The organism is Streptomyces sp. NPDC002817, from assembly GCF_053592055.1.
In genome coordinates, this window is the sequence record NZ_JBSFUY010000019.1 from 111160 (window position 1) to 167905 (window position 56746).

At 71.4% G+C, this 56746-nt stretch carries 48 protein-coding genes, 3 tRNA genes and 1 pseudogene (2 of these 52 running past the window's edge); 22 read left to right on the forward strand and 30 right to left on the reverse strand.

All coding sequences use genetic code 11. The annotated features are described in order from the left end of the window. Both ACWD3I_RS30400 and ACWD3I_RS30405 read left to right on the forward strand, forming a co-directional pair. On the forward strand, positions 1 to 1053 hold the 3' end of the coding sequence (locus ACWD3I_RS30400; RefSeq protein ID WP_365405984.1) for a Tex family protein. 1350 nt of this gene lie to the left of the window's left edge; 1053 of the gene's 2403 nt are visible here — the last part of the coding sequence; its start codon lies beyond the left edge, outside the window; it ends in the stop codon at positions 1051 to 1053. 218 nt (positions 1054 to 1271) lie between these two features. Next, positions 1272 to 2444, forward strand: coding sequence for a serine hydrolase domain-containing protein (locus tag ACWD3I_RS30405; protein WP_365405981.1), 1173 nt, complete (start codon positions 1272 to 1274; stop codon positions 2442 to 2444). Here the strand turns inward: ACWD3I_RS30405 and ACWD3I_RS30410 are convergent. Continuing rightward, a complete protein-coding gene (locus ACWD3I_RS30410) occupies positions 2441 to 4081 on the reverse strand; it encodes an ABC-F family ATP-binding cassette domain-containing protein (RefSeq protein ID WP_365405978.1) in 1641 nt (546 codons plus the stop codon). The two genes, ACWD3I_RS30405 and ACWD3I_RS30410, sit on opposite strands and share 4 nt — an antisense overlap. A gap of 208 nt (positions 4082 to 4289) precedes the next feature. On the opposite strand from ACWD3I_RS30410, the gene ACWD3I_RS30415 reads away from it, so the two are divergent. Next, a complete protein-coding gene (locus tag ACWD3I_RS30415; protein ID WP_365405975.1) occupies positions 4290 to 5207 on the forward strand; it encodes a peptidoglycan-binding protein in 918 nt (305 codons plus the stop codon). Positions 5208 to 5238: 31 nt separating this feature from the next. Here the strand turns inward: ACWD3I_RS30415 and ACWD3I_RS30420 are convergent, their stop codons facing one another. Next, positions 5239 to 6261: an oxidoreductase gene (locus ACWD3I_RS30420; protein WP_365405972.1), complete on the reverse strand. Its 1023-nt coding sequence runs from the start codon at positions 6259 to 6261 to the stop codon at positions 5239 to 5241. A 66-nt stretch (positions 6262 to 6327) separates the two neighbouring features. On the opposite strand from ACWD3I_RS30420, the gene ACWD3I_RS30425 reads away from it, so the two are divergent. Beyond that, entirely contained in the window at positions 6328 to 7278 is a 951-nt protein-coding gene (locus ACWD3I_RS30425) for an FAD-dependent oxidoreductase (protein WP_365405969.1), read from the forward strand. A 102-nt stretch (positions 7279 to 7380) separates the two neighbouring features. Here ACWD3I_RS30425 and ACWD3I_RS30430 read toward each other — a convergent pair whose 3' ends face one another. The 3 genes from ACWD3I_RS30430 to ACWD3I_RS30440 all read right to left on the reverse strand — a co-directional run bounded on the left by ACWD3I_RS30430 (position 7381) and on the right by ACWD3I_RS30440 (position 12346). After that, positions 7381 to 9084, reverse strand: a complete 1704-nt coding sequence (locus ACWD3I_RS30430) for a BCCT family transporter (RefSeq protein ID WP_365405966.1) — start codon at positions 9082 to 9084, stop codon at positions 7381 to 7383. Between the two features lie 65 nt (positions 9085 to 9149). Next, complete coding sequence (locus ACWD3I_RS30435) at positions 9150 to 10394, reverse strand: M14 family metallopeptidase (protein WP_365405963.1); 1245 nt, start codon at positions 10392 to 10394, stop codon at positions 9150 to 9152. Further along, complete coding sequence (locus tag ACWD3I_RS30440) at positions 10391 to 12346, reverse strand: Xaa-Pro dipeptidyl-peptidase (protein ID WP_365405959.1); 1956 nt, start codon at positions 12344 to 12346, stop codon at positions 10391 to 10393. The genes ACWD3I_RS30435 and ACWD3I_RS30440 overlap by 4 nt, the downstream gene beginning before the upstream one ends. A gap of 204 nt (positions 12347 to 12550) precedes the next feature. Here ACWD3I_RS30440 and ACWD3I_RS30445 point away from each other — a divergent pair, with 204 nt between their 5' ends. Next, positions 12551 to 14053, forward strand: coding sequence for a M1 family metallopeptidase (locus ACWD3I_RS30445; RefSeq protein ID WP_365405956.1), 1503 nt, complete (start codon positions 12551 to 12553; stop codon positions 14051 to 14053). Between the two features lie 156 nt (positions 14054 to 14209). Here the strand turns inward: ACWD3I_RS30445 and ACWD3I_RS30450 are convergent, their stop codons facing one another. The 3 genes and pseudogenes from ACWD3I_RS30450 to ACWD3I_RS30460 form a co-directional block, all read right to left on the reverse strand. After that, entirely contained in the window at positions 14210 to 15145 is a 936-nt protein-coding gene (locus ACWD3I_RS30450) for a PfkB family carbohydrate kinase (RefSeq protein ID WP_365405953.1), read from the reverse strand. Continuing rightward, positions 15142 to 15630 carry a macro domain-containing protein gene (locus ACWD3I_RS30455; RefSeq protein WP_365405950.1) on the reverse strand — a complete coding sequence of 163 codons (489 nt, stop codon included), beginning with the start codon at positions 15628 to 15630 and terminating at the stop codon, positions 15142 to 15144. The genes ACWD3I_RS30450 and ACWD3I_RS30455 overlap by 4 nt, the downstream gene beginning before the upstream one ends. Positions 15631 to 15709: 79 nt before the next feature. Continuing rightward, positions 15710 to 16069: pseudogene (locus tag ACWD3I_RS30460) on the reverse strand (amino acid permease); the annotation flags it as partial. A gap of 220 nt (positions 16070 to 16289) precedes the next feature. Between ACWD3I_RS30460 and ACWD3I_RS30465 the strand changes: the two are divergent. Next, positions 16290 to 17015: a MerR family transcriptional regulator gene (locus tag ACWD3I_RS30465; RefSeq protein ID WP_365405947.1), complete on the forward strand. Its 726-nt coding sequence runs from the start codon at positions 16290 to 16292 to the stop codon at positions 17013 to 17015. Here ACWD3I_RS30465 and ACWD3I_RS30470 read toward each other — a convergent pair. After that, complete coding sequence (locus ACWD3I_RS30470) at positions 17001 to 17726, reverse strand: SDR family NAD(P)-dependent oxidoreductase (RefSeq protein WP_365405944.1); 726 nt, start codon at positions 17724 to 17726, stop codon at positions 17001 to 17003. The two genes, ACWD3I_RS30465 and ACWD3I_RS30470, sit on opposite strands and share 15 nt — an antisense overlap. 151 nt (positions 17727 to 17877) lie before the next feature. Between ACWD3I_RS30470 and ACWD3I_RS30475 the strand changes: the two genes are divergently transcribed. Genes ACWD3I_RS30475 through ACWD3I_RS30485 form a run of 3 tightly spaced genes read left to right on the forward strand, consistent with a single transcriptional unit; the run spans position 17878 to position 21480 of the window. Next, positions 17878 to 18906 (forward strand): ABC transporter permease, encoded by a 1029-nt coding sequence (locus tag ACWD3I_RS30475; protein WP_365405942.1) that lies wholly within the window; start codon positions 17878 to 17880, stop codon positions 18904 to 18906. Positions 18907 to 18941: 35 nt separating this feature from the next. Further along, positions 18942 to 20009: a sugar ABC transporter substrate-binding protein gene (locus tag ACWD3I_RS30480; RefSeq protein ID WP_365405939.1), complete on the forward strand. Its 1068-nt coding sequence runs from the start codon at positions 18942 to 18944 to the stop codon at positions 20007 to 20009. A 1-nt stretch (position 20010) separates the two neighbouring features. Beyond that, on the forward strand, positions 20011 to 21480 hold the full coding sequence (locus ACWD3I_RS30485) for a sugar ABC transporter ATP-binding protein (protein WP_365405936.1): 1470 nt from the start codon (positions 20011 to 20013) through the stop codon (positions 21478 to 21480). Between the two features lie 77 nt (positions 21481 to 21557). Here ACWD3I_RS30485 and ACWD3I_RS30490 read toward each other — a convergent pair whose 3' ends face one another. The 7 genes from ACWD3I_RS30490 to ACWD3I_RS30520 form a co-directional block, all read right to left on the reverse strand. After that, positions 21558 to 22301: an IclR family transcriptional regulator gene (locus ACWD3I_RS30490; protein WP_365405933.1), complete on the reverse strand. Its 744-nt coding sequence runs from the start codon at positions 22299 to 22301 to the stop codon at positions 21558 to 21560. A 103-nt stretch (positions 22302 to 22404) separates the two neighbouring features. Further along, positions 22405 to 24033 (reverse strand): thiamine pyrophosphate-binding protein, encoded by a 1629-nt coding sequence (locus tag ACWD3I_RS30495; protein WP_365405930.1) that lies wholly within the window; start codon positions 24031 to 24033, stop codon positions 22405 to 22407. Positions 24034 to 24383: 350 nt separating this feature from the next. Beyond that, positions 24384 to 26561: a 3-hydroxyacyl-CoA dehydrogenase NAD-binding domain-containing protein gene (locus ACWD3I_RS30500; RefSeq protein WP_365412040.1), complete on the reverse strand. Its 2178-nt coding sequence runs from the start codon at positions 26559 to 26561 to the stop codon at positions 24384 to 24386. Positions 26562 to 26596: 35 nt separating this feature from the next. Further along, a complete protein-coding gene (locus ACWD3I_RS30505; RefSeq protein WP_365412037.1) occupies positions 26597 to 27811 on the reverse strand; it encodes an acetyl-CoA C-acetyltransferase in 1215 nt (404 codons plus the stop codon). A gap of 45 nt (positions 27812 to 27856) precedes the next feature. Then, positions 27857 to 28999, reverse strand: coding sequence for an acyl-CoA dehydrogenase family protein (locus tag ACWD3I_RS30510; protein ID WP_365412033.1), 1143 nt, complete (start codon positions 28997 to 28999; stop codon positions 27857 to 27859). Continuing rightward, positions 28996 to 30162: a CaiB/BaiF CoA transferase family protein gene (locus ACWD3I_RS30515; protein WP_365412030.1), complete on the reverse strand. Its 1167-nt coding sequence runs from the start codon at positions 30160 to 30162 to the stop codon at positions 28996 to 28998. Before ACWD3I_RS30515 ends, ACWD3I_RS30510 begins: the two co-directional genes overlap by 4 nt. A gap of 105 nt (positions 30163 to 30267) precedes the next feature. Next, complete coding sequence (locus ACWD3I_RS30520; RefSeq protein ID WP_365412027.1) at positions 30268 to 30642, reverse strand: MmcQ/YjbR family DNA-binding protein; 375 nt, start codon at positions 30640 to 30642, stop codon at positions 30268 to 30270. A 91-nt stretch (positions 30643 to 30733) separates the two neighbouring features. Between ACWD3I_RS30520 and ACWD3I_RS30525 the strand changes: the two genes are divergently transcribed. Further along, entirely contained in the window at positions 30734 to 31912 is a 1179-nt protein-coding gene (locus tag ACWD3I_RS30525) for a saccharopine dehydrogenase family protein (protein ID WP_365412024.1), read from the forward strand. 19 nt (positions 31913 to 31931) lie between these two features. Here ACWD3I_RS30525 and mmpA read toward each other — a convergent pair whose 3' ends face one another. From mmpA to ACWD3I_RS30540, 3 genes are all read right to left on the reverse strand, one after another. Next, entirely contained in the window at positions 31932 to 32078 is a 147-nt protein-coding gene (gene mmpA / locus ACWD3I_RS30530) for a morphogenic membrane protein MmpA (RefSeq protein WP_368082973.1), read from the reverse strand. A 77-nt stretch (positions 32079 to 32155) separates the two neighbouring features. Further along, positions 32156 to 32338: a hypothetical protein gene (locus tag ACWD3I_RS30535; protein ID WP_365412021.1), complete on the reverse strand. Its 183-nt coding sequence runs from the start codon at positions 32336 to 32338 to the stop codon at positions 32156 to 32158. Positions 32339 to 32404: 66 nt separating this feature from the next. Next, on the reverse strand, positions 32405 to 33199 hold the full coding sequence (locus ACWD3I_RS30540) for an endonuclease V (RefSeq protein ID WP_365412018.1): 795 nt from the start codon (positions 33197 to 33199) through the stop codon (positions 32405 to 32407). Between the two features lie 36 nt (positions 33200 to 33235). On the opposite strand from ACWD3I_RS30540, the gene ACWD3I_RS30545 reads away from it, so the two are divergent. After that, positions 33236 to 33532 (forward strand): YciI family protein, encoded by a 297-nt coding sequence (locus ACWD3I_RS30545; protein ID WP_365412016.1) that lies wholly within the window; start codon positions 33236 to 33238, stop codon positions 33530 to 33532. A 4-nt stretch (positions 33533 to 33536) separates the two neighbouring features. Here the strand turns inward: ACWD3I_RS30545 and ACWD3I_RS30550 are convergent, their stop codons facing one another. Both ACWD3I_RS30550 and ACWD3I_RS30555 read right to left on the reverse strand, forming a co-directional pair. Beyond that, entirely contained in the window at positions 33537 to 33860 is a 324-nt protein-coding gene (locus ACWD3I_RS30550; protein WP_365412013.1) for a plasmid stabilization protein, read from the reverse strand. A gap of 48 nt (positions 33861 to 33908) precedes the next feature. Further along, positions 33909 to 35009, reverse strand: a complete 1101-nt coding sequence (locus ACWD3I_RS30555; protein WP_365412010.1) for a WD40/YVTN/BNR-like repeat-containing protein — start codon at positions 35007 to 35009, stop codon at positions 33909 to 33911. 246 nt (positions 35010 to 35255) lie between these two features. Between ACWD3I_RS30555 and ACWD3I_RS30560 the strand changes: the two genes are divergently transcribed. Next, the gene (locus ACWD3I_RS30560) at positions 35256 to 35669 is read left to right on the forward strand and encodes a spore wall synthesis regulator SsgD (protein WP_365412007.1); all 414 of its coding nucleotides are present in this window, start codon (positions 35256 to 35258) and stop codon (positions 35667 to 35669) included. 17 nt (positions 35670 to 35686) lie between these two features. Here the strand turns inward: ACWD3I_RS30560 and ACWD3I_RS30565 are convergent, their stop codons facing one another. Next, a complete protein-coding gene (locus ACWD3I_RS30565) occupies positions 35687 to 36523 on the reverse strand; it encodes an isocitrate lyase/PEP mutase family protein (protein WP_365412004.1) in 837 nt (278 codons plus the stop codon). 219 nt (positions 36524 to 36742) lie between these two features. After that, on the reverse strand, positions 36743 to 37393 hold the full coding sequence (locus tag ACWD3I_RS30570) for a GOLPH3/VPS74 family protein (protein ID WP_365412001.1): 651 nt from the start codon (positions 37391 to 37393) through the stop codon (positions 36743 to 36745). A gap of 295 nt (positions 37394 to 37688) precedes the next feature. Between ACWD3I_RS30570 and ACWD3I_RS30575 the strand changes: the two genes are divergently transcribed. The 5 genes from ACWD3I_RS30575 to ACWD3I_RS30595 all read left to right on the forward strand — a co-directional run bounded on the left by ACWD3I_RS30575 (position 37689) and on the right by ACWD3I_RS30595 (position 44549). Next, positions 37689 to 39311, forward strand: coding sequence for an ABC-F family ATP-binding cassette domain-containing protein (locus ACWD3I_RS30575; protein WP_365411999.1), 1623 nt, complete (start codon positions 37689 to 37691; stop codon positions 39309 to 39311). Positions 39312 to 39321: 10 nt separating this feature from the next. Then, positions 39322 to 41565, forward strand: a complete 2244-nt coding sequence (locus ACWD3I_RS30580; protein ID WP_365411996.1) for an excinuclease ABC subunit UvrA — start codon at positions 39322 to 39324, stop codon at positions 41563 to 41565. Between the two features lie 96 nt (positions 41566 to 41661). Next, a complete protein-coding gene (ddaH, locus tag ACWD3I_RS30585) occupies positions 41662 to 42438 on the forward strand; it encodes a dimethylargininase (RefSeq protein ID WP_365411993.1) in 777 nt (258 codons plus the stop codon). Positions 42439 to 42653: 215 nt separating this feature from the next. Then, positions 42654 to 43628, forward strand: a complete 975-nt coding sequence (locus ACWD3I_RS30590; RefSeq protein ID WP_266885630.1) for an acyl-ACP desaturase — start codon at positions 42654 to 42656, stop codon at positions 43626 to 43628. Between the two features lie 81 nt (positions 43629 to 43709). Further along, a complete protein-coding gene (locus ACWD3I_RS30595) occupies positions 43710 to 44549 on the forward strand; it encodes a hypothetical protein (protein ID WP_365411698.1) in 840 nt (279 codons plus the stop codon). A gap of 121 nt (positions 44550 to 44670) precedes the next feature. On the opposite strand, the gene ACWD3I_RS30600 is transcribed toward ACWD3I_RS30595, so the two are convergent. After that, positions 44671 to 44746 (reverse strand) — tRNA-Trp (locus ACWD3I_RS30600). 90 nt (positions 44747 to 44836) lie between these two features. Between ACWD3I_RS30600 and ACWD3I_RS30605 the strand changes: the two genes are divergently transcribed. Beyond that, a complete protein-coding gene (locus ACWD3I_RS30605) occupies positions 44837 to 46243 on the forward strand; it encodes a vWA domain-containing protein (RefSeq protein WP_365411695.1) in 1407 nt (468 codons plus the stop codon). Next, a complete protein-coding gene (locus tag ACWD3I_RS30610) occupies positions 46244 to 48043 on the forward strand; it encodes an AAA family ATPase (RefSeq protein WP_365411692.1) in 1800 nt (599 codons plus the stop codon). A 3-nt stretch (positions 48044 to 48046) separates the two neighbouring features. Here ACWD3I_RS30610 and ACWD3I_RS30615 read toward each other — a convergent pair whose 3' ends face one another. The 4 genes from ACWD3I_RS30615 to ACWD3I_RS30630 form a co-directional block, all read right to left on the reverse strand. After that, entirely contained in the window at positions 48047 to 49240 is a 1194-nt protein-coding gene (locus ACWD3I_RS30615; RefSeq protein WP_365411689.1) for a leucine-rich repeat domain-containing protein, read from the reverse strand. After that, positions 49237 to 50589: an SDR family oxidoreductase gene (locus ACWD3I_RS30620; RefSeq protein WP_365411686.1), complete on the reverse strand. Its 1353-nt coding sequence runs from the start codon at positions 50587 to 50589 to the stop codon at positions 49237 to 49239. Before ACWD3I_RS30620 ends, ACWD3I_RS30615 begins: the two co-directional genes overlap by 4 nt. Before the next feature lie 45 nt (positions 50590 to 50634). Beyond that, positions 50635 to 50706: transfer RNA gene (locus tag ACWD3I_RS30625), tRNA-Asp, on the reverse strand. An 11-nt stretch (positions 50707 to 50717) separates the two neighbouring features. Continuing rightward, a tRNA-Glu gene (locus ACWD3I_RS30630) sits at positions 50718 to 50789 on the reverse strand. 98 nt (positions 50790 to 50887) lie between these two features. On the opposite strand from ACWD3I_RS30630, the gene ACWD3I_RS30635 reads away from it, so the two are divergent. Then, positions 50888 to 53359: a prenyltransferase/squalene oxidase repeat-containing protein gene (locus ACWD3I_RS30635; RefSeq protein WP_365411683.1), complete on the forward strand. Its 2472-nt coding sequence runs from the start codon at positions 50888 to 50890 to the stop codon at positions 53357 to 53359. Here ACWD3I_RS30635 and ACWD3I_RS30640 read toward each other — a convergent pair whose 3' ends face one another. Next, positions 53360 to 53605, reverse strand: a complete 246-nt coding sequence (locus ACWD3I_RS30640) for a WhiB family transcriptional regulator (protein ID WP_365411680.1) — start codon at positions 53603 to 53605, stop codon at positions 53360 to 53362. 240 nt (positions 53606 to 53845) lie between these two features. Between ACWD3I_RS30640 and ACWD3I_RS30645 the strand changes: the two genes are divergently transcribed. Continuing rightward, positions 53846 to 54631, forward strand: coding sequence for a VOC family protein (locus ACWD3I_RS30645; protein WP_365411677.1), 786 nt, complete (start codon positions 53846 to 53848; stop codon positions 54629 to 54631). Positions 54632 to 54678: 47 nt separating this feature from the next. Next, complete coding sequence (locus ACWD3I_RS30650) at positions 54679 to 56166, forward strand: HEAT repeat domain-containing protein (RefSeq protein WP_365411674.1); 1488 nt, start codon at positions 54679 to 54681, stop codon at positions 56164 to 56166. On the opposite strand, the gene ACWD3I_RS30655 is transcribed toward ACWD3I_RS30650, so the two are convergent. After that, a protein-coding gene (locus ACWD3I_RS30655) for a LacI family DNA-binding transcriptional regulator (protein ID WP_365411671.1) crosses the window boundary here: on the reverse strand, positions 56163 to 56746 show its 3' portion. The gene runs 424 nt beyond the window's last position; only the last 584 of its 1008 coding nucleotides appear in the window; its start codon lies off the right edge, out of view — the gene reads right to left on this strand; its stop codon occupies positions 56163 to 56165. The genes ACWD3I_RS30650 and ACWD3I_RS30655 overlap by 4 nt on opposite strands.

Genomic DNA, 56746 nt, shown 5'->3' on the forward strand with positions numbered 1-56746 from the left:
ATCGCCCGCCGTCTCCAGGACCCGCTCGCCGAGCTGGTGAAGATCGACCCGAAGTCCATCGGTGTCGGCCAGTACCAGCACGACCTGTCCGAGGTGAAGCTGTCGCGTTCGCTGGACGCGGTGGTGGAGGACTGTGTGAACGGCGTGGGGGTGGACGTCAACACGGCGTCGGCCCCGCTGCTCGCCCGGGTCTCCGGCATCACCTCCGGCCTCGCCGAGAACATCGTGGCGCACCGCGACTCCAACGGTCCCTTCACCTCGCGCACCGCGCTGAAGAAGGTGGCCCGGCTGGGTCCGAAGGCCTACGAGCAGTGCGCGGGCTTCCTGCGGATCCGCGGCGGCGACGACCCGCTGGACTCGTCCAGCGTGCACCCCGAGGCGTATCCGGTGGTCCGGCGCATGGTGAAGACGGCGGGCCAGGAGGTCGCCGCGCTCATCGGCAACACGGGTGTGCTGCGGTCGCTGCGGCCGCAGGACTTCGTGGACGAGACGTTCGGTCTCCCGACGGTCAGCGACATCCTCAAGGAGCTGGAGAAGCCGGGGCGCGACCCGCGGCCCGCGTTCAAGACGGCCACCTTCAAGGAGGGCGTCGAGAAGATCTCCGACCTGACGTCCGGGATGGTGCTGGAGGGCGTCGTCACCAACGTGGCGGCCTTCGGGGCGTTCATCGACGTCGGTGTCCACCAGGACGGTCTCGCGCATGTCTCGGCGCTGTCGAAGACGTTCGTGAAGGACCCGCGGGACGTGGTGAAGCCGGGTGACATCGTCAAGGTGAAGGTTCTCGACATCGACATCCCGCGCAAGCGGATCTCGCTGACGCTGCGGCTGGACGACGAAGCGGCTCCGCAGGGTCAGCAGGGTGGCGGGGGCGAGCGCCGGCAGCGGGGCGGACGTCCGCCCCAGCAGCGACAGCAGGGCCAGCAGCGCCAAGGCGGTGGCCGTGGTGCTCAGGGGGGCGGTTCGCGTCAGGCGGCGCCGCCGCCGGCCAACAGCGCGATGGCGGATGCGTTGCGCAAGGCCGGGCTGGTCGATCCGAAGAAGGGCAAGCGCTGACGGCTTCGCCGATCGGGTCGCGGGGAAACCGCGGGGCCGTCGTGGCTGGTCGCGCTCGCGCGGCGGAGCCGCATATCGATGCGGCCCCGCGCCCCTGGGGAGGGCGCTTCGCGCCCTTCCCGTTGCGCCAGGTGCAGTAGCTTGACCGGCTGCCCGGATCCGGGCGGGGCGAAGCTGGGCGGGTCAGTCCGCCCCGTCCCGCCTGCCCCGGAGAGTCCATGTCCGTCCCCTCCAGATTCCGTCGCCGCACGGCCGTCGCCCTGATCGCGGCCTCTCTGGCCGCACTGTCACCGACCGCCGCCGTCGCCGGCACGCCTCCCGGACCGCGCCCCGACAACGGGCTCCAGCGGCAGCTCGAGGACCTGGTCGACGCGCCCGGCGGTCCGCCCGGCGTCATCGCCGTACTCCGGGACGGCAGGAACAGCCGGGTCCTCAAGGCCGGGGTCGCCGATGTCGACACCGGTCGTCGGCCCGCGCCCCACGACCACATGCGTATCGCCAGTACGGCCAAGGCCTTCAGCGGCGCGGTCGCGCTCTCCCTCGTCGACTGGAACACCCTGGACCTCGACGACACCCTCGGTGAGCGGCTGCCCCACCTGCCCAAGGCCTGGCACGCCGTGACACTGCGCCAGCTGCTGCACCACACCAGCGGCCTGCCCGACTACTCTCGGAGCGCCGGGTTCCTGAAGATCGTCCTCGCCGACCCCCGGCACCGCTTCGACTCCCGCAAGCTGCTGGACTTCGCCGCCGGTGAACCCCTGCGGTTCGAGCCGGGCTCCCGGTACCAGTACTCCAACTCGGACAACATCGCCGTGGCCCTGATGGCGGAGGCGGCCACCCGCATCCCGTACGAACAACTGCTGCACAAGCTGGTGTACCGGCCGCTGGGCCTGCGCGACACCAGCCTGCCGCAGGGGTACCGGATGCCGAAGCCGTATCTGCACGGCTACGACGTGATCCCGCCCGACCCGCCCGTGGACGTGAGTGAGGTCCTGGGCATGTCCGGCGTGTGGGCCTCGGGCGGAATCGTCTCCACGCCCTCCGACATGACGCGCTTCATCCGCGGTTACGCCGAAGGGCGGTTGTACGGCCCGCAGGTCGTGGAGCAGCAGCGCGCCTGGATCCCCGGCAACTCCGAGCCCAAGGGGCCCGGGCGCAACGACGCGGGGCTCGGGATCTTCCGCTACACCACCCGCTGCGGCGTGATGCTGGGGCACACCGGCAACACCCTCGGCTACACCCAGCTGATCGCGGCCACGCCGGACGGGCAGCGGTCACTGACGTTCTCGGTCACCACCCAGATCAACCAGGCCCAGAAGCCCGACCTGCTGCGCCGGATGCGCGCCGTCCAGGAGAACCTCGTCTGCGCGCTGCTGCGCCACCGGTCCTAGCGTTCGGTCACCTTGCCGTCCGCGACCTCCAGACGGCGGGTGACATGGACCGCGTCCAGCATGCGGCGGTCGTGAGTCACCAGGAGCAGTGTGCCCTCGTAGGCGTCGAGCGCCGACTCCAGCTGCTCGATGGCCGGGAGGTCGAGGTGGTTGGTCGGTTCGTCGAGGACCAGGAGGTTGACGCCCCGGCCCTGGAGCAGGGCCAGGGCGGACCTCGTGCGTTCGCCCGGGGAGAGCGTGGCCGCCGGGCGCAGGACGTGGTTCGCCTTGAGGCCGAACTTGGCCAGCAGGGTGCGGACCTCGGCCGGTTCCGTGTCGGGGACCGCGGCGCAGAAGGCGTCCAGCAGTGACTCGGTGCCGTGGAACAGCTTGCGGGCCTGGTCGACCTCGCCGACCAGGACGCCGGAGCCCAGCGAGGCGGTGCCCGCGTCGACCGGGACGCGGCCCAGCAGTGCCCCGAGGAGGGTCGACTTGCCGGCGCCGTTCGCACCGGTGACGGCCACCCGGTCCGCCCAGTCGATCTGCAGGGTCACCGGCCCGAGCACGAAGTCGCCGCGGCGGACCTCCGCCTCCCGCAGGGTCGCCACCACCGACCCCGAGCGCGGCGCCGAGGCGATCTCCATGCGCAGTTCCCACTCCTTGCGCGGCTCCTCGACGACCTCCAGGCGTTCGATCATGCGCTGGGTCTGCCGGGCCTTCGCGGCCTGCTTCTCGCTGGCCTCGCTGCGGAACTTGCGGCCGATCTTGTCGTTGTCGTTGCCCGCCTTGCGGCGCGCGTTCTTGACGCCCTTGTCCATCCACGAGCGCTGGGTCTGCGCCCGGTCCTGGAGGGCCGCCTTCTTGTCGGCGTACTCCTCGAAGTCGTCGCGGGCGTGCCGGCGGGACACGTCGCGCTCCTCCAGATAGGCCTCGTAGCCGCCGCCGTAGATGTTGATCTGTCCCTGCGCGAGGTCGAGTTCGAGGACCTTGGTGACCGTGCGGGTGAGGAACTCGCGGTCGTGGCTGACGACGACCGTGCCGGCGCGCAGGCCGCTCACGAAGCGTTCCAGGCGCTCCAGGCCGTCCAGGTCGAGGTCGTTGGTCGGCTCGTCGAGGAGGAAGACGTCGTAGCGGGAGAGCAGCAGCGACGCGAGCCCCGCACGTGCCGCCTGGCCGCCGGACAGGGACGTCATCGGCTGGTCCAGGTCCACCGCCAGGCCCAGTGAGTCGGCGACCTCGGCGGCGCGCTCGTCGAGGTCCGCGCCGCCGAGGTCGAGCCAGCGCTCCAGGCTCGTGGCGTACGCGTCGTCCGCGCCCGGCGCCCCGTCGACCAGGGCCTGGGTCGCCTCGTCCATGACCCGCTGGGCCTCGGCGACGCCGGTGCGGCGGGCCAGGAACTCCCGGACCGTCTCACCGGGGCGGCGCTCCGGTTCCTGGGGAAGGTGGCCGACGGTCGCCGTCGGCGGGGAGAGCCGGAGCTCGCCCTCCTCCGGCGCGGTCAGCCCGGCGAGCAGCCTGAGCAGGGTGGACTTGCCCGCGCCGTTGGCTCCGACCAGCCCGATGACGTCACCGGGCGCGACGACGAGGTCGAGCCCGGCGAACAGGGAGCGGTCGCCGTGGCCGGCGGCGAGATTCTTGGCGACGAGTGTGGCAGTCATGAGGGGATCGATCCTAGCGAGGTGCCCGAGGAGGCTTCCCGCGGATTCCGTGCCAGGGGCCGGGCCTCCGGCACGGCGGGACGACGACGCGACGGCAGCGAAGCGACGGCGACACGCACCGACCTCCCCCGGTTGGCCGTACTTTTACGGTCAACTTCCTTGCACCGCATGGTCATCCGACCCACGTCACCCCTTCAGGAGTTCTGCGATGAGTACGAAGACGGGTCCCCAGCGCTATCCGGGCGCAAGCCGGGCGAACTGGTACCAGGACGACTTCGGCGGTGATCCGATGGAGGTCGACGTCGTCGTCCTGCACACCACCGAGGGCCGCACCCTGCCCGGCTACGGCGGCGGGGGCTCCGCACCGAACCTGACGGCGGTGCCGGACTTCGACGCCAAGAAGCTGAAGTGGTTCCAGCACTTCGACATCGAGACCTCGTCCAGGGCGCTGGTCAATCTGCGGGGCGGCGCGGAGACCAACACCGCGAACGTGTGCCAGGTCGAGCTGGTCGGCACCTGCGATCCCAAGACCCACAAGAAGTGGAAGGCCGCGGGCCAGGCGCACATCTACTGGCCCGAGGCCCCGGACTGGGCTTTGCAGGCCGTCGCCGGCTTCCTGGCCTGGATGCACGAGCAGCACGGTGTGCCGCTGTCGGGGCCGAAGGAGTGGCCCGCGTACCCGAGCTCGTTCGGCAAGGGCAACGGGGCCCGGATGACGGTCGCGGGGTGGAACAAGTTCAAGGGGATCTGCGGGCACCTCCACGTGGTCGAGAACGACCACGGCGACCCGGGCGCGATCGACTTCGCCGCACTCCTCAAGTACGCCAAGGCCGAGCTGGACGTGGACGACGACACCCCCGCGCCCACCACGCCCGCCAAGCCGAAGATCCCCGCGTTCCCGGGACGCAAGCACTTCGTGACCGGCGCCTCGAACAAGTACGTCCTCCAGCTCGGCAAGCAGCTGGTGAAGCGCGGTTTCGGCGACCACTACAGGGTCGGCCCCAGCAAGACGTGGGGCGAGGCGGACCAGCTCAACGTGCGGGCCTTCCAGAAGTCGCGCAAGGAGCTGCGCGGCGACGCCGACGGCACCCCCGGTCCGCTGACCTGGCGCCTGCTGTTCTCCTGAGTGCCCGGGGCCCCCGCCGAGGCGGGGGCCCTCAATGCGCCATCGCCTCGACCAGCACGCCCCCCGACGTCCGCGCCACCACGAACGACTCCCCCTTCACCGCCCTCGCGTCCAGCGCGATGCGATGCCGGCCCGCCTCCAGAACCCCGTCGAAGACCTCCTGGGCGTGGGTGCGGAAGAGCCGGTCGAGGCGGTACGCCGTGAGCCGCACCCGGCACGGCGAGGTGACCTCGACGCCCGCCTCGCCGTCGGCGGCGACCAGCCGGGTCAGGCGGCGCTGTTCCTGCGGGCTGCGGTCGAGGGCGTGCTCGATCTGGGCGACGAGGAGGGGGACTATCGGGGCGAGACCGTCGACATAGGCCACCTCGACGCCGGCGCGTTCGAAGGACCGGCGTACGGCGGCACGTTCCTGCTGAGCCACCGCACGGCCGAAGGCGACGGCACCGTAGGCGCGCAGTTCGTCGGCGGGCACGCCCTCGGCGTCCTGGGTGATGTCGGCGCCGATGCCGATGGTGCGCAGGGCGGCGGCGAGCTTGGCGAGGAGGGCGACGCGGGCGCCGATCAGCAGGACGCGGCGGCGCGGGCTCGCGGAGGCGGGGCCGAGCAGGGAGTCCAGGGCCTGTCGGTACTCGGGGCCGCGGAAGCGGAAGGGGCCGATGCCGTGGTAGCCGTTGCGCTCCAGGTCGGCGTTGTCGTCGGTCTGCCAGGCGAAGTCCCGCCAGATGAAGTCGCCGTGCTCCTTCTCGATCACGGCGGTGACGGCACCGCACCCGAGGTCCTCGCACTCGGGACAGCCGTATATGACGTAGCGCCCGCCCGGAAGCGGGGCGTCCGTCTCCAGCAGCAGGCTGCGGACCTGGGCGGTGAAGATCGAGGGTGGTACGTCGGAGGCCAGTGGGGAGACGGCGTCGAGGTCGGAGAGTTGGAAGAGCAGCGGTCGTCCGTCGACGATGAAGTCCATGAAGTCCCGGTGAACTTGGTACTCACCGTTGACAAGGACTCCACCGGCACGCATCGCCGGTGCCAGGCCGAAGGTCGCGTACTCGGCAGACATGCTGTGAGTATTCCCGCAGCAAGCGCGCTCTGCGCACGGCATACGACATTCCGCTAACGTCCCGGTGTGGACAGTGAGCCGAGCGGCGATGTCGTGGTGGTCGGCGGTGGGGTGATCGGGCTGACGACGGCCGTGGTCCTGGCCGAGCGCGGCAGGCGGGTGCGGGTGTGGACCCGGGATCCTGTCGAGCGCACCACCTCGTGGGTTGCGGGGGCGCTGTGGTGGCCGTACCGGATCGAGCCGGTCACGCCGGCCCGTGCGTGGGCGCTGCGCTCGCTGGAGGTGTACGAGGCGCTCGCGGCGGACCCGGACCGCACCGGCGTACGCATGGTCGAAGGAGTACTCGGCGAGGCGGACCTGGACGAGGCCACGGCCTGGGCGGGCGAGCGGCTGCCGGGTCTGCGGGCCGCCACGGCCGAGGAGTACGCCGGGTCGGGGCTGTGGGCACGGCTGCCGCTCGTCGACATGACGGTCCATCTGCCCTGGTTGCGGCAGCGGTTGCTCGACGCGGGCGGGACGATCGAGACGCGTACGGTGTCCGACCTCGTGTCGGTCGAGGCGCCCGTGGTGGTCAACTGCACGGGGCCGGGCGCGCGGGAGCTGGTGCCGGACGCCTCCGTGCGGCCGGTGCGAGGGCAGTTGGTCGTCGTGGCGAATCCCGGCATCCGGACGTGGGTCGTGTCGACCGACGCGGACGGGGAGATGGCGTACTGCTTCCCGCATCGCGACCGGCTCCTGCTGGGCGGTACGGCGGACGACGGGGTCTGGTCGACGGAGCCGGATCCGGCGGTGGCCGAGGCGATCGTACGGCGGTGTGCGGCGCTGCGGCCGGAGATCGCCGGGGCGCGGGTGCTGGGGCACCGGGTGGGGCTGCGGCCGGTGCGGGACGCGGTGCGCCTCGAGCGGGTACCGCTGCCGGACGGAAGGGCTCTGGTGCACAACTACGGGCACGGTGGAGCCGGCGTGACGGTGGCGTGGGGCTGCGCGGAGGCGGCGGCGGGGCCGGCCGCCTCCTGATCCGCCCCAGCGGTCTTGGTGAGTTCCGGTGCGGTACCGCACCCCGAAAGGGGCGCGGTACCGCACCCCGAAAGGGGCGCGGTACCGCTCTCCCGGCGGGCCCTAACCGTGGTCGTGGCCCAGGGGGTCGCCCTCCGTCTCCGTGCCGGCGCCCGGGCCGACCCTGATCTCGAAGTCGCCGTCGTACCTCTTGTGACCCTCGATCACGGCGAGTTCCACGGCCTCGGAGCCCATCTCGCCGCGCACGATGACCGGGTCGCGGCGCAGGTCGCGCATGAGGGCGACGCACATGCCGATCATCACGAGGACGAAGGGCGCGGCGGCCAGGATCGTGAGGTTCTGGAGGCCGGTGAGCGCGTCACCCTGACCGCTGCCGACGAGCAGCATGATGGCGGCGACGGCCCCGGTCACGATGCCCCAGAACACGACGACGAAGCGGCCGGGTTCGAGGGCGCCGCGCTGGGAGAGCGTGCCCATCACGATGGAGGCGGCGTCGGCGCCCGAGACGAAGAAGATGCCGACCAGGATCATCACGAGCAGGCTGGTGGCGGTCGCGATGGGGAACTCCTGGAGGACTCCGAAGAGTTGCCCCTCGGGGGTGTCGGCACCGCGGAGCGCGCCGCCCTCCTTCAGCTTCATCGCCGTACCGCCGAAGACCGCGAACCAGACCAGGCTGACGGCGCTGGGCACGAGGATGACGCCGCCGACGAACTGCCGGATGGTGCGGCCGCGGCTGATGCGGGCGATGAACATGCCGACGAACGGCGTCCAGGAGATCCACCAGGCCCAGTAGAAGACGGTCCAGCTGCCGAGCCAGGCCGCGACGCCCTCGCCGCCGCTGGCCTCGGTGCGGCCGGCGAGCTGGGGCAGGTCGCCGAGGTAGGCGAAGATCGAGGTGGGCAGCAGATCGAGGACGATGATCGTGGGGCCCGCGATGAACACGAACACGGCGAGGATCAGTGCGAGCACCATGTTGGTGTTCGACAGCCACTGGATGCCCTTCTCCACGCCGGAGACCGCCGAGGCCACGAAGGCCAAGGTCAGCACGGCGATGATGGCGACGAGCAGCCCCTCGCTCACGTCGTCCATCCAGTCCAGCTCCTGGAATCCGGAGCCGATCTGGAGCGCGCCCAGACCCAGGGAGGCCGCCGAGCCGAAGATGGTGGCGATGATCGCGAGGATGTCGATCACCCGGCCCGCGGTGCCGTTGGCGTGCTGCTCGCCGATGAGCGGGGTGAAGACCGCGCTGATGGTCTGGCGGCGGCGTTTGCGGAAGGTGCTGTAGGCGATGCCGAGGCCGACCACCGCGTAGATCGCCCAGGGGTGCAGCGTCCAGTGGAAGAGGGTGGTGGCCATCGCCGTCTCCATGCGTTCCGCGGAGTCGGCGGGGGTGGTGCCCGGCGGTGGGGTCGTGTAGTGCGAGAGCGGTTCGCTCACGCCGTAGAACATCAGGCCGATGCCCATGCCGGCGCTGAACATCATCGCGACCCAGGACACCGTCTTGAACTCGGGTTCCTCGCCCTCCGCGCCGAGGTGGATACGGCCGTAGCGGCTGACCGCGAGCCACAGGGCGAAGACGACGAAGCAGGAGGCCGCCAGCATGAAGGCCCAACCACCGTTGTGGATCAGGCCGTTGAGCATCTTCGTGGAGACGCTCTCCAGCGAGTCCGTCGCCGTCGAGCCCCAGATCACGAAGGCCACGGTGATGACGGCGGTGACGCCGAACACCACGCGGTCGGTGGTGTGGGGGCCGGGAACGTCCGAGGGACCTTCCCGGCCACCCCTTTCCTTCACATCTTCCGTCATTTGCGGCACCTTCTCCCGAAAACCATGGTTACGGAGTACCACAGGTGCCGCTGATCGGTGCCGCTTCAGCAGTCGGTGTCGGGCTCCCCGACCGTGAGGTGGTACGGGGCGCGTTCGTCGAGGAGCAGCGGGACGAGGGCCCGCAGGGGTTGGCGGAGGGGGACGTAGGTGCCCTTGGTCCGCACTCCGTGCAGGGCGAGTTCGTCCCTGACCTCCGAGTACTGGGCGTCGGTGAGCCGGTAGCCGCAGGGCGGGTCCTGGATCACCTCGACGGGTTCGGGCGGGTCGTTGTCGGCGCCGCCGACGTAGACGGGTCCGGTGTCGGCCCAGCCCTCGTGGCGGGCCGTGCCGGTCGCTGCCTCGATCCGGCCGCGACGCTCGTCGGCGAAGCCGAACAGGCCTTTCAGCGCGGCCAGTTGGGAGCTGACCCGGCGCCGGTTGTTCGTCGCCTCGTCGACGTCCGCGAGCGCGTCGACGCGGCTCTCGATGAGCAGGCCGACCGCGTGCTTGATGCCGGACATGTTCCGCAGGATGCGTTCCTGGCCGTCACCGGCGGTCTGTCTGATCGGATCGCCGGTGACGGGGTCGGTCCAGATGCCGTACGTGCCGGTCGTGTACCCGGCGTGCTGTGCGGCGGGGCGGACGTACGCCCGGGACAGGGTCTCGGCCTCGTCGTGGACCGCCTCGTCCGTGTTGAGGTTGCGGGGCCAGAGGTCGAAGAGGTCCTTGTCGTAGTACGGAGGTGTGGCGCCGTACTCGTGCAGGTCGTAGACGACATCGGGCTGCCGGTCGCGGATCACGGCGGCCAGGGCCCGCCCCTCGGCCGTCCGGAGCGCGAGGTGGTCGCGGTTGACGTCGATGCCGTCGCTGTTGCCGCGGGTGTCGGCGGCCCGGCCGTCGGGGTTGGCGGTGGGCACGACGAGCAGGGTGGTGCGGTCCAGGAAGCGTCGGGTGCCGGCGTCCTTCGTGTACGCCAGGTCGCGGACCTTGGAGAGACAGGCCTCGCGGCCTGACGGCTCGTCGCCGTGCTGGCTGCAGATGAGGAGCACCTTGTTCGGGGCGCCCTGCCTGCCCAGGCGGACCAGTTGGAGGGGGCGGCCCTGCTTCGTCGTACCGATGCGGGCGAGGGTGACCCGGTCGCTCCCCGCGTCGACGGCCGCGAGGAAGTCCTGCTCCTCGGTCTCGCCGGTCCAGCGGGCACCGTCGGACTGCTCGAAACCGGTGCGCGGCGGGGATTCGGTCGCGTGGGCCGGCACGGCGACCAGGGAGGCGGCCAGGGCCGCCGTGCTCAGTGTGAGGGCTCGGATCATCGGTCTGCCCCCGGGACGCGCTGGAGGGTGCGCGGCGCCGTCACGCCGTCGAGCGGCGCGGTCTCCGGTACGGCGGTCGCGGCGCCCTTCGTGGCGTGCGCGAACGCCGCGGCGCCACCGACGAACGGGACGCGCGCCGAGGTGCGGGACAGGTCGATCGTGAGCGTCGGGGTGGTCGACGGCGGGTCGATCAGGTCCTTGTCGGTGCCCGCGACGATCAGGGCCAGGCGGTGACCGGCGGGGACGACGTGGTCGGTGGCCGCCAGGTCGACGGTGATGGTGTACGCCTTGCCCGGGGTGAGCGGGACGCCCTTGCCGGGGTCGGCGTAGGTGCCGAGGTCGGCCCAGCCGCGGCTGACGACCGTGTGGTCGACGTCGGCGGTCTTGGCCCGCGTCTCCTTGAAGCAGGCGCTGTCACCGGCGGTGCTCGCGCCCCAGCAGGTGCGGTCGGTGAGCGTGGTGATGCCCTCGCCGGCGCTCGCGTAGTCGCGGATGGTGGCGGGGCCGAGATCCACGAGGACGGCGGTGAGATGGGCCGTCGAGGTGGTCGGGGTTGCGGTGACGGTGACCTTCGAGGAGCCGGACAGGCGCAGGTCCTTCGTGAGGACGCCAGTGGTGAAGCCCGCCTTCTCGGGGGTGGACGTGTCGATCCGCGCGGACCAGTCGGTCTCGCTCAGCGCCGGGTCGTCGGTGAAGGTCTCGGTGCCGCGGTCGCGGGTCAGGCCGAGGGTGCCGACGCCGGGCTGGGTTCCCTGAGCGGGGCGCAGGGTCGCGGTGCTCGTGCCGCGCGGGGGCCAGGTCTTGGAGGTGACCCACTGGTCGGGGTGGCGTTCGATGTCGGCCATCGGCTCGCGGTCGATGCCGTTGTCGTAGCCGAGGAGTTCATGGTCGAACCAGCGGTGCAGGGTGTCGACCCACTCGGCGCGACGGAAGTCGAAGGGGTCGACGTGGCCGGTCTGGGAGAGCCAGATCTTGCGCTCGACGCCGTTCCTGCCGAGGGCGTCCCACCACTGGCCGAGGTGCCGCATACGGACGTTGAGGTCCTGCTGGCCGTGGATGGCGAAGACGCTCGCCTTCACCTTGGAGGCGTCCTTCAGGTAGTCCCGCTCGGCCCACAGGCCGGTCCGGTCGCCGGTGCGCGGGGCGCCGTCGACGAGCTTCTGCTGGACGGCGTCGCACTTGGCCTGGGCGTCGGGGCTGTTGACGTAGGTGGCCAGCCAGTCGGGGCCGGAGTCGTAGAGCGGGGCGCCCTGCTGGAAGTAGTAGTCGTACCAGGAGGAGATGGCGCTGATCGGGACGATCGTCTTGAGGCCCTTGACGCCGGTGGCGGCGACGCCGTTGGCGACGGTGCCGTCCCAGCTCTTGCCGATCATGCCGGTCCTGCCGTTGGTCCAGGTGGCCTTGGTCTTGGCGCTCCCGGTGCGGCTCGTGTAGGCAGTGGCTCGGCCATTCAGCCAGTCGACCACTGCCTTGGCCGAGAGGACGTCCGAGCGGCCGCCGACGTCGTCGCAGCCGTCGGAGCGGCTGGTGCCGGCGAGGTCGACTCCGACGAAGGCGTAGCCGCGCGGCACGAAGTAGTTGTCGTAGAACAGCGGCATCTGGACGACGTCGCCGTTCGCGTCGTACGTCTTGCGCTGGCCCTCGTTGCCGCGCCCGCAGCAGGAGTAGTACGGGCTGGCGTCCATGACGACCGGTACCTTGCGGCCCTGCTGGGCGAGTTCGCGCGGGCGGACGATGTCGACGGCCACGCGGTCGCTCCTGCCGTCGCCGTCCCCGTCGAGTCCGGTGTCCACCCAGACGGCCTCACGGACCGCGTTCTCGTACGAGTAGACGGGGCGGCTCTCACGCGGGGCGGCCTGTGCGACGACGGGCGTGAGGAACGTGGCCAGCAGGGCGGCGGTGGCCGCCGTCGCGAGCGGTCTCCAGATCGTGAAGCGCGTGCGTATCGGCATGGCGCGGACGGTACAGCGGTCAACTCCCGCGCAAAAGAGGGCCGATCGGGGCGGGCGGGATGTGGCTGGAAAGGTGCGTGGGACGTGATCGCTCATGACGGCCGAATGGCGATCGTGTGACAGGGGCGGCTGTGGACACGCCTGCGTCCACAGGTGATGAATAGGCTCCGAACAGACTTCGTGCCCCTACGACTTGGAGCTTTCGTGCACCGCAGACTCATCGCGCCCGGCGCACTGGCCGCCGCGTCCGTCCTGCTGGCGATCCCGGCGTCGGCCGCGAGCCACTCCCCCGGCGCGCCGGGCATCGGCGACCCCTACTACCCGGCCTACGGCAACGGCGGATACGACGTCTCCCACTACGACCTGCGGTTGAAGTACCAGCCGGCGACGGACGAACTGGAGGGCACGGCGACCCTCCTGGCCCGTACCACCCAGGATCTGTCACGCTTCGACCTGGACTTCCTGCTGGACGTCGACGAGGTGCGGGTCAACGGCGCGAAGGCGTCGTTCACCACGTCCGGTGAGCACGAGCTGGAGATCACGCCGAAGACACCGCTGGCGAAGGGCACGGCCGTCACCGTCGTCGTGCGCTACAGCGGGGTACCGTCGTCGAAGCAGGCCTACGGCTTCACCAGCTGGCACCGCACCCCGGACGGCGGGGTCGGCGCCAACGAGCCCGAGGCCGCCTGGTGGTGGTTCCCCAGCAACGACCACCCGCTCGACAAGGCCACCTACGACGTGTCCGTGCTGGTGCCGGACGGCACCCAGGCCATCTCCAACGGCACGCTCCAGTCGACGAGTTCACGCCTCGGCTGGACCCGCTTCAACTGGCGGTCCAACAAGCCGCAGGCCACCTATCTGGCGACGCTGGCCGTCGGGAAGTTCGACATCACGACGGGCCGGACCGAGAGCGGGATCCCGGTCGTCAACGCCTACAGCAAGGACCTCGGCGACAACGCCGGTGCGGCGCGGGCGAGCATCGAGCGGACCGGGGAGGTCGCCGACTGGCTGAGCGAGTACTTCGGGCCGTACCCCTTCAACGCGCTCGGCGGGTACGTGCCGAACACGAACACCGGGTACGCGCTGGAGACACAGACCCGGCCCTTCTACAGCCCGCGCCAGTTCGCGAACGGCTCCAACACCTCCGTGGTCGTGCACGAGCTGGCCCACCAGTGGTACGGCGACCTCGTCTCCGTCGCCGGATGGAAGGACATCTGGATCAACGAGGGCTTCGCCCGGTACGCGCAGTGGCTGTGGTCCGAGCACGAGGACGAGGGCACGGCACAGGAGATCGCGGACTACGTGTACGCCTCGCACCCGGCCGACGACCCGTTCTGGACGGTGAAGCCCGGTGACCCCGGCCCGGAGAACCAGTTCGACATCGCCGTCTACGACCGCGGCGCGCTGGCCCTGCAGGCGCTGCGCAACGAGATCGGGGACGACGCCTTCTTCGCGGTCCTGAAGGGCTGGCCGCAGAAGTACGCGTACGGCAACGCGACGGTCGCCGACTTCCGGAAGTACGCCGAGGAGGTGTCGGGGCAGTCTCTGTCGGCGCTCTTCGACACATGGCTGTTCCAGCCGTCGAAGCCCACCGCCCCTGCGGCGGCCGGCGCGTCCATCGCCAGGACGGCCGAGGCCGGGGCGCCGCCGGTGCAGCCGAAGTCGTGGAAGAAGATCGCCGCGACGAACGACGTGCACGAGCACTAGGTTCCCGACTGCGGCGGGGCGGCCCGTCTCATCCTTCGACCCCGGTCGAGGTGTGGGCCGCCCCGACCAGGTCGGGCTCCGACGAGCCGCGCTGCCCGTGATGGACCGGGCCGGCCACGACAGGGCGGACAAGGGGCCGATCCGGCGCACCTTGCCTCACACGGCTCGGGTACCCGACTCCTCCGCGGGCGACAGTCCGGCCGCACGGGCGTGGAGGGCGTCCCGGTCGATCGCGTCCGTCTCCGTCGACGGCACCGTGCAGGCGTGGGCGCCGGCCACCGCGCCGTACAGGGCGCACCGGTGCGGGGGCTCGCCGGTCAGCCTGCCGTACAGGAACGCGGCCGCGAAGGCGTCGCCCGCTCCGTTGGAGTCCACCACCGGCGCGGGCGGTGTGACCGCGGGGATCCGGGTCAGCTCGTCGTCGGCCAGCAGATACGCGCCCTCGGCCCCGGCGGTGGCGACGACGACCTCGGCGCGGCCGCGTTCGACGATGCGGCGCATGGTGCGCTCGGGGTCGGTCAGGGCGGTGGCGGAGAGGAAGACCACGTCGGCCGTGTACGCGAACGGCTCGTGGTAGGGGTTCTCGCCGTCCCAGTCGTGCAGGTCGGTCGAGATGCTCACGCCGGAGTCGCGCAGGGCGGGCAGGGCGTGGGCGCAGGGCTGGGTGATCGACACGTGGGCGTGCCGGCTGGCCGTGGCGAGTTCCCGGACGGTCGGCTCCGGCAGGCGGTCGTCGGCGTGGCCGCGGCTGGTGTCGTACAGGGACAGCCGACGGCCGTCGGGGCTGACGAGGTTGACCGCGCGCTTGGTGCCGGCCGGCTGCGGGACGGCCGTGAGCGCGATGCCCTTGTCCCGGTGCAGGGCGCGGACGAGGTCGCCCTCGGGGTCGTCGCCGAGCATGTCGATGTGGTGGGTGCGCAGGCCGAGCGAGCTGAGAGCGACGGCGACGAAGTCCCCGGTCTGGCCCGCGCGGGTGCGGATCCCGGAGTCGATCATGTAGCTGTCGGCGTACGGCAACGGCAGCTCCGGCACGTACACGATGGTGTCGACGCCCGCGCCGCCCAGTACCAGAACGTCGGTGTCCCTGCTCAACTCCGGCCCTCCCCATGGTCGTAGACCGTGACCGCGATCCCCTTCCCGACCAGCCGCTCCCTGACGAGCGGCTCGACACGGGACCACTTGCCTCCGGCCAGTCCGCAGCCTATCCGCGGCATGTGTACGGAGGCGTCGAGTTCCGTGGCCTTCGCCGCGAGCTTCTCCAGTGCCGCGTCGATCGCCTCGTAGCGCACCGGCACGCCCTTGCTGCCGGTGCGTATACCCCGCTGCCCGACCATGTTCGCCACCCACACGTAGGGCTCGACCCGCACGAACTGAACCGAGCCCAGCCCGAAGTCGTTCCCGGCGCGCCCTCGGTGCCAGGCGCGGAACTCCTTCTCCGGCTCCGGCCAGCGGCGCGACAGCGCGAGCACGAAGCCCTTTCCCCATCCCCCGATGTCGTTGCAGACATGGGCGATCACCTTGACGCCCGTCACCGACGGCGTGGTGGCGTCACCCCGGATGTAAGTGATCTCCGACATGACGCCACCGTAGGCGCTGCCACTGACAGTGGGCTTCGGGTTGTTCGCCGAGGTCGGCCGGCTCCCGGTCCTCGGTCAAGTTCAGGAAGTACATCCAGCCGGCGGCGTACCCGCCCTTCTCGCCGAGGAACTCGCGCGCGTACGACACGAAGGAACCGGACGACGGGCGGTGGAGGACGAGCTCGCCGAGGGCGCGGACCACGAAGAAGGCGAAGATCCCGCAGACGAGGTAGCCGATCGCGAGCGCCGGGCCCGCGTGGTGGAGACGCCCTCCGGCGCCGAGGAAGAGGCCGGTGCCGATCGCGCCGCCGATGGCGATCATGTTGACGTGGCGGGCCTTGAGGTCCTTGCCGTAGCCGGCGTCGCCCGCGTCCGCGGGCGTCCCGTCCGCCAGGGTGGGGCGGGCGGCCTGTGCCGTGTCCACGGCGTCCCTGCTCACGGGTGGTACCGCTCTCTGGTGCGCCCGAGCGGATCGCGCACGGGTGTCCGGACGTACGTATGGCCTGTGCGCTCGGTGGAGGCACAGACCAAGGGGCCACCGCACCGGTCACGCGGTGGCGGACCTCACACAGCGGGACGTCTCACATGATCGACATGCGTGATCGTCAGGGGTGCCCGCGAGGTTTCACAGCACTGGTGGGACAGCGATACTGCTGCACATGACGACCGAACCCACCGAGATCGACGCGACCGACCTCACGATCGACGAGCTGGCCGCGCGGGCGGGCGTCACGGTCCGCACGGTCCGCTTCTACGGCACCAAGGGGCTGCTGCCGCCCCCGGTGATCGGTCCGCGGCGGGTGGGGCACTACGGGCAGGAGCACCTCTCCCGGCTCGCGCTGATCGAGGAGCTCCAGCACCAGGGGATGACGCTGGCGGCGATCGAGCGGTATCTGCGGCAGCTGCCGCCGGGCCTGAGCCCGCACGACCTCGCGATCCACCGTGCGGTCGTGGCCTCCTGGGCGCCGGACACCGCACAGAGCGCGACACGCCTGGAGCTGGAGCAGCGGGCGGGACGGTCGCTCACCGACACGGACGTGGAGCGGCTGGCCGCGATGAACGTCGTACGGCCGGACGGCGACGGCTACCACTTCGACTCGGGGCTGCTGCGGCTCGGAGTCCAACTGCTCGACGTACCGCTGTCCTTGGAGTCGATCCTCGCGGCGCGCGGCGTGCTCGTCGAGCATGCGCGGGCCGCGGCGCACGAGTTGGCGGAGCTGTTCCGGGGAGAGGTGTCGGAGCGGGACACGCGGGACGTGAGGTCGCTGTCCGCCCATATGCATCCGATCGTGGTGCAGGCGCTGCTGACCACCTTCCAGCGGTCGTTGAAGGAGGAACTCAGCGAATGGGTTCCGCCCTCGTCCGGCCCCTCACAAGTAGGCTGATCCTCCTGACACGTTGAGGGTCTGCCCGGTCAGGAAGCCGCTGCCCTCGTCGACCACGTACAGCAGCGTCGAGACCAGGTCGGCGGGCTCCTGGGTGCGGGCGACGGCCTGGCGGCCGCGCACGAACGCGAAGCCGCCGTCCGCGCCGACCGTCCGTTCGGCGGTGGCGGTGCGGACCATGGTGGGCGCGATGGCGTTGACGGTGATCCCGTACGGGGCGAGCGCGGCGGCGAGTGCGCGGGTGAAGCCGATCAGGCCCATCTTCGAGGCGACGTAAGGGACCATCGTGGGCGGCGCGGTGAACACGGCCGCGGAGGCGATGTTGACGACACGACCCCACCCGGCCGCCTTCAGATAGGGCAGTGCGGCCTGCGTCACCAGGAACGGGGCCTCCAGGTTGACGCGCAGGACGTGCCGCCACTCCTCGGCGGTCGTCTCCTCGAAGGGCTTCGACGGGTAGACGCCGGCGTTGTTGACGACGACGTGCAGGGTGCCGAACCGGTCGATGACACGCTCCAGTTCGGCCCGTACGACCTCCTCGTCGGTGACGTCTCCCACCAGTTCCACGTAGTCGAGGACCCGGCCCGCGGTCTGTGGCTGCGGGACGAGGTCGAACCCCGCGACCCGGTAACCGCGCCCTGCCAGCGCTACGGCGAACTCCTGCCCGAGGCCCTGTGCCGCTCCGGTCACCAGGGCGGTACGCGTCTCCATGGGGTGAGTGTGATGACCCGTCAGGCGCCCGGCAAGAGCCCATTCCACTCGCTGGAACGCCCGTGTTGCCGCCCGCGCCCGTGGGGCCGACGCTGCGGCCAGTCGCCCGTAGGGGCGGCCTTCAGCTGCCGCCGTACGGGAGCCGTGCCCGATGACCGAGACCGAGCGTGCCGTGGACGACGCCGAGCGCGCCCGCGAACAGGACCCCGCGCCCCGGCGGCGGTGGCCGCTGCCGCGCCGCCTGGTGCGGGACGAGCTGGGCGTCCTGCTGGTGCTGGGGCTGCTCGTGCTGGCGATCGGCATCCCGTACCCGGGCTTCTTCGACACGGACAACCTGCTGTCCACCGCCCACAACTCGGTCTACATCTCGCTGATGGCGTGCGGCATGGTCTTCGCGCTCGCCATGCGTGAGGTCGACCTGTCGGTGGGCGGCACCTACGCGATGGTGCTGGTCGTCGGGGCGCTCCTGGTGCGGGACGGCTGGGCGCCCTGGCTGGCGGTGCCGGTGATGCTGCTCACCGGGATCGCGCTCGGGATGTTCAACGCGCTGGTGACGACCCTGCTCGCGCTGCCGTCGTTCATCGTCACGCTGGGCACGCTGATGCTCTTCCGGGGTGTCGGGCTCGCGCTGGCCGACGGCAAGCAGATCACCGATCTGCCGCTGGACGACTCGTTCTTCACCTTCGCGGGCGGGGATCCGGGCGGGGTGCCGTTCGCCCTGTGGGTCCTGCTCGCGGTGGTCACCGTGCTGGCCGTGGTGCTCACCCGCACCCGGTTCGGGGCCCGGGTGCGGGCGATCGGCTCCAATCCGGACGCCGCCGAGTTCAGCGGCATCCCGGTCGTGCGCACCCGCGTCCAGGCCCTGGCGCTCACCGGCCTCACCACGGCGTGCGCCGCCGTGCTGGCCCTCGCGTTCTACGGCGCCGGTGACCCGACCCTCGGGCAGGGGTACGAGCTCCAGGCCATCGCCGCGTGCATCATCGGCGGGACGCCGCTGGCCGGGGGGCGCGGGTCGGTGGTCGGCGCGGTGGCGGGGGCGATGATCCTGGCGGTCGTGGCCGCGGGGCTCGTGTTCTTCGAAGTACCCATCAACTGGACGTCGTTCGCGACCGGCGGGGTGATCCTCGTCGCGGTGGCGGCGGACAGCGCGCTGCGCCGCACGGGACGGCGGCGCCGGTGAACATCCGGTCGGCACATGGCTCTTGGAGGCCCCTGATGCATCCACGATTCCGTACGGTGGCCGCCGCCCTCGGCGTCCTGGCACTGCTGGGCGCCTCCGGGTGCGGTGAGAGCGAGGGGTCCGGCGGCAAGGGCGGCAGGCTGGACATGGGCATCGCGGTGGCCAACATCTCCCTCAACTTCGCCCACGAGATGGTGCTCGGCGCCGAGAGCGCCGCGGAGCACGCCAAGGACGTCGACTTCCAGGCGGTCGGCCCGCCCAACACGGACGGTCCGGCCGAGGTCCAGCTGTTCCAGAACCTCCAGACGACCGCGAAGGACGGCATCGTCCTGGAGAACCTGGATCCGCCGATCTTCACCCGCCCCGCCGCCCGGGCCGTGGACAAGGGCATCCCGATCGTCGCCCTGGACACCTCCCCCACCGAGGGCAGCAAGGTGAACTTCTATGTGGGCAACGACAATTACGCGCTCGGCGAGCTGATGGCGAAGGAGGCGCTGAAGCGGCTGGGGGACGACCCGAAGGGCGAGATCGTCATCGGGGTGCCGAACCCGGGGACGCCGGTGCTGGACAACCGGGCGGCGGGCATCAAGGACACGTTCGGCAAGGAGGCACCGAACGTGAAGGTGCTCGGCCCCTTCCAGACGTACAGCGATCCCGGCCAGAACTACAGCTCCTGGTCGGCGCAGGTCAACGCGCATCCGGACGCGCTGGCGTTCCTCGGTGTCGGAGACGCCGACAGCTACAACCTCGCCAAGATCAAGAAGTCGGAGAAGGGGAAGTGGCTGACGGCAGGCTTCGACGTCGACCCCAAGACCCTCGACGCGGTCAAGGACGGCTCGAACTTCGTCGCCATCGACCCGCAGCACTTCCTCAAGGGCTATCTGTCCACGGCGATCCTGATCGACTCGGTGCGCGAGAACGACGGCAAGCTGCCCGACGGCTGGTTCCTCTCCCCCGGCGGGGTCGTCGACTCCTCCAACATCGACGAGATCATCACCCGGCAGAAGTCCTCGGAGGCGGCCTACGACTGGTACAGGCCGACCATCGACAAGCTCCTCGGCGACCAGGAGGGACAGCTGCGGCCCCTGAAGGACGCGCGCTGAGATGGCGCACGGCGACATCCTCGCGGCCCAGGGCCTGGTCAAGTCGTACGGCGGGGTAAGGGCGTTGGACGGGGCCGGGGTCCGGCTGCGGGGCGGCGAGGTTCATGCGCTGGTCGGCGAGAACGGTGCGGGCAAGTCGACGCTGGTGCGGATCGTGTCGGGGACGCTGACGGCGGAGGAGGGGGCGGTGCGGCTGGCGAAGGACACCCGGATCGCCACCGTCTCCCAGGAGTTGAGCCTGTTCCCCGACCTCACCGTCCGGGAGAACCTCTTCCCCCACGGTCCACCGCGCCGCCTCGGCCTGCTCGACCGGGGCGCCATGGACCGGGCGGCCCGGCCGGTCCTCGCCGAGCTGGGCCTGGACGTGGACCTCGGCACCGAGCTCGGTGAACTGCCCCTCGCCGACCAGCAGTTGACGGAGATCGCCCGGGCCCTGCTGCGCCGCCCCCGGCTGCTGATCCTCGACGAGCCGACGTCGGCCCTGCCGGCCGCCGCCGTCGACCGCCTGGAGGGGGTCCTGCGCACGCTGACCGGGCGGGGTATCGCCGTCCTGTACGTCACCCATTTCCTGGAGGAGGTGATGCGGTTCGCGCAGCGCGTGACGGTGCTGCGGGACGGACGGGTCGCACTCGCCGGGGTGCGCCGCGAGGAGGTCGACGTGCCCGAACTGGTGACGGCGATGCTGGGCGGCCGGCCCGAGCAGCAGGCACGCCGAACGCGGACCGTGGTCGATCTGCCGCCGCCCGTGGTGCTGTCCGGGGTGAGCGTGCCGGGCAGGCTCGCGGACGTGACGTTCACGGTCCGGGCGGGTGAGGTGGTCGGGGTCGCAGGGCTTCAAGGGGCGGGCCATCTCAGCGCGTTGGAGGTGGTGTGCGGCCGTACGGCGATCTCCGCGGGCCGGGTGGACGTCGGCGGCCGCGGTCTGCCGCACTCGCTGCGGGACGCGGTGCGGTCGGGGGTCGCCTTCGTGCCGAGCGACCGGAAGCGGTACGGGCTGATGGCCGACCGGGAGGTGTGGGAGAACACGACGTCGGTGAGCTGGCTGGGGCTCGGGCGGGGCGGCATCGCGCCGTCGCGGGCGGAACTGGTCCGCCGTACCGTCGAACTGACCGAACGGCTGCGGCTGCGCGGCGGTCCGCACGACGTGGTGGCGCGACTGTCCGGCGGCAACCAGCAGAAGGTCGTCTTCGCCAAGTGGCTGGCGACCGACCCGAAGATCGTGGTCCTCGATGATCCGACACGGGGCGTGGACGTCGGCGTAAGAGCCGAAATGCACCGGATCGTGGGCGAGTTGGCCGCGGGCGGCGCGGCGGTACTGATCGCGTCGACGGACCTGGCGGAACTGACGGAGGTGTGCGACAGGGTGCTGGTCTTCGTGCGAGGCCGGGTGACGGGGGAGGTGCACGGGGCGCACCTGACGGAGCACGCGTTGGCGGTGGCGATGCAGCAGGGGGCGTCGACGTCCCGGTAATCGGCAGATGTGACCCACGCCGGCCCTCTGTCACCTGCGCTCTTGTGGCGCGGAGGTGGGACGGATCCGCCGTTCGCTCATGCCGACAGGGCGCGGGTCAGGGCCCTTGCCGCAGCGCAGACCCTTGCGCCCACTCGGTCCACGTCCAGGCGGCGGGTGCCGCCTGTCACCGAGATCGCGGCGATCGGGCGGGGGTCGCGGTCGTGGGCGTAGACCGGGGCCGCCACCGCCGAGACGCCGATCTCGGCCTCCTCCAGGTTCACGCCGAAGCCCCGGGCGCGGGTCAGCGCCAGGTCCCGGGCCAGCTGGCCCGGGAGGACCAGGGTGCGGGGGGTCAGGCGGTGCAGGGCGCGGTGGGGCGGTCGGGGGTCCAGGGCGAGGAAGACCTTGCCGGTGGCGGTGCAGTGGGCGGGGAGGCGGCCGCCGGTGCGGGAGACGATCGGGGTGGCGCGGCGGCTCGTGATCTTCTCCAGGAACAGGGTGTCGGTACCGTCCGGGACGGCGAGGTGGACGTTCTCGTGGGTGGCCTCGTGCAGGTCGCCCAGGTACGGCAGCGCCGCGTCCCGCAGCTCGCACACCGACGGCGCGGACTGGCCGAGGACGAAGAGCCCCAGGCCGATGCGGTAGCGGCCGTCGGGGGTGCGCTCGACCAGGCCGAGCCGGACCAGTTCGCCGATCAGCCGGTGCGCGGTGGGTTTCGGCAGCCCGGTGCGCAGGGCGAGTTCGGCGAGGGTGAGGGCGGTCCCGGAGTCCCCGCAGGCACGCAGCAGGGTCACTCCGCGTGCGAGCACCGACTTGGGCAGAGGACCGTCGTCCGTCATGGACCGAATGGTGATGCCTGGGTGTGCGGGTGGCAAGGTGTGCGTCGCTGTGAGTGGCGGATCACCGCCTCGGTAGCAGGCGCGGTTCCCCCCGCGGTGCGGCTCATTGCTTCAGTGGTACGTCGACCAGCAGTGGACCCTTCAAGTTCCCTGCCCCGGCGACCAGTTCGCGCAGATGCTTCGCGCTCTCGGCGCGGACCGCGTCGACCCCGAAGAAGGCGGCCGCACGAGTGAAGTCCAAGGGGCCGAGTTCGGTGCCGGGACACGGGCCCTGGCCGCCCATCGCCTCGTAGGTGTCCTGGAGGGTGCGGTAGGCGCCGTTGTTCATGACCGCGAACAGGACGGGGGACGACTGGCGGGCGGCGCTCCACAGTCCCTGGAGTCCGAACAGGGCGCAGCCGTCGCCGAGTACGGCGATCGTGGGGCGTCCCGGCTCGGCGAGCGCGCGGCCGACGGCGGCGCCGATGCCCCAGCCCAGGCCGCCGCCGACGGTGTGGGTGTAGCTGCCGGGGCGGTCCAGGCGTACGAGACGGCGGAGCAACAGCCCTACGGTGATGGCCTCTTCGACGATCGCGGCGCCGGGCGGCAGACCCCGGGCGACGGCGTGGGCGGCGGCCCAGGGGGCGAGCGGGGCCGGGGAGTACGCGGCCCGGGCGGCGGACTCGGCGCGGTCTCGGTCCGCGGCGTGCTGTTCGCCGGTGCGCAGGACGCGGCCCTTGGCGGTGTGGGCGGGCACGCGTTCGCGCAGCAGGTCGGCGAGGCGGTGCAGGGAGGGGCCGAGGGCGCCGACCAGCCCGGTTTCGGCGGGGAAGTTGCGGCCGATCTCGTCGGGGTCGGAGTCGAGTTGGACGACGGTGACGCCGGGCGGCAGTGCGGGGCCCGGGGTGTAGTGGTGTGGCGTGAACGCGTGGGCGCCGGCGATCAGCAGGACGTCGTGCGGGGCGAGTGCGGCGCGGATGGCGTCGTGGCGGGGCGGCAGCATCCCGGCGTAGAGGGGATGGGTGGTCGGGAAGTTCAGGCAGTCGGCCATGGGCTGGTGGTGCACGGTCGCGCCGCAGGCCTCCGCCGCGCGGACCAGGGCGGCGACGGCGTCCTCACGGCCGACGCCGTCGCCGGCGACGATCGCGGGGCGGGCCGCGCCGCCGAGCAGGACGGCGGCGCGTTCGATGCCGGGGGCCGGTCCTGGCGGGGGCGGCGGGGTGCGGGCCGGGACCTCGACCTCGATGTCCTCGGCGAACACGTCCATGGGGATGGACAGGAACACCGGTCCCGCGGGCGGGCGTACGGCGAGCGCGAAAGCGCGGCGTAACGCCAGCGGCAGGTCGCGGGCGTGCTGGACGTCGTACGCCGCCTTCACCGCGGGCGTCGCGAGGCCGACGAGGTCGCCGGTGAGCATGGGGTCCTGCTGGAGATGGCGGCGGTCCTGCTGGCCGGCCGTCACGACGAGGGGGGTGCGGGAGCGGCGGGCGTTGAGGAGGCCGATGAGGCCGTTGGCGAGGCCCGCGGCCACGTGCAGGCTCACGAAGGCGGGGCGTCCGGTGGCGCGTGCGTAACCGTCGGCCATCGAGACGACGGCGCCCTCGTGCACGCCGAGGACGTACTCGGGGGCGTCCTCGGTCTCCTTGAGCGCGGCCAGGAAGGGGAGTTCAGTGGTGCCGGGGTTGCCGAAGACCCGGTCCACGCCCTCGCCGCGGAGGATGTCCAGGAAGGCGAGGGCGGGACGGGTTCCCATGGGGGCTCCTCGGTGGGGACGGGGACCGGTTCGCAGGTCAGCGTCGGCGTTCCGTCCCCCGGGGAGCAAGCGGGTCGTGTCGCTCAGCGGTACGGGGTGCCCGGGGCGGGTTCTCGCCCCCGCCGCCCTACCCGTCCCAGAGGGCTGCGCCCCCAGACCCCCGCTTCGGCCCCGAGGGCCTCGTCCTCGAACGCCGGACGGGCTGGGTGTCTCAGCCCGTCCGGCGTTCGAGGAGCGGGAATCCAGGGGGCGGAGCCCCTTGGGAGCGGGGTCGAAGGGGCGGCAGCCCCTGGGGATGGGAACGGGCGGGTAAGGGCGGCGGGGGCGAAGAAACCCCCGCCGACGCCCCGTCACTGGTCCCCGAAGCGCTCCCCCCGCTCCGCCTTCTCCACCAGCAGCGCCGGCGGCGTGAAGCGGTCCCCGTAGCGTTCGGCCAGCTCACGTGCGCGTGCCACGAAGCCCGGGAGGCCGCCCTCGTAGCCGTTGATGTACTGGAGGACGCCACCGGTCCAGCCCGGGAAGCCGATGCCGAAGACGGAGCCGATGTTGGCGTCGGCGACGGACGTCAGGACGCCCTCCTCCACGAGCTTCACCGTGTCGAGCGCCTCGGAGAAGAGCATGCGTTCCTGCATGTCCACGAACGGGATCTCGGCGCCCTCGCGAGTGAAGTGCTCGCGCAGACCCGGCCACAGACGCGCACGCTTGCCGTCCTCGCCGTACTCGTAGAAGCCCGCTCCCCCGCTGCGCCCCGTGCGGCCGAACTCGTCGACCATGCGGTCGATGACGGCCTCCGCGGGGTGCGTGGGCCAGACACCGCCCGCCTCCTCGACGGCCCGCTTGGACTCGTTGCGGATCTTGCGCGGAAGGGTCAGCGTGAGCTCGTCCATCAGGGACAGCACCTTCGCCGGGTAGCCGGCCTGCGCCGCCGCCTGCTCGATGGACGCCGGCTCGATGCCCTCGCCGACCATCGCGACGCCCTCGTTGATGAAGTGGCCGATGACCCGGGAGGTGAAGAAGCCGCGCGAGTCGTTCACGACGATCGGCGTCTTCTTGATCTGCCGCACCAGGTCGAAGGCCCGGGCCAGGGCCTCCTCCCCCGTCCGCTCGCCCTTGATGATCTCGACGAGCGGCATCTTGTCGACCGGCGAGAAGAAGTGCAGCCCGATGAAGTCGCTCTGGCGCTCCACGCCCTCGGCGAGCACCGTGATGGGGAGGGTGGAGGTGTTGGAGCACAGCAGCGCGTCGGGCTCGACGACGTGCTGGATCTCCTGGAACACCTTGTGCTTGAGCTCGGGGTTCTCGAAGACGGCCTCGATCACCGCGTCACAGCCGGCGACGCCGGCAGGGTCGGACGTCGGTGTGATGCGGGCCAGCAGCGCGTCCGCCTTCTCCTGTGTCGTACGGCCCCGGGAGACCGCCTTCGCGCAGAGCTTCTCGGAGTAGGCCTTGCCCTTGGCGGCCGCTTCCGCCGACACGTCCTTCAGAACGACGTCGATGCCCGCGCGGGCGCACGAGTAGGCGATGCCCGCACCCATCATCCCGGCGCCCAGGACGGCGACCTTGCGGACCGGCCGCGGCTCGATGCCCTTGGGGCGGTTGGCACCGGAGTTGACGGCCTGGAGGTCGAAGAAGAACGCCTGGATCATGTTCTTCGAGATCTGACCGGCCGCCAGCTCCACGAAGTACCGCGCCTCGATGACCTGGGCGGTCTCGAAGTCGACCTGGGAGCCCTCGACGGCCGCGGCGAGGATGTTGCGCGGGGCCGGGTAGGGGGCGCCGCCCGTCTGCTTGCGCAGGTTGGCCGGGAAGGCGGGGAGGTTGGCCGCGAACTTGGGGTGGGCGGGGGTGCCGCCGGGGATGCGGTAGCCGGGCTTGTCCCAGGGCTGCTGCGACTCGGGGTTGGCCTCGATGAAGGCGCGGGCCTTGGCGAGCAGTTCCTCCTGCGTGGCGGCCACTTCGTGGATCAGGCCGTTCTGGAGGGCGCGCTGCGGGGTGTACTGGGTGCCCTGGAGCAGCACCTTCAGCAGGGCGTCGGCGATGCCGAGGAGGCGGACCGTGCGGGCGACGCCGCCTCCGCCCGGGAGCAGGCCGAGGGTGACCTCGGGGCAGCCGATCTTCGAGCCCGGCGCGTCCAGCGCGATGCGGTGGTGGCAGGCGAGGGCGATCTCGTAACCGCCGCCGAGGGCCGCGCCGTTCATCGCGGCGACGACCGGTTTACCGAGGGTCTCGATGCGGCGCAGGTCGCGCTTGATCGCGAGGCCGCCGTCGAAGAGCTCCTGCGCGGTCTCCGGGGTGACCCGGATGAGGTCGCGCAGGTCGCCGCCGGCGAAGAAGGTCTTCTTGGCGGAGGTGAAGATGATGCCGCGGATGGAGTCCTTCTCGGCCTCCAGGCGGTCGGTGACGACTGCGAGGGAGTCGCGGAACGCCTGGTTCATGGTGTTCGCGGACTGCGAGGGGTCGTCGAGGACGAGGGTGACGACGCCGGACCGGTCCTGTTCCCAGCGGATGGTGGTGGACTCAGTGCTCATGTGGAGGTGCTCCGTGTGATCCGTCGGGAGGGGGGTCAGATGCGCTCGACGATGGTGGCGATACCCATGCCGCCGCCCACACAGAGCGTGGCGAGGCCGTACCGCTTGTCCTGGCGCTCCAGTTCGTCGACGAGCGAGCCGAGGATCATCGCGCCGGTCGCGCCGAGGGGGTGGCCCAGCGCGATGGCGCCGCCGTTGACGTTGACCCTGTCCAGGGACAGGCCCATGTCCTTCACGAAGCGCAGGACGACCGCCGCGAAGGCCTCGTTGATCTCGACGAGGTCGATGTCGTCGATGGTCAGCCCGGCCTTGGCGAGCGCCTTGCGGGCGGCCGGGGCGGGGCCGGTGAGCATGATGGTCGGCTCGGAGCCCGAGACGGACGCGGAGACGATCCGCGCGCGCGGGGTGAGGCCGTAGCGCTCGCCGACCTCCTTGGATCCGATCGCGACGAGCGAGGCGCCGTCGACGATGCCCGAGGAGTTGCCCGCGTGGTGGACGTGGTCGATCTTCTCGACCCAGTGGTACTTCTGGAGGGCGACGGCGTCGAAGCCGCCCAGGTCGCCGATGTCCGCGAAGGACGGCTTGAGCTTGGCGAGGGAGTCGGCGGTGGTGCCGGGGCGCATGTACTCGTCGTGGTCCAGCACCACCAGGCCGCTGCGGTCCTTCACCGGCACGACGGAACGGTCGAAGCGACCCTCCTTCCAGGCCGTCGCCGCCCGCTCCTGCGACAGCGCCGCGTACTCGTCGACGTCCCGGCGGGAGAAGCCCTCGATGGTGGCGATGAGGTCGGCGCCGATGCCCTGCGGCACGAAGTTCACGGACAGGTTGGTCATCGGGTCGTTGAACCAGGCGCCGCCGTCCGAGGCCATCGGCACCCGGGACATGGACTCCACGCCACCCGCGAGAACCAGGTCCTCCCAGCCGGAACGGACCTTGGCGGCGGCCATGTTGACCGCCTCGAGCCCCGACGCACAGAAGCGGTTCTCCTGTACGCCCGCGACGGTGTCCGGCAGTCCGGCGGCCATGGCGGCGATCCTGGCGATGTCGGAGCCCTGGTCGCCGACGGGGCCGACCACGCCGAGCACGATGTCGTCGATGGCGGCCGGGTCCAGGCCCGGGAATCGGTCGCGGATCTCGTGGATGAGTCCGACGACCAGGTCGATGGGCTTGGTGCCGTGCAGGGCGCCGTTCGCCTTGCCGCGACCGCGCGGGGTGCGGATCGCGTCGTACACGTACGCTTCGGTGCTCACTGGGAGGCCTTTCGGGGGTGAGGGTCAGCCGTGCGGAAGAGCTTTTCAGCCGAGCAGGGAACGCCCGATGATCTCCTTCATGATCTCGGTCGTCCCGCCGTAGATGGTCTGGATGCGGCCGTCGGTGAAGGCCCGGGCGACGGGATGTTCGCTCATGTAGCCGTAGCCGCCGTGCAGTTGCAGACAGCGGTCGGCGACCCGCTTCTGCAGCTCGGTCGACCACCACTTGGCCATGGAGGCGTGGACGGCGTCGAGTTGCCCGTTCGAGTGATCCTCGATGCAGCGGTCGAGGAACGTGCGGGTGACGGCGCACTCGGTGGCCATCTCCGCTATCTCGAAACGGATGTGCTGCTTGGTCGCCAGCGGCCGGCCGAAGGCCTCGCGCTCCTTGACGTACTCCGTGGTGATCTCCAGCAGGTGCTCGGCGGCGGCGATCGCGGAGACGGCGATGCTCAGGCGCTCCTGGGCGAGGTTCGTCATCAGGTGGACGAACGCGCCGTCGAGCTCGCCCAGGAGGTTCTCCTTGGGCACGCGCACGTCGTGGAAGAACAACTCGGCCGTGTCCTGCGCCTTCTGGCCGATCTTGTCGAGATTGCGGCCGCGCTCGAAGCCCTCCATGCCGCGCTCGACGACGAGCAGCGACAGGCCGTGCGCGCCGCCTTCGGGGGTCGTCTTCGCGACCACGATCACCAGGTCGGCGAGGATGCCGTTGGAGATGAAGGTCTTGGAGCCGTTGAGGACCCAGTGGTCGCCACGGTCCTCGGCGTGGGTGCGGATGCCCTGGAGGTCGGAGCCGGCGCCGGGTTCGGTCATGGCGATGGCGGTGATCAGGGTGCCGTCGCAGAAGCCGGGCAGCCAGCGCCGCCGCTGCTCCTCGGTGGCCAGGCCGGTCAGATACGGGCCGATGATGTCGTTGTGCAGGCCGAGAGCGAGCCCGGGTGCGCCCGCGCGCGTGAACTCCTCGGCGAGGACGGCGCTGTAGCGGAAGTCGGCGCTGCCGCCGCCCCCGAACTCCTCGTCCACGGCGAGCCCGAGCAGCCCCTGCTTGCCGGCCGCGCGCCAGGCCTCGCGCGAGACGATGCCGTCCTTCTCCCACTGCGCGTAGTACGGCTGCACCTCCCTGGCCAGGAAGGCCCGCACGGTCTCGCGGAACGCGTCGTGCTCGGGGGCGAAGATCTGCCGCTTCATTCAGGGCCCTTCGTCGCGGGGCCGTCCGGATCGAGGCCCTTCAGGAGATCGGGTACGTCCCAGTCGCGCGCCACGTCCCCGGTGTCGGCGCCGGGTCGGGCGGGGCCGGTGCGTACGGCGGTCGGGGTCGCGGAGAAGCGCGGGGCGGGCGCGGGCTGGGTGAGGCCGCCGTGGTCGGTGAAGGTGGCGCGCGCGGCGAGGTGCGGATGGTGCGGGGCCTCGCGCAGCGTCAGGACGGGGGCGACGCACGCGTCCGTGCCGTCGAAGACGGCCGTCCATTCGTCCCGCGTACGGGATGTGAAGCGGGCGGCGACGGCCTCGCGCAGCTCGCCCCAGCGGGTCCAGTCCTTGCGGGCCCCGGAGTGCTCCTCCAGGTCGAGCAGGCGTACGAACTCCGCGTAGAACTGCGGCTCCAGCGGTCCGACCGCCATGTACTTGCCGTCGGCCGTCTCATAGGTGCCGTAGTACGGGCAGCCGCCGTCCAGGAGGTTGGCGCCGCGCCGGTCCTGCCAGCCGCCGGCGGCGAGCATGCCGTGGATCATCGCCGAGAGGTGGGCGGTGCCGTCGACGATGGCGGCGTCGACGACCTGTCCGGCGCCGGTGGCGCGCGCGTGGTGGAGGGCGGCGAGGACGCCTACGACGAGGTAGAGGGAGCCGCCCGCGTAGTCGCCGAGGAGGTTGGCCGGGGCCGGCGGGGGCGCGTCGGGGCTGCCGATCATGCCGAGGGTTCCGGTGAGGGCGATGTACGCGATGTCGTGGCCGGCGCGCTGGGCGAGCGGGCCCTCCTGCCCCCAGCCGGTCATCCGGCCGTAGACGAGCCCCGGGTTGCGGGCGTGGCAGGCCTCGGGGCCGATGCCGAGGCGCTCGGCGACACCGGGGCGGTAGCCCTCGATCAGGATGTCGGCGCGTTCGGCGAGGTCGAGGACGCGGGCGGCGCCGTCCGGGGCCTTGAGGTCGATGATCACCGAGCGCTTGTTGCGGTTGGTGACGTCGGACTCGGGGTCGATGGCGAGCCCGGGTCCGCCCGGCCGGTCCACGCGGACCACGTCGGCGCCCAGGTCGGCGAGGAGCATGGCGGCGAACGGGCCCGGCCCGATACCCGCCAGCTCGAGTACGCGCACGCCGGTCAGCGGGCCCTGCCCTGGCGTCGTTGCCGTTGTCATCCAGCCCCCATTGGCGTGACACAACCGATGTAACACCAGTGATGCTAAGAACCTGTTCCACCGGGCACAAGACCTGAACGAGCAAGCGCTTAGACAATCAGCCTCTCACTGCGCGTCCAGCTCCGCTATCAGCCGCTTCGGCGCGATCACGCGATAGCTCTCCTCCACCCAGTCGCACAGCAGCTCCGCGGCCGGGGCGCCCTTCTCCTCCAGCGGGACGCGCACCCACCCCGCCTTGCCCAGGCCGTACCCGGCGGGTTCGGCGCCCGGGCAGGTCAGGGCATGCGCATGCGCCGCGTCGTCCTTGAGCTTCACCGTGACACCGAGCGGATAGCCGCCGTCGCCGAGGAAGACGAACACCTTCTTGTTGACCTTGGCGACCGACTCACCCCAGGGGAACTCCTCGACGGCGCCCGGCATCCCGAGCGCGAAGTCGCGCACCTTTTCCCATTTCTTCAGGGCATTTTTGGGCACGGCCACCGCATACCTCCGGCCTCGTCGTCGGGCTCCGCACCCCTCACGCTAGCCTCGGCCACCGACAACGGCGCGTGGTGCGGAACCGAGGGGTGTCATGAGCAGGCTGAACAGGTCGGAGCGTCCTTACGACATCGTGCTCTTCGGAGCCACCGGGTTCGTGGGGACGCTCACCGCGCAGTACCTCGCCGCGCACGCGCCCGAGGGACTGCGCTGGGCGATCGCCGGTCGCAGCGAGGAGAAGCTCCAGGCGCTGCGGAAGCGGCTGCCGGGCGGCGCGGAGGTCGGGGTGCTGCGGGCGGACGTGGCCGATCCGGCCTCGCTGCGGGCGCTCGCCGACCACGCGCGCGTGGTGGCCACGACGGTGGGCCCCTATGTGACCTACGGCGAGGAGCTCGTCGCGGCCTGCGCGGAGACCGGGGCGGACTATCTCGACCTCACCGGTGAGCCGGAGTTCGTGGACCGGATGTACGTCCGGCACGACGCGCGCGCGCGTGAGACCGGTGCGCGGCTGGTGCACGCCTGCGGCTTCGACTCGGTGCCGCACGACCTGGGCGTGTACTTCACGGTGCGGCAGCTGCCGGAAGGGGTGCCGCTCAGGGTGGACGGGTTCGTGACGGCGGACGCGACCTTCTCGGGCGGTACGTTCGCCTCGGCGCTGGGCCAGTTCGCGCGCGGGCGGCAGATGATCGCCGCCGCGCGGGACCGTGGTCGGCACGAGCCGCGGCTGGTGGGGCGGCGGGCGTCGACCCCGAGCGGTGCCCCGCGGTACGTCGGGGAGGTCGGCTCGTGGGCGCTGCCGCTGCCGACGATCGACCCGCAGATCGTGGGGCGGTCGGCCCGCGCGCTGGAACGTTACGGCCCCGACTTCCGCTACCGCCACTACGCGGCCGTACGCCGACTGCCGATCGCGGTGGGTGGCGTCGCGGCCGTGGGCGCGCTCTTCGCGGCGGCCCAACTGCCGCCCGCGCGACGCTGGTTGTCCGACCGGCTCAAGCCCGGGGACGGGCCGAGCGCCGAGAAGCGCGCCAAGAGCTGGTTCAGGATCCGCTTCGTCGGCGAGGGCGGCGGCCGTCAGGTGTTCACCGAGGTGGCGGGCGGCGACCCGGGCTACGACGAGACGGCGAAGATCTTCGCCGAGGCGGCCCTGGCCCTGGCCTTCGACGACCTCCCGCCCACCTCCGGTCAGGTCACCACGGCGGTGGCGATGGGCGACGCGCTGACCGAACGGCTGCAGCGCGCGGGGATCGTCTTCCGAGTGGCCAAAAGCCGCTGACAGCGCTGGTGACAGCGCCCTACAGCGGCCAGGTCGCCACGGTGTAGATCATCCCGCAGATCCACGCGAGCCCCGCGAGCACGGCCAGGATGAGCGCGGCCATCACGGCCCGCTCGACGGGGCGGTTCGGGTCGGCGAGCGGCTTCGGGGAGCGGTGCCGGGGCATGCGGTGCGTCGTCATGGGGCACAGCCTGCCGATCACCGCAGGGCGCTCACATCCGTACGGATACTCAGATCGGGTACTCAGTCGGCCGGTCCGAGCAACACCTCGATCCGATGGGGATCTTGCGCGGTGGGCGCGATGCGGCGGGCGACGGGGCCGATCTGCCATCCCGCTTCGCGGTCGAAGTACGGCGGTGGCCCAGCCGCGTGGTGAACGACCTTGGCGACCACCTCGGCGAGGCGGTACAGCAGTTCCCGCTCCACCCCGAGCCCGTCTGCGGCTCGCGTCCACGGATCAGGTCGAACACTTCGCGCCCCCGGTGCCACCGCTCACGGTCCCCCGCCGGTTCCAGCGCGGCGTCGATCTCCGCCATCCGGCCCGGCACCTGCGCCGCCGCCTCCAGGAGGCCGCCCTCCCAGGTCACCGGCTCGGAGTGCCTGCGTCGCCTCCTTCAGCGCCCTCCGGCACAGTGAGTCCGCTCGGCGGGTCGTCTCCGGAAGGCGGTATGCCGGTGTCAACGCCAGCGTGTGGGCGCAGGCGTTGTCCAGGCTCACTCGGTGGCCGACCGAGACGAAGACCGGCTTCACGCTCTCGCGGGTGCGCAGGGCGCGGCCGACCTCCTCGGGGCCCGCGAGGAGCGGGGAGGCGCTGCCGCGTGGGGTGTCCGGGTCGTCGTAGGCGAAGGTGAAGGGGTTCTTGGCGACGCCGATCGTGGGGAGGCCGGTGAGGACGCCGAGGTGGCCGGCGAGGCCGAAGCGGCGGGGGTGGGCGAGGCCGTAGCCGTCGCAGACGACGAGGCCGGGCGGGCACGGGAGGGCGTCCAACGCGGCCATGACCGTGGGGATCTCGCGGAAGGCGAGCAGACCGGGGACGTACGGGAAGGAGATCCGGCCGACCGCCGTGGCCTCGGCGACCACGTCGAGGGTCGCCGCGTCCAGCACGACCGCCGCGGCCGCCACGACGTCCCGCTCGTCGTCGTAGGCCACGTCCACTCCGGTCACGTGCCCCGTGCCGGGCGGCGGGCCCGGCTCGTCGAGCACCACCTTCGTCCGCAACTCGTCCTGGACGGCGCGGGCCTGCTCCTCGGTCGCGGGCCAGCCCGCGGGAATGCTTACGGTCCTCATGGTGGGACGAGCGTACGTCGGCGTAGGCTCGCGATCATGTTCGTTCTGGAGCTGACCTACACCGCCCCGCTCGATCAGGTCGACGCCTTGCTGGAGGCACATGTGGCGTGGCTCGACGCACAGTACGAGCGGGGTGTCTTCCTCGCCTCCGGGCGCAAGAACCCCCGCGACGGAGGGGTGATCCTCGCCGTCGCGGAGGACCGCGCGCGGATCGAGGAGATCGCGGCGACCGACCCGTTCGTCACGGCCGGCGTCTGCGCCTACCGCATCACCGAGTTCACGGCCACGAAGACCGCGCCGGAGCTGGCGCGGTACCGCGAGTCGCCCTCCTGAAGGGTCACTTGCCGAGCGCCCGCTGCAACTGGCTCTTGTTCATGCCCGAACGACCGCTGATGTCGCGACGCCTGGCCTCCTCGTAGAGCTGGTCGTAGGTCGGGCCCTGGGAGCCCTTGCCGGACCGCTGACCGCCCCTCTTCCCGGACGACATGTCCTGGGTCGAGGTGCGGCTCGCGGTCTTGGACTCCCCGGAGCGGGCGCGTTCCTTGTTGACCGTCCGCGCGGCGATCTCCTCCGCGCGCTTCTTGCTCTCGCCGCGGTCCCGGGCGCTCTCCTTGATCTGCTCGTACTGGCGTTCCCTCTTCGGGCTCGAACCACGTGGCATGTGGGCTCACTCCTTCCGCGCTCGGCGGTCGGGTACCCACATTCCGGATCAGCTCTCCAGCCGGGCCACACGCCCCTTCTCTCCGGCCGCCCAGCAGCCGAGGTCGGGGGTGCAGTCCACGGTGTCGTACGAACCCGTGTCGACCGTGCGCCAGGTGCGGCCGCCGTCCGTCGTCAGGTCGGTGCCGGTGGGGCCGACCGCGAGGGCGGCGGTGCGGCTGTACGGGAGCCAGGCGACGCCCGAGCGGTAGGCGGGCGGCGGTGTCGTCGAGGGCTGCCAGGTGCGGCCACCGTCCCGGGTCACTGCGCCGGCCTGCGGGGACGCCTGGTCGGGGCGGTAGTCGCCGCCGACCGCGAGGCCGTGGGTACGGTCGCGGAAGGCGAGCGCGAAGACGCCCTTGGCGGGGTCGCCCGCGGGGATCGGTGTGTCGGTGGCCGTCCAGGTCAGGCCGCGGTCGGAGGAGTGCAGCACGCGTGCGCGTGCCGCTCCGCCGGTGGCCAGCCAGACGTCCTTCGGGCCGGAGCCGACCAGGCACTGACCACTGGCCGCGAACCCGGCCTCGCCCTCCAGCGCGGCGGGCATGCCGTCGTTCGGCAGCACTTTCCAGGAACGGCCGCCGTCGCTCGTCGACAGGATGCGGAACTTCCCGTCCACCGGGTCGCTCATCGCCAGGCCGTGCTTGCGGTCGAGGAAGGTGAGGCAGTCGTAGAAGGCGCGGGCGTCGGTGTTGCGGAAGGACTCGGTCCAGGTCGCCCCGCCGTCGTCGGTCCGGTACACCCGGGACGCCTCACCCTCACCGATGGCCAGCACGACGGCCCGGCGTGCGTCGAACGCCTCGACGTCCCGGAACTGGAGCTCGCCGGCGCCGGGCGGAGAGACGTTCCGCCAGGTCGCGCCTGCGTCCGTGGTGCGCAGGACGGTCCCCTGCGTGCCGGAGACCCAGGCCGTGGTCCGGCTGACGGCCGACAGTCCGCGGAAGCGCACCTCCGGGGTCCCGCTGTCCTTGAGTTCCCAGTGCGGCGCCCGGTGCTGCGGTTGTGCCTGTGCGGGTACGGCCGTCAGCGCGGCCAGCGCCGCCGCGCACGCCACCCCCGCGGCGAGCCGTCTGCCGGTGCGTCCCCTGTTTCGCGTACGTCGCGTGCTCCCCATGCGCCTCATGGCGGGCGAAGCTAGTCCACGCGTCCGTGGCCGTCCAGACCGCCGCCGGACGGGGCGGGGGTCGCCACAAGTGCCTCTCGCGGCACGGAAGGTGGTCTGCGCCACTTGCGTGCATGAAAAACGGTGACCGAGGTCACTCGACTTTCGTGTACACGGATTGGCCGATTCCGTCGTCTCTACCAGTACCCGGCCCCATCCGCCCGGAAGTCAGTCCAGCCGTCACTAGGGAGCAACGCGTTGTCCACTGTCATCGAGCAGCCCGTTGAGGCCCGTCTCGTCGCCGCCGCGCCGCGGATGCCGAGCATTCCCGCCACGCTGCACTACGACCGGCGCGATCCGTTCGCCGTCCGCATGACCTTCCCGGCTCCGGCCACACTGGAGGGCGTGGAGGTCTGCTGGACCTTCTCCCGCGAGCTCCTCACGGCGGGCCTGGAGACCGCCGAGGGGCACGGCGACGTGCGGGTGCGGCCGTACGGCTACGACCGCACCGTTCTGGAGTTCCATGCGCCCGAGGGCACGGCCGTCGTGCATGTGCGTTCGGGGGAGGTACGGCGGTTCCTGCAGGCCACGGCCGAGTTGGTGCCGGTGGGGCTGGAGCATCTTCAGCTCGACCTGGACAAGCAGCTGGCGGAGTTGATGCGGGACGCGTAGCGCTCTGCGGGGTGCGTTCAGCGAACTGTTCCCAGCAGCCCGTTGAGCCTGCCGTAGTCGAGGCCTCCCTCCAGCGACTCGTACGTTCCCGCCTCCAGCAGCTCCCGTGCGGCGCGGTCGACCAGTGCGAGCGCGGCCTGCGCGATGCCCGAACCGGCGCTCACGCGCGCGACGCCGAGCGCGGCCAGTTCCGCGACCGGCGGGGCGCCCGGGCCGACCATGACGTTCAGCGGGCCGTCGATACCGTCGACGAGCAGCTTGACGGTGCCCGGGTCGACGGCCCCGGGGACGAAGATCCCGTCGGCGCCCGCGGCCCGGAAGGCGGCGGCCCGTTCCAGGGTGCCGTCCACGTCCCCGGCGCCCCGCAGGAACGTGTCGATGCGGGCGTTGACGAACAGCGGCACACCTTCGGCATCGGCGGCCTCCCGGGCGGCGGCGATCCGCTCGGCCTGTGCGGCGACGGCCCGCAGCGGCCCTGCGCCTTCCCCGTACAGCGCGTCCTCGATGTTCACACCGACCGCCCCCGCCGCGAGCACCGCGCGGACGGTGCCGGCGACGCCCTCCGGATCCTCGGCGTAGCCGCTCTCGACGTCCGCGCTGACGGGGACGCCGACGGCGGCCACGATGTCCGCGACGACACCGAGTGCCCGCTCCCGCTCCACCCGGTCACCGTCCGCCGCACCCAGGGCCCAGGCGAGCCCCGCGCTGGTGGTCGCCACGGCGGCGGCACCGGCGTCCTCGACGACACGGGCGCTCGCGGTGTCCCAGGCGTTGGGCAGGACGAGCGGCCGCCCCGGCACATGCAGGGCGTGGAAGGCGAGGGCGCGGTCACGGAGCGAGGTCTGGTTCGTCATGACGTCCAGCCAAGCAGCGGGAACGGGGCGGGTCCGGTAGGAATCCGACATGGACGTTCCGATGTCTCGATACCGACCACTGTGTGGAAGGGCGTGGGCACTGACCGACCCCGGGGCGCGGGGAACTGCGCGACCAGCCCCCTCGTGACCGCACCGCCCCACCGGCCCCGGCGAGCCCTCACATCGCTTCCGGTCGCCCGCCCCCGTCCCCTCGCGCTCTCAGACCCCCGTCGGCGCGGCGGTCGCCGTCAGCGCCGTACCCAGCTCGTCCATGATCTTCCGCAGTCCCGGCGCGGCCGTCCCGCTGCGCTCCCGAAGGTCCGCCAGCCGCTCCTTGTACTGTCCGCGCTCCTTGCGGGTGACCAGGGAGCTCACCCCGGCCGCGGCCGCCAGCACGACGACGGCCGCGTCCCGGTCGGAGACGTCCGCGGGTCGCACGGGCCCTTCGAGGACCTGCCGTGCCTCCTCGCTCAGCGCGTCCACGGCTGCGACGCGTTCCAGGGCGTACTCGACGGTCGGGAAGAGGCCGAGGGCCCGGCGCTTGTCCGCTCGTAGATATCCCTCGGCGGCGAGCTGTTCCCGTACGGCCTCCGCCGTCACGCGCGCGTGCAGCGGTACCCAGCTGCGCCACCGGTGCGGCCGGGACTCGCGTACGAGTTCCAGGAGCCCGTCGAGGACGGCGTCACCGGTGCCGGAGTCCATGTCGACCGGGGTGGCGATGCCGTCGTCGTCGACGAGCAGACCGCGCTGGGCCAGCTCGGTGAGGGCGCCGGCCCGCACGAGGTGGGTGGTGCCGGCGAGCTCGTTCCTCGTGGTGTCCCAGGCCAGCAGATAGAGCCGGGCCGGCAGCGACAGCGAGCCGTTGGGCACGGGGCCTCCTCAGGGTGCGATCGGGTCTCACGTTAATTCGTTGACAGCCTTCACGCCCTCTCCTACGGTGTATGACGGTCCTGTTGCCGTCGATTGGAGAAGGACGTTGCTCGTCTGAGGTCCTGAGACACCGCGTCACCCACCACATGTGTGTGTGCGCTGCGTGCGACCTCGGCGTTCGAGCCGTCCTCCGGTGCAGGGCTCTTCTCATGCCCGCGGAGTCTGACTCCCCCTTGGTCACAGGTGTCTCGATACGCGTTTGCCCCCTGCCGCATCGAGCAACCGCGAGGCCCGTATGTCTACTTCCCTCACTTGCACGTCCCTCTCCTTCTCCTGGCCCGACGGCACCCCCGTCTTCGAGGACCTGGACATCGCCTTCGGTCCGGGCCGGACCGGGCTGGTCGGCGTCAACGGGTCCGGCAAGTCCACCCTGTTGAAGCTGATCGCCGGTGAACTCACCCCGGCCGACGGCGCCGTGCGCGTCGCGGGCGAGGTGGGTTACCTCCCGCAGAGCGTCACGCTCGACACCGGCCTGAAGGTCGACGAGGCGCTCGGTATCGCCGACCGGCGCGCCGCGCTGCACGCCATCGAAGCGGGCGACGTGGCGGAGAAGCACTTCGAGACCGTCGGCGACGACTGGGACGTCGAAGAGCGCGCCCTGGCAACGCTCGGTGAACTCGGCCTCGGCGACATCGGGTTGGACCGCACGATCGGCGAGGTGTCCGGCGGCGAGTCGGTGCTCCTGCGGCTGGCCGCGCTGCTGCTGCGCCGCCCGGACGTACTGCTCCTGGACGAGCCGACGAACAACCTGGATCTGTACGCCCGCCGGCGGCTCTACGAGGCCGTCGCGTCCTGGCCCGGTGTCATGGTCGTGGTCAGCCACGACCGTGAACTCCTGGACCTGGTGGACCAGATCGCCGATCTGCGCTCCGGCGAGGTCACCTGGTACGGCGGCACCTTCTCCGCCTACGAGGAGGCTCTCGCCGTCGAACAGGAGGCCGCGGAGCGGATGATGCGGGTCGCCGAGGCGGATCTGAAGAAGCAGAAGCGCGAACTGTCCGATGCCCAGATGAAGTTGGCCCGCCGCAAGCGGTACGGGCAGAGGATGTGGGACCAGAAGCGCGAGCCGAAGATCGTCATGGGGGCGCGCAAGCGCGCGGCTCAGGAGTCCGCGGGCAAGCACCGCATCATGCACGAGGAGCGGCTCGCCGAGGCCAGGGAACGGCTGGACGAGGCGGTGGAGGCCGTACGGGACGACGACGAGATCCGCGTCGAGCTGCCGTACACAGCCGTACCGCCGGGCCGGAACGTCCTGACCCTCATGGATCTGGAGCTGGCGTACGGGGCCCAGGTGAAAGGCGGCTTCGACCTGCGCGGGCCCGAACGGATCGCGCTGATCGGGCGCAACGGCGCGGGCAAGACGACGCTGTTGCGGACCGTCGCCGGGGAGCTGGAGCCGGTGGCGGGCGAGGCGACGGCACATGTGCCGCTGCGTTTCCTGCCCCAGCGCCTGGACGTGCTCGACGACGAGCTCAGCGTCGCCGAGAACGTGGCCCGGTTCGCGCCGGGCGCCACCAACAACCGGGTGCGGGCCCGTCTCGCCCGCTTCCTGTTCCGGGGCGCCCGCGCCGACCAGCAGGCGGCGACCCTGTCCGGCGGCGAACGCTTCCGGGCGGCGCTGGCCGCGCTGATGCTGGCCGAGCCGGCGCCGCAGCTGCTGATGCTGGACGAGCCGACGAACAACCTCGACATGGCGAGCGTGCGGCAGCTGACGACCGCGCTGGAGTCGTACGAGGGGGCGCTGATCGTGGCCAGCCACGACCTGCCGTTCCTGGAGTCGATCGGCATCACCCGCTGGCTGCTGCTGGACGGAGAACTGCGGGAAATCACGCCAGAGGCTGTCGGGTATCCCGCCTAGCGTCGGGTGCATGCCCGATTTCATCACCCTTACCGGAGCGACCGAGAACAACCTCAAGGACGTCACCCTCCGCATCCCGAAAGGCCGGCTGACCGTGTTCACCGGCGTTTCGGGATCGGGGAAGTCGTCGATCGTCTTCGACACGATCGCGGTCGAGTCGCAGCGCCAGCTGAACGAGACGTTCACCTGGTTCATCCGCAACCGGCTGCCCAAGTACGAGCGGCCGCGCGCGGAAGCGCTGGAGGACCTCTCGCCCGCGATCGTCGTCGACCAGCGGCCGGTCGGGGGCCACTCCCGGTCCACCGTCGGCACGATGACGGACGTCCACCCGGTGATCCGCGTGCTGTTCTCCCGGGAGGGCACCCCGAGCGCCGGGCCGGCGACCGCGTACTCGTTCAACGACCCGTCGGGCATGTGCCCCGAGTGCGACGGCCTGGGAAGGACGGTACGTCCGGACTGGGACCGCATCCTGGACCCCGAGCTGTCCCTGGCCGACGGCGCGGTCCGCTTCCCGCCGTTCGCCGCGGGGACCTGGCAGGGACAGACGTACACGAACACCACCGAGCTGGACCCGCACCGGCCGGTGGCCCGGTTCACCGACACCGAGCGGGAGTTCCTGATGCGCGGCCGTCCGGGCAGCAAGGTCACCGTGAACGGGGCGGGCGGCACCTGGACCACCGACTACGAGGGCCTGGCGGACCGTTTCGAACGGCTCTATCTGAAGCGGGACCTGTCGGCGATGAGCCAGAAGACCCGTGATCTCGTGCAGGAGTTCCTGGCGGAGGGCACCTGCCCGGTCTGCGAGGGCGCCCGTCTCAACGCGGCGGCGCTCGCGACCCGGATCGCCGGCCTGGGCATCGCCGACTGCACCCGTATGCAGGTCAGCGACCTGATCACCGCACTGCGGGGCGTCGGCGGACCGATCGCCTCGGCCGCCGTCACCGCGCTGGAACGGATCGCCTCGATCGGTCTCGGCTATCTCAGCCTCGACCGCGAGACATCCACGCTCTCCGGCGGGGAGGGCCAACGCCTCAAGACGGTGCGCCACTTGGGCTCCAGCCTGACCGGGATGACGTACATCTTCGACGAACCCAGCGTCGGCCTGCACCCGCGCGACGTCGGCCGCCTCGGCGACCTGCTGCTGCGGCTGCGCGACAAGGGCAACACCGTGCTGGTCGTGGAGCACGACCCGGACGTCATCGCGCTCGCCGACCACGTCGTCGACATGGGCCCGAGGGCCGGGGCGGACGGCGGACGGGTCGTGTTCGAGGGGACACCGGCCGAGTTGGCCGGGTCGGGCACGCTGACCGGGCGGTGCCTGGGACGCCGTACGGCGGTCAAGGAGGACGTACGACGGGCCTCGGGCGGCCTGTGGGTGAAGGGCGCCGACCGGCACAACCTGCGAGAGGTGACCGTGGCGTTCCCGACCGGGGTGCTGACCGTGGTGACGGGGGTCGCTGGGTCCGGGAAGAGCACGCTGGTACGGGAGTTCACGGCCGCGCACTCCGACGCCGTGGTCGTCGACCAGTCCGCGATCGGGATCTCCGCGCGCTCCACCCCGGCCACCTATCTGGGGATCATGGACACGGTTCGGAAGATCTTCGCGCGCGAGACCGGCACCGAGCCCGGCCTGTTCAGCTTCAACTCCGCCGGCGCGTGCGGGACGTGCGAGGGTCGCGGGACCATCTACACCGACCTCGCCTTCATGGACCCGGTGACGACGACCTGCCAGGACTGCGAGGGGCGGCGGTTCAAGGACGAGGTGCTGCGGCTGACCGTCGACGGCAACTCCATCGCCGACGTACTGGAGATGACCGCCGAGCAGGCACTGGTGTCCTTCGAGGACCCGGGCGTACGACGGCGACTGCGCGCCCTGCGGGACGTCGGCCTCACCTATCTCGCGCTGGGGCAGCCTCTGTCCACCCTCTCCGGCGGGGAGCGACAGCGCATCAAGCTCGCGACGCGGCTGCATCGCAAGGGGGCCGTGTACGTGCTCGACGAGCCGACGACCGGGCTGCACATGTCGGACGTGGACGGACTGCTCGCGCTGCTGGACCGGCTGGTCGACGCGGGGAACACGGTCGTGGTCGTCGAGCACCACCTGGACGTGGTGGCGCACGCCGACTGGATCGTCGACCTGGGGCCGGACGGGGGCCGGGACGGGGGCGAAGTGATCTTCGAGGGGACGCCGAAGGAGCTGCTCGCGGCGCCGGGCTCGGTTACCGCCGCGTATCTCAGGAGGGCCACAGCCTGACACCGGGGGTTTTGTGCGCGCGGGCCCGCCCTGCATGATGGCTGACCGGTGCCGCTTTTCCGGGGTGCCGTCCATGCCGCCGTTACGGAGTTCCTCGTGCCCAGCAAGAAGGCCCTCGTCCGCCGCCCCAGCCCGCGCCTCGCCGAAGGACTGGTGACGCACATCGAGCGCGAGAAGATCGACATCGATCTCGCGGTCGAGCAGTGGGAGGCCTACGTCGAGACCCTGCGCGCGCACGGCTGGGACACGGTCGAGGTGGATCCGGCCGACGACTGCCCGGACTCCGTGTTCGTCGAGGACACGGTCGTCATGTACAAGAACGTCGCGCTCATCACCCGGCCCGGCGCCGAGTCCCGGCGCCGGGAGACCGCGGGCGTCGAGGAGGCGGTGGCCTCGCTCGGCTGCTCGGTGAACTGGGTGTGGGAGCCCGGCACGCTCGACGGCGGCGACGTCCTGAAGGTCGGCGACACGATCTACGTCGGACGCGGCGGCCGGACCGACGCGGCCGGCGTGCAGCAGCTGCGGGCCGCCTTCGAGCCGCTCGGGGCGCGGGTCGTCGCGGTGCCGGTGAGCAAGGTGCTGCATCTGAAGTCGGCGGTCACGGCGCTGCCCGACGGGACGGTGATCGGACACATCCCGAAGGTGGACCGGCCCTCGCTCTTCCCGCGCTTCCTGTCGGTGCCCGAGGAGGCCGGCGGCCACGTCGTGCTGCTCGGCGGCCACAAGCTGCTCATCTCGGCGAGCGCGCCGAAGACGACGGAGCTGCTCGCCGACCTCGGCCACGAGCCGGTCGTCGTCGACATCAGCGAGTTCGAGAAGCTCGAGGGATGTGTGACATGCCTCTCGGTCCGGATGCGGGAGCTGTACGCCTGACCGAGTGACCGGATCACCCGTTCGGCCCCGGACCTGCGGTCCTGGAGCCTTTGGGGTGGGCCCTGGAACATGTGCTGATCAGGGATCTTTACAGCGCGCTTAACCTACGGTCTCGTAACCTACGGATTCGTAGCCTACGCTTTCGTAAGTTCCATAGGATCCGGCAACCGCTCGCCGGTTTGTTCAGCTTTGTCACACGTCCCCCTGGAGTCCCCGTGACGATCGCCACCCCTCACCTCGGCAGCCCTTCCGTCTGGACCGACGCCAAGCTGCTGTACGCCCTGGAGGAAGTGGTCGAGCAGGAACTCAACCGGCATCTCAAGGTCACCAAGGACTGGATGCCGCACGAGTACGTGCCATGGAGCGACGGCCGCAACTTCCCCGGCTTCTTCGAGGACGGCGAGGCCTGGGACAAGGAGCAGTCGAAGGTCACCGAGATCGGCCGCATCGCGCTCGTGGTGAACCTCCTGACCGAGGACAACCTCCCCAGCTACCACCACGAGATCGCCTCGCTCTTCGGCCGCGACGGCGCCTGGGGCACCTGGGTGCACCGCTGGACCGCCGAGGAGGGCCGCCACGGCATCGTGATGCGCGACTACCTCCTCGCCTCGCGCGCGGTGGACCCGGACAAGCTGGAAGCGTTCCGCATGTCCCACATGAGCGAGGGCTTCGAGTCGGACAACCGGCACTCGATGCTGCACTCGGTCGCCTACGTCGCCTTCCAGGAGCTGGCGACCCGCGTCTCGCACCGCAACACCGGCCACCAGTCGGGCGACCCGGTCTGTGACCGCATGCTGGCGCGCATCGCGACCGACGAGAACCTCCACATGGTCTTCTACCGCAACCTCCTGAAGGCCGCGTTCGAGCTGGCCCCCGACCTGACCATGCAGGCCGTGCGCGACGTCCTCGTCAACTTCCGCATGCCCGGCCACGGCATGCCCGGCTTCGAGCGGTTCGCGGCGCAGATGGCGATCGGCGAGGTGTACAACCTGCGCATCCACCACGACGACGTCATCCAGCCGGTGCTGCGGTTCCTGAAGGTCATGGACATCGACGGTCTCGGCCCCGAGGGACAGAAGGCGCAGGACGAGATCGGCCTGTACATGGGCGCTCTCGACTCGGAGGCATCCAAGTTCGACGAGAAGCTCGCCGCGCGCAAGGCGCGGATGGCGGCGCGCGCCGCCGGCTGACGTCGGCCAAGAACACACGAGCCGGCCCGCGCGGAGAAATTTTCCGCGCGGGCCGGCTTCTGCCTGCGGCATCATGCGGCCATGCGGCAGAACAGCAAGGTGGAACAGGCGGTCGGCTTTCTGCTCGGCCTGGTCGACGGGGAGACCGCCGAGCGGGTACGGGCACGGACCGGGCTGCCCTCGCCCGAGCGGCCCGAGGCCACCGCGGAGCGGTTGCGACGGGCATGGACGTGGGCCACGCAGCTGCCGGCCTCGGTGGCGCTGTGGATTCTCGAGAACGACGATCCGGGGCTCAACGCCGTCGTGTGGAGGTACATCGGGACCGACTCCGGGCTGCGTAGGGCCGTCTCGCGCGGTGTGCCGTTCGGTCCCGGCCGCACCGGGACCATCCGGGTCGACCGCACGCTCCCGGGGGCGGAACACGAGATCCCCGGGAGTTACGTCCGCCATGGCCTCGTCGGCAGTCTGCGCGAGGTCGATTCCATGGCCGCGGGACGTGCCGCCGCCTCCATGGTGCTGACGCGCGCCGACTGGCAGACCGTCGGCGAGGCCGACGCCGAGCACCCACTGCCCGGTTACACGCGCTGGGCGCTCTCCGTACGCCCGGACTGCCCGCCTTCCGTGCGGGCGGGATTCGGCTCGCACGCCAAGTTCACCCATCGGCTCCGCCAGGCGGGCGTGTACGACGGTCCCGCCGAGTACGTGACGTCCGAGGGGCCGGCCATCCGCGTCCTCGAGGTGATCGCGATGGGGCACGCCCTGTTCCCGGCCCGCGTCCAGGAGGCCGAGGCCGCGCTCCGCCCGCTCGTCCGGGAGCACTTGGGCGACCGTGAGGAGGCGTGGGCGGTGCTGGCCCAGCTGATGGAGAGCTTCCACGGGAACGTGCCCGAACTCGTGGTGACCGCCGGCGCCATCGCCTAGGCCCTGTCGGCGTGCCGGGCACGGGCTCTCGTCCTGGTTGTACGTGGGTCTGTGCCCGGTGCGGCGAGAGGGCGTGATGGTGTCGCGGGGCAGGCGGGAATGTGACGACAGGGCCCAGGGGGGCGGGGCGGCTGGATTCGAACCAGCGTGTTCTGGTTTTGGAGACCGGTGCGCCTGCCTCTGCGCTACGACCCCGCCCTTGACGCCAGATCGTAATGCCTTGGCCCGATGTCAGTGCGCCCTGGTACCAATGAGGCACGGGGGCAGGTCAGTACGGGGGGCACGAGATGGCGTACGGAGAGCGGGGGCGGCGTCCCCCGGTGGTCGACCTCGCCGACCGCAGGGCACTGGAGGCGTACCGCCCGGCGGATCAGGGGGTGGTGGAGGAGGCGCGGCGGCTCAAGGAGGCCGCGCTGCTGGACTTCGGGCTGACGCAGTCGGCGGTGGCGTCCTGGCTGTACGCCAAGTGCCATCACCAGATCCCGACGACCGCGATCGACACGGCGGCCGTGGTGGCGTCCGGCGACGGCACCTGTCTGCTGCTGTTCAACCCGGACTTCTTCGTCGGACTCGGCCTGGACGGCGTGAAGTTCGTCCTGTTCCACGAGGCCCGCCACCTCGTGCACCGCCATCTGTTCGCCGACCCCGAGCTGCACGACGACCCGGTCTTCGAACTGGCCGCCGAGGTGTCCATCAACCATGTGGCACTGGTCCGGCTCGGCAGGCGCGAACTGCCTCTGCTGGACGGCCGGCCGACGGGCATCGACCCGCGCGAGGTGTACGAGCACTACCGCGCGGACCTCACGGCCCACGGCCTGGAGCCGGTGCCGTACGAGACGTTCACCGAGACGGACCTGCGGGTCTACGGCGAGCTGAAGCGGATGCACCGCCCGCCGGTCCCGGAGCGCCGGCTGTGCGTGCGTCTGGCGGACGGCGCCCCGGTCCCGGCCGACCAGGAGACCGTCGACGCGGTGACCTCCTCGGCGCTGCTCAACTCCCTGCTGGCGGCCCGGCGCGGGCACGCGGGCGCGGAGCGGGAGCTGCTCGACCTCATGGACCGCACCCAGGACGGCAACGCCCGGGCGGCCCGGATCTGGGGGAACCTGGGCGCGGGCATGCTGCGCGGCGAGACCACGCGCACGCGTACGGTCCACTGGTGGCAGCGCTGGCTGGTCGACGTCCTCGGCTCCAGACTGCGCGACGGCGAGCGGCTGGTGTACCCGAAGAAGCGCGGTGCCCTGCTCGCGGCCCTCGGCCAGGATCCGATGCTGGCCAGGCGTGGCCCGGTCCGGGACAAGGTGCTGGTCGTCGCGTACGACACCTCGGGCTCGATGCCGCACCATGTGATCACCTGGCTGACCGAACTCGTGGGCGGGATCGACGGCGTTCAGGCGCACTGGCTGTCCTTCGACGCCGTGGTGATGCCCTTCGTGCCGGGCGAGCGGGTCTACGGCGGTGGCGGGACGAGCTTCCAGGTCGTCGCGGACTACGTGGAGGGCCGTACGGAGGTGAACGGGCGCCGTTTCGACGAGACCCCCGACGCCGTCGTGGTGCTCACCGACGGATACGCGCCGGCGATCACGCCCGCCGAGCCGGACAGATGGATCTGGCTGATCACTGAGGGCGGCGACGAATGGCCCGAGAGGTACACACCCGCGATGGACTGCCATCGCGTCACCACGGGATCACGGTAAATGACCACGGAAACAAGGCAATCGACGACCGTCTCACGGCTCGAGTCCTTCATCGACGCGATGATCGACATGGGCCAGACGGGCCAGATCTTCGGCGAGCACGGCATCGGCAAGACGGCGACCTTCTTCTCGCACCTCGCCCGAGCCCACCCGGACACCGCCCTGGTGTACGTGCCCGCGGCGAACCTGACGCCCGACGACCTGCTCGTCAACGCGCCGGTGCGCGATCCGCACACCGGTGAACTGGTGCTGCGCCAGCTGGTGATGAGCCAGCTGAAGCCCGGCACTCCGTTCGTGCTGCTCATCGACGACTCGCTGCAGGCGGGCGACACCATCCAGTCGCAGCTGATGCAGATCGCGTGCAACTGGACGCTGGGCGAGCACGATCTGCGGGCCCTGGGCTGCGTCGGAGTGTTCCTCACGGACAACGAGTCGCTCGCGGAGACCTCGTCCCGGCGCGGGGACCTCGCGCTCCTGGACCGCATGGTCACGATGCGGATCACGGCCAACGACACGTCCTGGCGCAAGCACCTGGCGGCCAAGTACCGCCCGTGGGACCTGCGTCCGGTGTTCTCGCTGTGGGCGTCCCTTTCCCCCGCCCTGCGCGAGCGGCTCTCCCCGCGCACTCTCGACCATGTCCTGGCCAACGCGAGGGAAGGCTTCCCGTTGCGCTGGGGCCTGCCCCTGGTCGACGGCGAGCGGCTGCGGCTGGCCGAGCCGGGCCCGGACGGCAAGCCCGGCCAGAACCGTACGCACGAGATCCTGGACCGGATCGCCGAGTCGGTGGGCGTGGCCAACCCCTCGACGATTCCCGACCCGGTACGACAGGTGGTGCGCGCCGCGCTGCGCAACCGCTGGACGGTGCTGCTCCAGGGTCCTCCCGGGTGCGGCAAGACGGAGCTGGTGCGGGAGACGGTGCGCGAGGGGCTCGGCCGGGACGCGCTGTACTTCTCGCTGCCGGTGACCAACGTCGAGGACCTGTGCGCGCCGATCCCGTCGGCGGACGGCACGCTGGACAACCTGCTCGCCGCGCACTTCACGGGTCCGGAGCCGAAGGTGATCGTGTGGGACGAGTACAACCGGCCCAAGGACAAGGCCGCGTTCGCCAAGCTCATGGAGATCACCCAGGAGTGGTCGCTGGCCGGTCGGCGGATCGAGAACCTGCGCGCCCAGATAGCCGTCCAGAACCCGCCGTACCACCTCGGCCGCAAGCTGCTGGTGTCCCGGAACAACATCGCCCAGGCGACGCGCTTCACGGCCTCGCTGACCGTCGAGCCGGCGGACATCCCGGCCAACGAGTGGCTGCTCGCCCACTACGGTTCCGACGCGGAGACGGTCCTGGAGTGGTGGAAGCACGACATCGACGACGAGGGCCGGGCCTGGATCACCAAGCGCACGCTGGAGCGGCTCATCAAGCTGCACCGGCGCGGGCTGCCGCTGGAGATGGGCACGGTGTATCTGGGCGACGGCGAGTACGCGCCGGTTCCGCTCACGGCCCTCATGGATCGCTTGAAGGGCCGCCAGGTCACGGGTCTGCGCGAGCTCGCCCGTGACGCCGACGCGTGGGAGGCCCGGCTGCGTGGCGCCGCCGCGCGCTCCGACGAGGGCAGCGACGACAGCGACGTCGTCCACCAGATCCTCGCCAACGCGGAGCTGTCCCAGCTGAAGAAGCACCGCGCGGTGGTGGCACGGCTGGTCGCGCTGCTGCCGGCGAAGCTGCGGGCGACGTATCTCGTGGGGGCCTCGGAGCGGCAGCAGCGGTTCTGGACGGAGGTGTTCGTGGGGATGCGAAAGCGGTGAGTGTCAGGCGTCGGGCGGGGCTGTCCTGTGCACGCTCCGCACGGCGGCCACGTCGGAGGGGACCGCCGGCCGCGGCAGGTGTGCGCTCAGCGCCTCCAGCCGGCGTTTGACGCTGGCGGCGATGCCGTGGCCCAGGACGAAGCGCGTGGCCGTGACGGCGCGGGGTGCGGTGTCGAGGAGGCGGTGGGCCTCGCGGCTGCGCATGCCGGTGTGGGTCAGGACCAGGTGGGTCAGACGGTGCTCGGCGGCGGCCAGGGTCTCGGCCATCGTCTCGGCGGCCGTCAGGTCGATGTGGTTGTCGGCCGCGCCCAGCACCGCCGCCGCGCGCACCCGGCCGAGGTCCAGCAGGGTGACCCCCGCCGCGGTGGCCGCCGTCACCAGCCGGGCGGCGGCCCCCGGTCCGATGCCGTTGCTGGCGACGGCGAGACGGGTGAGCCGTCCGTGCGGCGCCCGCTCCAGGGCGTCGGCCAGGCGGAGCGCTCCCGTGTCCCCCAACCGGGCGGCGGACACATACAGTTCGTCGATCGCGCCCGCCGCCACGACCGCGCCGAGCGCATCCGCTCCCGCCTCCCCCAGCGGGTTGCCGCCGACGAAGAGCCGCTCGATGCGACGCCCGTTGCCGGCGGCCGCCAGCAGCGCGTCGGCGAGGACGACTGCACCGGCCGCGTCGAGGCCGGTCTGCACGAGGTCGAGGGTGCGCAACGACCGTGCGGAATCGATGAGTTCGGCCGCCGCCCGCCCTCCCCCGACGCCCAGCGGGTTGCGTTTGAGCCACACCCCGGTGACGACCTGCGGAGAGGCCCGCAGCTGGTCGGCGATCCGGCAGGCGCCGCCCGCGGTGATCCCGTTGCAGCCGAGGTAGAGCGTCTCGACGTCCCCGCTCGCCCCGGCCACGACGGCCGCCCCGGTGTCGCCCAGCCCGTCCGTGCCGAGCAGCAGGTGCCGTACGGGAGAGGGCCCCTGGGCCAGCGCCTCCGCGACCAGGGCGGCGCCCTCGGCACCCAGCTCCTGCTTGCACAGATCGAGACGGCCGTCGGGCAGCGCCGTACCCGCCGGGAAGTCCAGCCGTTCCCCGGCCGGGCGTCCGGCGCGCAACCAGTCCAGCAGCGGGGCGAGTTCGGCGACCGGGCGCGGCACGACCGACGGCACACCGGCGAACCCGTCCGCCGCCGGCCGTTTCCCCTCGTCCGGTGTCACCACTGCGCCTCCCGATAGTCCTTGAGGAACACCCCGGAGACCGGATCCCCGGCCTCACCCCGCACGATCGGGTCGTACACCCGGGCCGCCCCGTCCACCACGTCCAGCGGTGTCCGGAAACCGGCCTCCGCCATCCGCGCCTTCTTCGGCGCCGGGTTCTCGTCGGTGATCCAGCCGGTGTCGACGGCGCACATGTGGACGCCCTGCTCGGCGAGTTCGGCGGCGCTGGTGCGGGTGAGCATGTTGAGGGCGGCCTTGGCCATGTTGGTGTGGGGATGGCCCGCCATCTTGTTGCGGACGGCGAAACGGCCCTCCACGGCGGTCACGTTGACCACGTACCGGCGCGGCTGCGGCGAGGCCAGCAGCAGGGGCAGCAGCCGGTCGCACAGCAGGGCCGGGGCGAGGGCGTTGACGAGCTGGGTCTCCAGCACCTCGGCCGGGTCGAGGGCGCCGAGCCGGGCCGACCAGGAGTTCTCCGGGGACGGATCGGGCAGCAGGCCGGCCTCGTCGGCCTCGCGCAGGGCCGCCGGCAGGGACGCCGCGCCGCTCTCCAGCATCCTCATCGGCGTGAAGCCGGGCGCCCTGCGCGCTCCCTCGGGCAACGCGTCGTACTCCCCGGAGGCGAGCAGCGCGTACGACTCGGGCGGCCGCCGTACGGTCTGCGCGGCGTTGTTGACGAGGATGTCGAGCGGTTCGCCCTCCTGCCGCAACTCCTCGCACAGTCCGAGCACTTGGCGCGGGTCGCGCAGGTCGACGGCGAGCACGCTCAGCCGGTCGAGCCACTTCCCGCTGCCCGGCTCGGCGCGGAAGCGGCGCACGGTGTCGTGCGGGAAACGCGAGGTGACCAGGACCTCCGCGCCGTCGCGCAGCGTCATCAGCGCCAGCTGGAAACCGATCTTCACCCGGCCGCCGGTGAGCAGCACGCGGCGCCCGCCCAGGTCGGTGCTCAGCTGCCGCCGGGCCGTGTTGTCGGCGGCGCAGGCAGGGCAGAGGCGGTGGTAGAAGGCATCGACGTGTTGATAGGGCGACTTGCAGACATAGCAGGTGCGCGGCTTACGGAAGACACCTGGATCGCCGGACCCGGCCAGGGGTGCGTCCTCGCGGCGGCTCAGCGCGCCGGTCGCGGTCGCGGCCATGGCCCGCGCGTCGGCGGCGGAGGCCTCGACACCCCGTGTCTTGCGCCGCCGCAGCCGTCCGTCGCGGGCGAAGGAGGCGGCGACCTGCTCGGCGCGCAGCCGCACGGGGTCGTCGACGGGCAGGGCCCGCAACTTGCCCACCACCTGGTGGAAGGCGGCCAGTTCCGCCTCGCTGACCGCCTCGTGCCCCGAAGCGGACAGTCCCGCCTCCATGATCGCCTCGCCCCTGTGCCGTCCCCGCCCATCACCGCCGTACCGCGGTCCCGACCGGATTCGAACCGGCGTATCCGCCCTGACAAGGCGGCGAGTCTGCCTCTGCTCTACGGAACCCCGCGCACGCATCCGGACGACCGGATTCGAACCGGCGTAACCGCCTTGAGAGGGCGGCGCGTCTGCCTCTGCGCTACGCCCGGACCGCGCCCCCGGATCCTAACCGCACCCCCGATGGCCGGTCGCACCGATTTACGGGACGCCCCTTCGGTGCAACGGTGCCCGAAGGGGGTGACACACCATGGCCCAGACCCATGAGTGGATGTTCTACGAGGTCATGTGGCGCGCCTGGGCGGGTCGGGAGCAGGTCCCGTACCCCGTGCCCTGGTGGGCGCAGCAGGCCTTCCGACGCTGGAGCGACGACTTCGACTCCGGCACCTACGAGTCCAAGGAGGCGGCCTTCGCCTCCAACGCCCTGTACCGGTACTGGCACATGGTCGGCGTCAAGGACCACCGTCAGGAGTCCTTGATCGGCCAGGCGGGCGAGATCGAGCCCGTCTACGACAAGTACAGCCTCTCGTTCTTCCTGCACGATCCGGCCACGGGCGACGTGCGGCTGCCCCAACTCCCGGACGGAGGACAGGTGGAGCAGCGGTTGGAGGCACCGCATCTGCCGGTCGTGCTGACGACGTTCCGCACCGCGGACGACGTCGAGTTCGTGCAGCGCACCTTCGCCGGCACCGTCGGTGCGAGCCAACGGGACCTGGTGGTCACGCGGGTGACCGTGGGCAGTCCGACGGGACAGGAGCGCACCGGGCTGCTGTGCGCGGCGGTACTGCCTGCCGGACCGAGCGGCTTCCAGCGGCACGACCGCAACGGGCGGCAGATCACCGACCGGCGGCTGACGTTCCTGCGCCATCTGCCGAACGAGCAGCGGGTGGAGACCAACTCGGGCTGGGGCCCGGTCTTCGACACCGCGCCCCAGCAGTACGGGGTCTACGGCAACACGGACTTCTCCCTCGACCCCGACACCTACCTCACCCGCAGCGCCTTCCACGACCTGGCCGTCGGCGGCAAGCTGAACGGCGCCCTGGAGGCGCAGGACCAGGTGGCGGGGCTGTGCAGCGCCGTGTTCGCATGGCCGTTCCAGATCGCCGAGGACGAGGTCTTCGAGATCGACGTACGCCTGCCCGTGGACCAGTTCTCCGGCTCCGCCGACCTCGCCGAACTCAGGGGCACACCGGCCGCCGAACTGGATGATGCCAACCGGGACTTCTGGACGGCGAAGCTCCTCGGGCAAGGCCTCCAGCCGGGGCTGCCGCGTCCGGTGGCGCATCTCACCGACCAGTTCCGGCAGGCGCGTTCACAGCTCCTGATCCTGTCCGACCACGGTGAGATCCATCCCGGCCCGACCGTCTACGACTCCTTCTGGATCCGCGACTCGTCCGTCGAGGCGACGGCATGCTCGCTCGTCGGCGACTCGGCCCTGGCCGAACGGCAGTTGGGCACCCACTACCCGCTCAAGTTCAACCACGGGACGGGCCGGATCGGGCCATGCGCCGAGTACGGCTTCTACGGCGGGCCGCACGAGAAGGACGACCGCGAGTGGGACAGCAACGGCCAAGCCCTGTGGGCGATCGGCCGGTTCGACCGCACGAGCGGCCGACGGGCTGCGTTCGGAGCCAAGTTGTACGTCCCGTACGTGCGCGACGCGGCCCGCTGGCTGCGGGACAACCGCGACCAGTACGGCCTGCTGCACAGCGGCTGGAGCGCCGAGCACCTCGGCGAGCGCGACAAGCCGCACTACTGGGACGACTTCTGGGGACTGGCCGGGCTCTACGAGGCGGCCCGGCTCGCCGAGCGCATCGGGGCACCGGAGGCCGGCGAACTGTGGGGCGCCTTCGACGACCTGAAGCGCGCCACCGCCGAGTCGATCCGCTGGGTGCTGGGTGAGCAGCGGGCGCGCGGGGCCTGGGAGTCGTACATCCCGACCGGCCCCGGCGATGTCGGGCGGCTCGACTCGACGATGATCGGCACGGCCGCCTACTTCCACCCGCTGCGCCTGCACATGGGCAGCAAGTTGGGCGACGACATCGACCGGGCGGCGCGCTGCACGCTCGACACCATGTACGCGCACTTCGTCACCGGTGGCTTCCGGCACGACGCCGCCTGGTACGCGTACGGGCCGTACCTGACCATGCAGTTGGCGCACGCCTATCTGCTCGCCGGTGATCCGGGACGGATGGACGAGCTGCTCGGCTGGACCTTCGACGCGGGCTTCCCGCACACGGCCGGGCGCGCGGCGGCGCTGGGGGCCTGGAACGAGCAGCACGCGTACCCGGTGGCCTCCGACTTCGCCGAAGTCCCGTTCGGCCGTTGGTACATGGGTGACATCCCGCACGGCTGGGCGGCCGCCGAGTATCTGCTGCTGATCCGCGACATCCTCTTCTTCGAGGCCGACGAGGACCACGACCCGCACCTGTACATCGCTCCCGGTGTACGACCGCACTGGGTGCCGGGGGACGAACGGGTCACCGTGGACGCGGCGCCGACGCTCTTCGGCTCGCCGTTCGGCTACCGGCTCGCCCACGACCCGGGCGCGCGGACGGTGACCGTGGACATCACCCAGGCACCGGAGGGGGTGCGGTTCGTCTATCCGTGCCGGTTCGGTGAGGTGCGCTCGGCCGAGGCGAACGGGCAGGAGCTCGCCGTGACCGGCCAGGACGTGCAGGTGCCGGCGGGGACGTGGCGGTTCAGTGTGACGTACGCCTGATCAGTGAGAGGTACGCCTGATCTCCAGGCGTTCCTTCTCCGACAGGCCGCCCCAGACACCGAAGCGTTCGTCGTTGTCGAGGGCGTACTCCAGACAGGCGGAGCGGATCGGGCACAGGCCGCAGATCCGCTTCGCCTCCCGTACGGAGCTGCCCGGCTCGGGGAAGAAGAAGTCTCCGCCGGTCTGCGCGCACAACGCCTCGTCCTGCCAGTCCGGGCGGGGCGGGGTGATCGTTTCGATGAGCATGTTCAGAATCGTGCCGGGCGGCGAAAAACGTTCGATCAACGCGGGATCAACGCCGCGCTCGCAGGCCTCCGGCGCCTTGATGGTCCTCCGCCGCACGGCGTGGCGCACGGCGGCGCGCGCAATCGCGGGAAAACTGGGCGAGGTCTGTCGGTCACGGATGGTCACTGCCCGGGGCGATTGTCAGTGGGCGGTGCAAGACTCGGCAGTGCAGTGGACGGGACCCTTCAGAGGAGGGCAACGATGCTCACCACCCGTTATGTCACCGGCGCCCCGAACTGGCTCGATCTCGGCACCCCCGACATCGAGGGCGCCGCTTCCTTCTACGGCGCGCTGTTCGGCTGGCGGTTCCAGCCGGGGCCGCCCGAGGCCGGTGGATACGGCTTCTTCCAGCTCGACGGCAGGACGGCCGCGGCCGGCATGCAGAACCCTCCGGAGCAGGGCCCGCCCTCCTGGACGGTGTACTTCCAGACCCCGGACGCGGACGCCACGGCCAAGGCCGCCGAGCAGGCGCACGGCGCGGTGCTGTTGCAGCCCATGGACGTCATGGACCAGGGGCGCATGGCCATCCTCGCCGACAAGGCGGGCGTCTCCTTCGGCATCTGGCAGCCCGCCCGGAACAAGGGCCTCGACGTCGTGCAGGAGCCCGGCTCGCTGTGCTGGCTGGAGCTGTACACACCGGACCAGCCCGCGGCCGCGTTCTTCTACAACGCCGCCCTCGGTCTGGAGACCTACGGCGTCGACTTCCCTGGCGGTACGTACACCACCGTCAACCCCGCCGGTGCGTCCGAGGACGGCATGTTCGGAGGCATCGTGCCCCTGGCCGAGGCCCCCGGGGAGACGGAGCCGTACTGGCTGCCGTACTTCGAGGTCACGGACCCGGACACGGTGGTCTCCAAGACGCGGGAGCTCGGCGGCACGGTCCGGATGCCCGCCACGGACGTGGAGGGCGTCGGCCGGGTGGCCAAGCTGGCCGATCCGTACGGGGCGCGGTTCGCGGTGATCAGGAGCGTGCCGGGGCAGGGCTGACGGGGGCCGCGAGAAGGCCGGTCGGTGAGCGCCCTTAGCCTGTCGGGATGTTCAGGACGTTCACCGAGCGCCGGGCTCGGAAAGATCAGGAGCAGCAGCGCGAGCTGTCCGTACGGCTGAGGTCGCCCGAGCCGGAGGTGCGGGTGGCTGCCGCCGGTGAGGTCGCCCAGGCGCAGGACACGGGGTGGGCGATACGGGAGCTGGCTCAGGCGATGGACCGGGAGCCGTCTCCCACCTGGTTCGACGCTGTCGCGGGGCCGTTCTGCGATGCCGTCCGCCGGGATCGGGCGGTGCGGGAACGCGTGGAGCGGATGTTCGCCGCCCATGCCGATGCGCCGGTTGAACTGGTACGTGCCTGGACCGCGTTGCTGGCGGAGTTCGGGGCGGGTGCCGCGCTGGACACCGTCGACGACGAGTTGGCCGCCGAAGTGGGCGCTCGGCTGCGGCGCGTGCGTGAGCAGGGCGGGAAGCCCCATGAGCTGTCCGGTACGGACCCGGACTCCCTCGACTACGTGGTCACGTTCGGCGTGACCGTCGAGCTGCTCCACGCCGCCGTGCGCCGCCACGTTCCGCTCCCCGCGGACGACATCGAACGCACACGACGCGAGACCCGGGAGACCTTGGAACGGGCCCTGGCGCACCCGGCGAGGAGCGACGACCGCCACGCGCTGCTGCTTTCCCACTGCGAACTGTCTGATGACGAGACCTGGGCGGATCGGCAGCTGGCCGCCCTGCGCATCAGAGAGGCCCTCGACCTGTGCGGGAGTACCGAACCGGACCGCGTGGCGCTGGGCGTGCAGGCCCTCGCCGTCATGCTCCAGCTCAACCACGTATGCCTGAACGACGCCGTCCGCGAGACGCTCGACAGCCTCTGCGTACCGGACCAGGATCCGTTCACCTTCAGCGAGGTCCTGAGCTGCTATCCCTCGCTCCACGCCGACCGGCGCCTGCACGACCCACCGGTCGAGATGTTCCTCTCGGCGCTCGGCCACGCCGACCCGCTGGTACGGGCGAACGCCGCCGGCGGACTGGACACCATCGCTCCCGGACAGCCCGAGGAGTCGCGGGCCGTCGCCGCCCTGATCGAGGCCATGGAGCACGACCCCGACATCGAGGTCGTGCGCTCGGCGGCGTACGCCCTCGCCACGATTCCCTGCAGGGAGGAGGCCGACACCCGTGCTGCCTCCGCGGCGCTCGCGGGCAAGGCCGGATCGGCCGACCCGGGTCTGCGGGTGGCGAGCGTGGACGGGGCGATCCACCGGGACGAGCCCGGAGCGTTCGACCTGCTGACGGCCGAGCTCCGACGGCCCGATGTAGAGGCCCGGTTCATCAGCTCCGTGGACCTCTTCCTGGATCTCGGAAAGCTGCCGTCGAAGGATGTGACCGCGCAGTGGGCCCGTCTGCTGGAGCGGCTGCGCCAGGACGGCTGGCCCGACCGGCCGAACGAGCACGAGGACGGCGACGACACGGAGCCCGGCTTCCGGATGGCCCTCCTGGAGCTGACGCTGGACAAGATGCGCGCCTACGACGCCTAGGCGGACGCCCGCCGCACCAGCGTCGTCCGCAGCACGACGCTGGACGCGGCGCCGTCCGTCCCCAGCAACAGCCGGGCCATCAACCGCCCCATCTCCTCGATGTCCTGACGGATCGTCGTGAGCGGCGGATCGGTCTGCTCCGCCACTGTCAGCATGTCGTCGAACCCGATCACGGCCACGTCGTCAGGCGCGCGCCGTCCCCGTTCACGCAGCACCCGCAGCGCCCCGGACGCCATGAGGTCGTTCGCGGCGAACACGGCGTCGACGTCCGGGCAGCGTTCGAGCAGCTCCCGCATCGCCCGTTCCCCGCCCCCGGGGGTGAAGTCCCCCTCGACCACCAGCTCCGGACCGGTGTCCCCCATGACGTCCCGGAACCCCTCCAGCCGGTCCACCGCCGACGTCTGGTCCAGGGCACCGGTGATGTGCGCCACGCGCGTGCGGCCGAGACCCACGAGGTGGCGTACGGCGTCCCGCGCCCCACCCCGGTTGTCGCTGTCGACGAACACCACGTCACGGCTGCCGTCGCTCCACCCGGGCCGGCCGCCGAACACCGTCGGGATACCGGCCCGTTGGATCAGTT

Coding starts and splice junctions, on each gene's coding strand:
- ACWD3I_RS30405 (WP_365405981.1), top strand. CDS start 1,272: ATGTCCGTCCCCTCCAGATTCCGTCGCCGCACGGCCGTCGCCCTGATC.
- ACWD3I_RS30430 (WP_365405966.1), bottom strand. CDS start 9,084: ATGACGGAAGATGTGAAGGAAAGGGGTGGCCGGGAAGGTCCCTCGGAC.
- ACWD3I_RS30620 (WP_365411686.1), bottom strand. CDS start 50,589: ATGGAGGCGGGACTGTCCGCTTCGGGGCACGAGGCGGTCAGCGAGGCG.
- ACWD3I_RS30650 (WP_365411674.1), top strand. CDS start 54,679: ATGTTCAGGACGTTCACCGAGCGCCGGGCTCGGAAAGATCAGGAGCAG.
- ACWD3I_RS30550 (WP_365412013.1), bottom strand. CDS start 33,860: ATGCCACGTGGTTCGAGCCCGAAGAGGGAACGCCAGTACGAGCAGATC.
- ACWD3I_RS30515 (WP_365412030.1), bottom strand. CDS start 30,162: ATGACAACGGCAACGACGCCAGGGCAGGGCCCGCTGACCGGCGTGCGC.
- ACWD3I_RS30410 (WP_365405978.1), bottom strand. CDS start 4,081: ATGACTGCCACACTCGTCGCCAAGAATCTCGCCGCCGGCCACGGCGAC.
- ACWD3I_RS30455 (WP_365405950.1), bottom strand. CDS start 15,630: ATGTCGGAGATCACTTACATCCGGGGTGACGCCACCACGCCGTCGGTG.
- ACWD3I_RS30510 (WP_365412033.1), bottom strand. CDS start 28,999: ATGAAGCGGCAGATCTTCGCCCCCGAGCACGACGCGTTCCGCGAGACC.
- ACWD3I_RS30640 (WP_365411680.1), bottom strand. CDS start 53,605: ATGCTCATCGAAACGATCACCCCGCCCCGCCCGGACTGGCAGGACGAG.
- ACWD3I_RS30525 (WP_365412024.1), top strand. CDS start 30,734: ATGAGCAGGCTGAACAGGTCGGAGCGTCCTTACGACATCGTGCTCTTC.
- ACWD3I_RS30575 (WP_365411999.1), top strand. CDS start 37,689: ATGTCTACTTCCCTCACTTGCACGTCCCTCTCCTTCTCCTGGCCCGAC.
- ACWD3I_RS30645 (WP_365411677.1), top strand. CDS start 53,846: ATGCTCACCACCCGTTATGTCACCGGCGCCCCGAACTGGCTCGATCTC.
- ACWD3I_RS30595 (WP_365411698.1), top strand. CDS start 43,710: ATGCGGCAGAACAGCAAGGTGGAACAGGCGGTCGGCTTTCTGCTCGGC.
- ACWD3I_RS30475 (WP_365405942.1), top strand. CDS start 17,878: ATGACCGAGACCGAGCGTGCCGTGGACGACGCCGAGCGCGCCCGCGAA.
- ACWD3I_RS30540 (WP_365412018.1), bottom strand. CDS start 33,199: ATGAGGACCGTAAGCATTCCCGCGGGCTGGCCCGCGACCGAGGAGCAG.
- ACWD3I_RS30605 (WP_365411695.1), top strand. CDS start 44,837: ATGGCGTACGGAGAGCGGGGGCGGCGTCCCCCGGTGGTCGACCTCGCC.
- ACWD3I_RS30435 (WP_365405963.1), bottom strand. CDS start 10,394: ATGATCCGAGCCCTCACACTGAGCACGGCGGCCCTGGCCGCCTCCCTG.
- ACWD3I_RS30545 (WP_365412016.1), top strand. CDS start 33,236: ATGTTCGTTCTGGAGCTGACCTACACCGCCCCGCTCGATCAGGTCGAC.
- ACWD3I_RS30485 (WP_365405936.1), top strand. CDS start 20,011: ATGGCGCACGGCGACATCCTCGCGGCCCAGGGCCTGGTCAAGTCGTAC.
- ACWD3I_RS30635 (WP_365411683.1), top strand. CDS start 50,888: ATGGCCCAGACCCATGAGTGGATGTTCTACGAGGTCATGTGGCGCGCC.
- ACWD3I_RS30565 (WP_365412004.1), bottom strand. CDS start 36,523: ATGACGAACCAGACCTCGCTCCGTGACCGCGCCCTCGCCTTCCACGCC.
- ACWD3I_RS30490 (WP_365405933.1), bottom strand. CDS start 22,301: ATGACGGACGACGGTCCTCTGCCCAAGTCGGTGCTCGCACGCGGAGTG.
- ACWD3I_RS30465 (WP_365405947.1), top strand. CDS start 16,290: ATGACGACCGAACCCACCGAGATCGACGCGACCGACCTCACGATCGAC.
- ACWD3I_RS30480 (WP_365405939.1), top strand. CDS start 18,942: ATGCATCCACGATTCCGTACGGTGGCCGCCGCCCTCGGCGTCCTGGCA.
- mmpA (WP_368082973.1), bottom strand. CDS start 32,078: ATGCCCCGGCACCGCTCCCCGAAGCCGCTCGCCGACCCGAACCGCCCC.
- ACWD3I_RS30420 (WP_365405972.1), bottom strand. CDS start 6,261: ATGTCTGCCGAGTACGCGACCTTCGGCCTGGCACCGGCGATGCGTGCC.
- ACWD3I_RS30580 (WP_365411996.1), top strand. CDS start 39,322: ATGCCCGATTTCATCACCCTTACCGGAGCGACCGAGAACAACCTCAAG.
- ACWD3I_RS30610 (WP_365411692.1), top strand. CDS start 46,244: ATGACCACGGAAACAAGGCAATCGACGACCGTCTCACGGCTCGAGTCC.
- ACWD3I_RS30470 (WP_365405944.1), bottom strand. CDS start 17,726: ATGGAGACGCGTACCGCCCTGGTGACCGGAGCGGCACAGGGCCTCGGG.
- ACWD3I_RS30415 (WP_365405975.1), top strand. CDS start 4,290: ATGAGTACGAAGACGGGTCCCCAGCGCTATCCGGGCGCAAGCCGGGCG.
- ACWD3I_RS30440 (WP_365405959.1), bottom strand. CDS start 12,346: ATGCCGATACGCACGCGCTTCACGATCTGGAGACCGCTCGCGACGGCG.
- ACWD3I_RS30495 (WP_365405930.1), bottom strand. CDS start 24,033: ATGGGAACCCGTCCCGCCCTCGCCTTCCTGGACATCCTCCGCGGCGAG.
- ACWD3I_RS30555 (WP_365412010.1), bottom strand. CDS start 35,009: ATGGGGAGCACGCGACGTACGCGAAACAGGGGACGCACCGGCAGACGG.
- ACWD3I_RS30500 (WP_365412040.1), bottom strand. CDS start 26,561: ATGAGCACTGAGTCCACCACCATCCGCTGGGAACAGGACCGGTCCGGC.